General features: G+C 61.5%; 45 protein-coding genes and 1 pseudogene (1 of these 46 cut by a window edge). 31 read left to right on the forward strand and 15 right to left on the reverse strand.

Translation table 11 applies throughout. The features are described from left to right. The first annotated feature begins 189 nt into the window (after nt 1–189). Nucleotides 190–765 carry a 5' nucleotidase, NT5C type gene (locus BM235_RS09435; RefSeq protein ID WP_090111980.1) on the forward strand — a complete coding sequence of 192 codons (576 nt, stop codon included), beginning with the start codon at nt 190–192 and terminating at the stop codon, nt 763–765. 132 nt (nt 766–897) lie between these two features. Here BM235_RS09435 and BM235_RS09440 read toward each other — a convergent pair whose 3' ends face one another. Next, a complete protein-coding gene (locus BM235_RS09440) occupies nt 898–2529 on the reverse strand; it encodes an MDR family MFS transporter (RefSeq protein ID WP_255374261.1) in 1632 nt (543 codons plus the stop codon). Between the two features lie 180 nt (nt 2530–2709). On the opposite strand from BM235_RS09440, the gene BM235_RS09445 reads away from it, so the two are divergent. Continuing rightward, a complete protein-coding gene (locus tag BM235_RS09445) occupies nt 2710–3507 on the forward strand; it encodes a Cof-type HAD-IIB family hydrolase (RefSeq protein ID WP_090111985.1) in 798 nt (265 codons plus the stop codon). 2 nt (nt 3508–3509) lie between these two features. Beyond that, a complete protein-coding gene (locus BM235_RS09450; RefSeq protein ID WP_090112287.1) occupies nt 3510–4070 on the forward strand; it encodes an NUDIX hydrolase in 561 nt (186 codons plus the stop codon). Between the two features lie 484 nt (nt 4071–4554). On the opposite strand, the gene BM235_RS09455 is transcribed toward BM235_RS09450, so the two are convergent. Then, the gene (locus BM235_RS09455) at nt 4555–4971 is read right to left on the reverse strand and encodes a pyridoxamine 5'-phosphate oxidase family protein (protein ID WP_090111987.1); all 417 of its coding nucleotides are present in this window, start codon (nt 4969–4971) and stop codon (nt 4555–4557) included. A gap of 125 nt (nt 4972–5096) precedes the next feature. Then, a complete protein-coding gene (locus tag BM235_RS09460; protein ID WP_090111988.1) occupies nt 5097–6122 on the reverse strand; it encodes a LacI family DNA-binding transcriptional regulator in 1026 nt (341 codons plus the stop codon). Between the two features lie 145 nt (nt 6123–6267). On the opposite strand from BM235_RS09460, the gene BM235_RS09465 reads away from it, so the two are divergent. Next, nucleotides 6268–8883, forward strand: a complete 2616-nt coding sequence (locus BM235_RS09465; protein ID WP_158543713.1) for a glycoside hydrolase family 2 protein — start codon at nt 6268–6270, stop codon at nt 8881–8883. A gap of 154 nt (nt 8884–9037) precedes the next feature. On the opposite strand, the gene BM235_RS09470 is transcribed toward BM235_RS09465, so the two are convergent. Beyond that, nucleotides 9038–9946, reverse strand: coding sequence for an AraC family transcriptional regulator (locus BM235_RS09470; RefSeq protein ID WP_158543714.1), 909 nt, complete (start codon nt 9944–9946; stop codon nt 9038–9040). Nucleotides 9947–10383: 437 nt separating this feature from the next. Here BM235_RS09470 and BM235_RS09475 point away from each other — a divergent pair, with 437 nt between their 5' ends. The 13 genes from BM235_RS09475 to BM235_RS09535 all read left to right on the forward strand — a co-directional run bounded on the left by BM235_RS09475 (nt 10384) and on the right by BM235_RS09535 (nt 27262). Further along, nucleotides 10384–13251 carry a family 78 glycoside hydrolase catalytic domain gene (locus BM235_RS09475; RefSeq protein ID WP_090111994.1) on the forward strand — a complete coding sequence of 956 codons (2868 nt, stop codon included), beginning with the start codon at nt 10384–10386 and terminating at the stop codon, nt 13249–13251. Between the two features lie 176 nt (nt 13252–13427). Beyond that, nucleotides 13428–15089, forward strand: coding sequence for a spore germination protein (locus BM235_RS09480; RefSeq protein ID WP_255374262.1), 1662 nt, complete (start codon nt 13428–13430; stop codon nt 15087–15089). A 5-nt stretch (nt 15090–15094) separates the two neighbouring features. Then, the gene (locus BM235_RS09485) at nt 15095–16198 is read left to right on the forward strand and encodes a GerAB/ArcD/ProY family transporter (RefSeq protein ID WP_090111997.1); all 1104 of its coding nucleotides are present in this window, start codon (nt 15095–15097) and stop codon (nt 16196–16198) included. Beyond that, the gene (locus BM235_RS09490) at nt 16188–17438 is read left to right on the forward strand and encodes a Ger(x)C family spore germination protein (protein WP_090111999.1); all 1251 of its coding nucleotides are present in this window, start codon (nt 16188–16190) and stop codon (nt 17436–17438) included. Before BM235_RS09485 ends, BM235_RS09490 begins: the two co-directional genes overlap by 11 nt. A gap of 27 nt (nt 17439–17465) precedes the next feature. Beyond that, nucleotides 17466–17666 (forward strand): CLC_0170 family protein, encoded by a 201-nt coding sequence (locus BM235_RS09495; protein ID WP_090112001.1) that lies wholly within the window; start codon nt 17466–17468, stop codon nt 17664–17666. Between the two features lie 131 nt (nt 17667–17797). Beyond that, nucleotides 17798–18262, forward strand: a complete 465-nt coding sequence (locus tag BM235_RS09500; RefSeq protein ID WP_090112003.1) for a DinB family protein — start codon at nt 17798–17800, stop codon at nt 18260–18262. A gap of 150 nt (nt 18263–18412) precedes the next feature. After that, nucleotides 18413–19639, forward strand: coding sequence for an MDR family MFS transporter (locus BM235_RS09505; protein ID WP_090112005.1), 1227 nt, complete (start codon nt 18413–18415; stop codon nt 19637–19639). Between the two features lie 301 nt (nt 19640–19940). Continuing rightward, nucleotides 19941–21023, forward strand: coding sequence for a lactonase family protein (locus BM235_RS09510; RefSeq protein ID WP_255374263.1), 1083 nt, complete (start codon nt 19941–19943; stop codon nt 21021–21023). Nucleotides 21024–21137: 114 nt separating this feature from the next. Continuing rightward, on the forward strand, nt 21138–23540 hold the full coding sequence (locus tag BM235_RS09515) for an ATP-dependent helicase (RefSeq protein ID WP_255374264.1): 2403 nt from the start codon (nt 21138–21140) through the stop codon (nt 23538–23540). Nucleotides 23541–23665: 125 nt separating this feature from the next. Further along, complete coding sequence (locus tag BM235_RS09520; RefSeq protein ID WP_090112008.1) at nt 23666–24163, forward strand: hypothetical protein; 498 nt, start codon at nt 23666–23668, stop codon at nt 24161–24163. 173 nt (nt 24164–24336) lie between these two features. Next, nucleotides 24337–25212: an ROK family protein gene (locus tag BM235_RS09525; protein ID WP_090112010.1), complete on the forward strand. Its 876-nt coding sequence runs from the start codon at nt 24337–24339 to the stop codon at nt 25210–25212. A gap of 14 nt (nt 25213–25226) precedes the next feature. After that, complete coding sequence (locus BM235_RS09530) at nt 25227–26162, forward strand: hypothetical protein (RefSeq protein WP_090112012.1); 936 nt, start codon at nt 25227–25229, stop codon at nt 26160–26162. A 50-nt stretch (nt 26163–26212) separates the two neighbouring features. Beyond that, entirely contained in the window at nt 26213–27262 is a 1050-nt protein-coding gene (locus tag BM235_RS09535) for a lactonase family protein (protein WP_090112014.1), read from the forward strand. 122 nt (nt 27263–27384) lie between these two features. On the opposite strand, the gene BM235_RS09540 is transcribed toward BM235_RS09535, so the two are convergent. After that, nucleotides 27385–30993 carry a glycoside hydrolase family 44 protein gene (locus BM235_RS09540; protein WP_090112016.1) on the reverse strand — a complete coding sequence of 1203 codons (3609 nt, stop codon included), beginning with the start codon at nt 30991–30993 and terminating at the stop codon, nt 27385–27387. Nucleotides 30994–31251: 258 nt separating this feature from the next. Here BM235_RS09540 and BM235_RS09545 point away from each other — a divergent pair, with 258 nt between their 5' ends. Together BM235_RS09545 and BM235_RS09550 are read left to right on the forward strand one after the other, a co-directional pair. Further along, nucleotides 31252–31914, forward strand: coding sequence for a response regulator transcription factor (locus BM235_RS09545; protein WP_090112018.1), 663 nt, complete (start codon nt 31252–31254; stop codon nt 31912–31914). After that, the gene (locus BM235_RS09550; RefSeq protein WP_090112020.1) at nt 31901–35167 is read left to right on the forward strand and encodes an ATP-binding protein; all 3267 of its coding nucleotides are present in this window, start codon (nt 31901–31903) and stop codon (nt 35165–35167) included. The genes BM235_RS09545 and BM235_RS09550 overlap by 14 nt, the downstream gene beginning before the upstream one ends. A gap of 465 nt (nt 35168–35632) precedes the next feature. Here BM235_RS09550 and BM235_RS09555 read toward each other — a convergent pair whose 3' ends face one another. The 3 genes from BM235_RS09555 to BM235_RS09565 all read right to left on the reverse strand — a co-directional run bounded on the left by BM235_RS09555 (nt 35633) and on the right by BM235_RS09565 (nt 38010). After that, a complete protein-coding gene (locus BM235_RS09555; protein WP_158543715.1) occupies nt 35633–36580 on the reverse strand; it encodes a transposase in 948 nt (315 codons plus the stop codon). Nucleotides 36581–36900: 320 nt separating this feature from the next. Then, on the reverse strand, nt 36901–37530 hold the full coding sequence (locus tag BM235_RS09560; RefSeq protein WP_090112024.1) for a hypothetical protein: 630 nt from the start codon (nt 37528–37530) through the stop codon (nt 36901–36903). A gap of 144 nt (nt 37531–37674) precedes the next feature. Then, nucleotides 37675–38010 carry a L,D-transpeptidase gene (locus tag BM235_RS09565; RefSeq protein ID WP_090112026.1) on the reverse strand — a complete coding sequence of 112 codons (336 nt, stop codon included), beginning with the start codon at nt 38008–38010 and terminating at the stop codon, nt 37675–37677. Nucleotides 38011–38133: 123 nt separating this feature from the next. On the opposite strand from BM235_RS09565, the gene BM235_RS09570 reads away from it, so the two are divergent. The 7 genes from BM235_RS09570 to BM235_RS09600 all read left to right on the forward strand — a co-directional run bounded on the left by BM235_RS09570 (nt 38134) and on the right by BM235_RS09600 (nt 47312). After that, on the forward strand, nt 38134–39954 hold the full coding sequence (locus BM235_RS09570; protein WP_158543716.1) for a sensor histidine kinase: 1821 nt from the start codon (nt 38134–38136) through the stop codon (nt 39952–39954). Next, on the forward strand, nt 39944–41095 hold the full coding sequence (locus BM235_RS09575; protein WP_090112030.1) for a response regulator: 1152 nt from the start codon (nt 39944–39946) through the stop codon (nt 41093–41095). The genes BM235_RS09570 and BM235_RS09575 overlap by 11 nt, the downstream gene beginning before the upstream one ends. A 129-nt stretch (nt 41096–41224) precedes the next feature. Beyond that, nucleotides 41225–42574 (forward strand): ABC transporter substrate-binding protein, encoded by a 1350-nt coding sequence (locus BM235_RS09580; RefSeq protein WP_090112032.1) that lies wholly within the window; start codon nt 41225–41227, stop codon nt 42572–42574. Between the two features lie 79 nt (nt 42575–42653). After that, the gene (locus BM235_RS09585) at nt 42654–43541 is read left to right on the forward strand and encodes a carbohydrate ABC transporter permease (protein WP_090112034.1); all 888 of its coding nucleotides are present in this window, start codon (nt 42654–42656) and stop codon (nt 43539–43541) included. After that, a complete protein-coding gene (locus BM235_RS09590; protein ID WP_090112036.1) occupies nt 43538–44449 on the forward strand; it encodes a carbohydrate ABC transporter permease in 912 nt (303 codons plus the stop codon). Before BM235_RS09585 ends, BM235_RS09590 begins: the two co-directional genes overlap by 4 nt. Next, the gene (locus BM235_RS09595; protein WP_090112038.1) at nt 44446–46140 is read left to right on the forward strand and encodes a glycoside hydrolase family 5 protein; all 1695 of its coding nucleotides are present in this window, start codon (nt 44446–44448) and stop codon (nt 46138–46140) included. Before BM235_RS09590 ends, BM235_RS09595 begins: the two co-directional genes overlap by 4 nt. A 146-nt stretch (nt 46141–46286) precedes the next feature. Continuing rightward, nucleotides 46287–47312 carry a DUF7309 domain-containing protein gene (locus tag BM235_RS09600; protein ID WP_090112040.1) on the forward strand — a complete coding sequence of 342 codons (1026 nt, stop codon included), beginning with the start codon at nt 46287–46289 and terminating at the stop codon, nt 47310–47312. A gap of 53 nt (nt 47313–47365) precedes the next feature. On the opposite strand, the gene BM235_RS09605 is transcribed toward BM235_RS09600, so the two are convergent. Beyond that, a complete protein-coding gene (locus tag BM235_RS09605; protein ID WP_090112042.1) occupies nt 47366–47599 on the reverse strand; it encodes a hypothetical protein in 234 nt (77 codons plus the stop codon). A gap of 69 nt (nt 47600–47668) precedes the next feature. Next, entirely contained in the window at nt 47669–49174 is a 1506-nt protein-coding gene (locus BM235_RS09610; protein WP_090112044.1) for an FAD-dependent oxidoreductase, read from the reverse strand. A gap of 117 nt (nt 49175–49291) precedes the next feature. Here BM235_RS09610 and BM235_RS09615 point away from each other — a divergent pair, with 117 nt between their 5' ends. After that, entirely contained in the window at nt 49292–50215 is a 924-nt protein-coding gene (locus tag BM235_RS09615; protein ID WP_090112046.1) for a S66 peptidase family protein, read from the forward strand. 72 nt (nt 50216–50287) lie between these two features. On the opposite strand, the gene BM235_RS09620 is transcribed toward BM235_RS09615, so the two are convergent. Further along, complete coding sequence (locus BM235_RS09620) at nt 50288–50827, reverse strand: hypothetical protein (RefSeq protein ID WP_090112048.1); 540 nt, start codon at nt 50825–50827, stop codon at nt 50288–50290. 388 nt (nt 50828–51215) lie between these two features. Between BM235_RS09620 and BM235_RS09625 the strand changes: the two genes are divergently transcribed. After that, nucleotides 51216–51743, forward strand: a complete 528-nt coding sequence (locus tag BM235_RS09625; protein WP_090112050.1) for a gamma carbonic anhydrase — start codon at nt 51216–51218, stop codon at nt 51741–51743. 35 nt (nt 51744–51778) lie between these two features. Next, nucleotides 51779–52006 (forward strand): annotated as a pseudogene (locus BM235_RS32920) (hypothetical protein); the annotation flags it as partial. Here the strand turns inward: BM235_RS32920 and BM235_RS09630 are convergent. Continuing rightward, complete coding sequence (locus BM235_RS09630) at nt 51928–52440, reverse strand: Lrp/AsnC family transcriptional regulator (protein WP_090112052.1); 513 nt, start codon at nt 52438–52440, stop codon at nt 51928–51930. The pseudogene BM235_RS32920 and the gene BM235_RS09630 sit on opposite strands and share 79 nt — an antisense overlap. 321 nt (nt 52441–52761) lie before the next feature. On the opposite strand from BM235_RS09630, the gene BM235_RS09635 reads away from it, so the two are divergent. Both BM235_RS09635 and BM235_RS09640 read left to right on the forward strand, forming a co-directional pair. Continuing rightward, nucleotides 52762–53913: a BMP family ABC transporter substrate-binding protein gene (locus tag BM235_RS09635; protein WP_090112054.1), complete on the forward strand. Its 1152-nt coding sequence runs from the start codon at nt 52762–52764 to the stop codon at nt 53911–53913. A gap of 16 nt (nt 53914–53929) precedes the next feature. Continuing rightward, nucleotides 53930–54913: an aromatic ring-hydroxylating dioxygenase subunit alpha gene (locus BM235_RS09640; RefSeq protein ID WP_090112057.1), complete on the forward strand. Its 984-nt coding sequence runs from the start codon at nt 53930–53932 to the stop codon at nt 54911–54913. 151 nt (nt 54914–55064) lie between these two features. Here BM235_RS09640 and BM235_RS09645 read toward each other — a convergent pair whose 3' ends face one another. The 3 genes in view from BM235_RS09645 to BM235_RS09655 are tightly spaced (each overlapping or abutting the next) and all read right to left on the reverse strand, a layout consistent with a single transcriptional unit that may run on beyond the window. Next, nucleotides 55065–56144 (reverse strand): mannose-1-phosphate guanylyltransferase, encoded by a 1080-nt coding sequence (locus BM235_RS09645; RefSeq protein ID WP_090112059.1) that lies wholly within the window; start codon nt 56142–56144, stop codon nt 55065–55067. Continuing rightward, a complete protein-coding gene (locus tag BM235_RS09650) occupies nt 56137–57240 on the reverse strand; it encodes a glycosyltransferase (protein WP_090112061.1) in 1104 nt (367 codons plus the stop codon). Before BM235_RS09650 ends, BM235_RS09645 begins: the two co-directional genes overlap by 8 nt. Next, on the reverse strand, nt 57240–57671 hold the 3' portion of the coding sequence (locus BM235_RS09655; RefSeq protein ID WP_255374265.1) for a glycosyltransferase family 4 protein. It continues 753 nt past the right edge of the window; the window shows 432 of its 1185 coding nt (coding positions 754–1185); its start codon lies off the right edge, out of view; it ends in the stop codon at nt 57240–57242. Before BM235_RS09655 ends, BM235_RS09650 begins: the two co-directional genes overlap by 1 nt.

Below are 57671 nucleotides of genomic sequence, written 5' to 3' on the forward strand. Positions count from 1 at the left end.
GATCCGCGTCTTCGTCTGCAACTACCTTGGGGCTCGGAAATAGCGCAAAATTGTGCTATTCCCGTATGCCTGAATCCGCCGCTGCTTGATTATGCGGGACCGGCGGAACGTCGCAGAGGGAGGTCATTAGGACGATACGCCCGAATTTGGTAAAATAAGCGGAAAGTCCAACAATACGGAGAGAACCTCATGAAACTCGGCTTCGACATTGACGACACGCTGATCAATCTGCGCGAGCACGCCTTTCATTTATACAACCGGAAGCTTGGCACGCAGGTCGATATCGCGCGTATGCGCGAGCTGAACTGCATTCCCATTCACGAGGCCTTCGGCCTGTCCGCGGAAGAAGGCAAGCGGATGTGGGGCGAGCTGCGCGAGACGATCTACTTCAGCGATTGCCCGCCTTATCCAGATGCAGTAGAAGCGCTGACGGAGCTGGATCGGCAGGGGCACGAGATTTACTACATCACCGCCCGGGCGCAGGGACATTGCGACAGGACGCTTGAATGGCTGACGGCGGCGGGGTTCCCGGTGCGCCCCGGCAGATTTTATTGCGGCATGGGCGACGCGGAAAAGGTGCATGTGATCCGCGAGCTCGCGCTCGATTATTATTTCGACGATAAGCCCGCGGTCATCGATACGTTAGCCGAGCTGGCGATGAAGGTATACATCCGCGATCAGCCGTACAACCGGCATTTGGACGCGCCTCGCATTCATTCATGGGGCGAATTGTTGGGGTTGTTGAATATATCCCGGCTTAAATAACGAGAGTCAGGACAGCCGCTTCGCAAATTCAACGGTTGATACGGTTTTATACCGACTAGCGCGTACTGCGACTTGCCAAAAGAAAAGCCCGTAGGCGCCTGCTAGGCGTACACGGGCTCTTGCTGCGCGGTACTAGTGCTGCGCGGCGTACGCTTCGGCTTCGGCGGCCGGGTCCATGCGCTCGCGGCTCATGAGCAGCGCGGCGGCGAGCGCCAGCACGGCCGGGATGAGGCTCCACATGAAGGTGGCCGAGATGGAGGACGAGAGGCCGTCGGTGACCTTCGCCAGCAGGTCGTGCGGAATGTGCGCGCGGGCCGCGGGCTCCATCAGCGCATGCGGGTCACTCAGGTTGAGACCGCCAAGGCTATCGGGTCCGGCGCTGCCGCCTCCGCTCGCCGCGGCGCCGCCCAAGGAGCCGGCTCCCGTGTCGCCGGCCGTCGCCGCCGTACCGTCTGCGGCCGCGTCGCCGCCGAGCGAGCCGGCTCCCAGCGCATCCGACAGCTTGCGGGCCATCGCGTGGCTCTGGATGATGCCGAACACGGTGATGCCGAGCGTCATGCCGAGCGAGCGCAGGAAATTCAGCGTTGAGCTGGCGGAGCCGCGCTTGTTGGCCGGCAGGGCGTGGATGGCGGCATTGCCCAGCACGGAGAAGGTCGCGCCGACGCCGAGTCCGACGAGCACCATGTAGACCGTGACGATCCAGCGCGGCGTATCCGCGGTCAGCGTCGTCAGCAGCGCGATGCCGGCAACGAGGATGACGACGTTCGGGATGAGGATCGTGCGGTAAGACAGCTTGTTAAGAAGGCTGCCGCCGAGCGTCGCGGTCACGACCGTGCCCAGCATCATCGGCAACAGGACCATCCCCGAGTTCGTGGCGGAGCCGCCCAAGACGCCTTGCATGTAAATGGGAATGTACACGGACGCGGTAATGAAGGCCGCGCCGCTCAGCATGGCCAGCGCATTGCTCGTCGCGTACAGCCTGCTGCGGAACATCGCGAACGAGATGATCGGCTCGGCGGCGCGCCGCTCCGCCCATACGAACAGCAGCGCGAGCGCGGCAGACCCGGCGAACAAGCCGATAATTTCCGCGGAGTCCCAGGCGAACGTCTTGCCGCCGAGCTCCATGGCGAACACGAGGCAGACGATCGTGCCGACGAGCGAGGCGGCGCCGGTCCAATCGATGACCTGGCGGTCGTGCTGCGCCGATTCTTTGTAGAAGAAGGCGATCATGGCGAACGCGATCAGCCCGAGCGGCAGGTTGATATAAAAGATCCAGTTCCACCCGATATGATCCGTGATGTAGGCGCCGAGCAGAGGCCCGAAAATGCTGGAGAGGCCGAACACCGCGCCGAACAGGCCGCCTAGCTTGCCTCGGCTCTCCGGCGGCACGGCGTCGAACATGATGGTGAAGGCGATCGGCACGAGCGCGCCCGCCCCGATCCCCTGGACGGCCCGGTACAGGCTAAGCTGCAAGATCGAATCGGCCGTGCCGCAGAGAGCCGAGCCGACCATGAAGCAGATGACGCCGAAGACGAAGAAGCGCTTGCGCCCGTACATATCCGACAGTTTGCCGAAGATCGGCATGCCCGCCATTTCCGCGACCATGTAGGCCGACGTTACCCATACGAATTTGTCGAGACCGCCAAGCTCTCCGATGATGGAGCCCATGGCCGTCGCGGTGATGGAGTTGTCCATCGAGGCCATCAGGATGGAGAGCAGGAGCCCTGCGATCACGATGCCGGTGTTTTGCGTTTTTCGTACCACTCGAATCATTCCTTTGCGCTGGTTTGGTTCTGTTCGTTCTTGCTGTCTGTTCTCATTGTATGGGAGCGTCCTTGACAACAGTCTGTCAGTATTCGCGAGATTTCCGTTTACGAAGGGACGATTTTGTTAGATGATAAGAGGAACGGTTCAGAATAGACGGATTTAGGATGGGGAGCGAGCATGAGCTACAAAATCGTGTTTTTCGATATCGACGGAACGCTGCTGGACGAGGAAAAACGCATTCCCGAGGATACGCGCCTCGCGATCGCCGAGTTGAAGGCAAGCGGGATCGAGCCGGTCATCGCGACCGGACGCGCGCCGTACTTTTTTAAATGGCTGCTGGAGGAGCTCGGCATCGAATCGTTCGTCAGCCTGAACGGCGGCTATGTAGTGTACAAGGGCAAGGAGCTTTATGACAGGCACATTCCGATCGGCGATTTGGAAAAGCTCGTGGAGCTGTCGGGACGCGCGGGGCATCCGCTCGTATTCCAGGGCAAAGCCGCCTACAATACGAACCGCGAAGACGACGCCGGCGTCTGGAAAGCGGTCGATTCGCTGCGCGTGGAACGGCCGGGGTTCAATGCCGATTTCTGGCGGGGAGAGGGGATCTATCAGGTGTTCCTCCACTGCGCGGACGGCGAAGAAGCGGCGTACTTGCCGGAGCTGCCGGGTTTGCGGTTCATCCGCTGGCATCCGAACGCGCTGGACGTGCTGCCGCATACCGGTTCCAAAGCCGAGGGCATTCAGGCCATGCTGGACGCGCTCGGCATTCGAGCGGAAGAAGCGATCGCCTTCGGTGACGGCCTGAACGACAAGGAAATGCTGGAGCTCGTCGGTCTCGGCATCGCGATGGGCAACAGCCATCCCGAGCTGCTGGCGCATGCGGATTACGTGACGGGGCGCGCGGACGAAGGCGGCATTCGTCAGGGGCTTGTTTATGCGAAATGCATTCCGGAGGGGAAAGAGGCGACGGTATGAGCATGGAAGTGAAGTTTTGTTCGTCGTGCGGATCCCCTATGGAGACGCGCGACGTCGACGGCACGCCGCGGCGCGCCTGCACGGCATGCAGCTTCGTGCATTGGGGCAATTACAGCATCGGCGTCGGCGCGCTCGTGGAGCGCGACGGCAAGATCCTTCTCGTGCGCAGGGCGCAGGAGCCTGGCAAAGGGTACTGGACGAATCCGGGCGGATACGCGGAGCAGCTGGAGCAGATTCACGAGACGGTGCGGCGCGAGGTGTTGGAGGAGACCGGCATCGAAGCGGCCGTGACGGGCGTCGCGGCGCTGCGGGATCAGCCGAGAGTCGTGCACAACTTGTACGTCGCTTTCACGATGACGTACGTCGGCGGCGAGCCGGTGCCGGACGGCGTGGAGGTGGACGCGGCGGGTTTCTACTCGCTGGAGGAGCTGGAGACGATGAACGTCGCGCCGTTCACGCGCTGGCTTGTCGACGTGGCGATGAAGCGCGGCGGTTCCGCGGGCCTTGCCGTCGACGAAGCGCCGATCGTGCCGCTGCCGGGGTACGGGTTGTTCAGGTGCTGAAGCACATTTGACCGGTTCGGAACGGGGAGTTACCTCGAAAAACAGCGTAACTGCCGGTGATGTCCGGTGCATTTGGCGGAGTTCCCTCGAAAAACAGCGTAACTGCCGGGGTAGCCGGTGCATTCGGCGGAGTTGCCTCGAAAAACAGCGTAACTGCCGGGGTTGCGGGTGCATTTAGCGGAGTTCCCTCGAAAAACAGCGTAACTGCCGGGGGGGGGCGGGTGCATTTGGTGGAGTTACCTCGAAAAACAGCTTAACTGCCGGTGGTGGCCGGTGCATTTGGCGGAGTTGCCTCGAAAAACAGCTTAACTGCCGGTGATGGCCGGTGCATTTGGCGGAGTTACCTCGGAAGACAGCGTAACTGCCGGCGATGGCCGGTGGATGCATGATAAAGGCAGGTCTGATGTCGCCTGGGGCGGCTTCAGACCTGCCTTTATGCGGTTCTTTTAGCGGGACTGCTTCTGTTAAATCAGCACGCGCGGGTTCACGACGGGCGCCATGTCTGCTGCTCCCCGTCTTTCTCCGTGTACAGAATGAGCGTCGGCGCAAGCTTCAGGATGACATAGTCCGGATCCTGCGGTCCGTCGAGCCACTTTTCGAAGTAGCCTTTCCACACTTCCGACTTCAGCTCCTCGTCCGTCGAGATCGCGACCTCGCCTTGCACCTCGACGATCTCGCCCGGCCATATCCGGCCTTCCAGGCCGAGCAGCAGGGACGCCTTCGGATTCGCCTTAAGCTCGTCGACCTTGTGCGTGTCGCGGTGCGTCGCGAGCAGGATCGTCAGCCCGTCGTTGAACACCCTCATATATCGCAGCGAAGGTTGGCCGTCGTGGACGGTCGCGAACGCCCCGAATTTATATTTACCAATCGTTTCTGTCAGCTTCTTTTCCAGATCGCTCATACGGATCAGCTCCCATCCAGTTTTGGTCTCGTTTATCGTACCCGGAATTTGGAGTCGCCAACCAATCACTCGCCGGCCTGATAAATGCGACTCATCGGGGGTTCGGAACGGGATCGCGCAGATTTTCAGCGTTCTCCGGATGGCGAGGCGCAGGACGCGCGCTCGATAAACGCGCCATAAATGGAAAGCTTGGTCGGATTGCCGCCGTAGTCGATCTTGCGGATCAGGAAGTCGACGGCCTCGTAGCCGAGCTGCTCGCGCTGAACCTGGACCGTCGTAAGGGGCGGATTCGCGCTGGCTGCCTCTTCGATATCGTCGAAGGCCGCCACGGACAGAGCGCCGGGAATCTTCACGCCCATCGCGGTCAGCATCTCGATCAGGTTGACGGCGATGCGGTCGTTTGCGCAAAACCACGCCGTCGGATAGCCCTCCAGCCCCTCAAGCCAAGCCTGCACCTCGGACGGCTGCGAATGGAGCGTCGCAAGGGGCGCCTCGCCTGTCAGGCAGTACGCCTCGGGGATGGCGAGTCCGGCCTCGCTCATCGCTTGGCAATAACCGAGCCAGCGCTCCATGAAGCTGCGCGTCATGCCGATCGCGCCGATAAAGCCGATCTCCCGGTGCCCGAGCCCGATCAGATACGACACGATGCGGTAAGCCTCGGTCGTATTGGCGGTGACGACGGCGTCGAGTTTAAGCGTATCGTAGTCGTGATCGACGATGACGAGCGGTGACCCGAGGTCTAACAGATGGCGGACGTAAGCTTCGCGGAAGACCCCGACGAGCAGCAAGCCTTCGAACACGGCCAGATGCCATTCTTCCGGCAATCGTAACGCCTCCTCCATATGCTCCGTAATCTCGCACAGGACCGCCGTGCACCCGGTTTCCTTCGCCCGCCTGTCGATTGCCCAATAGATCTCCCTGTAGAAGCCTTGATCGTGCCGGATATACTTCGGAATGAGGACGAGCAGGTTGCGGGTCCGCCGGCCTTCCTTGTCCGTCCGCGCCCGGTAGCCGAGGCGGTTCGCGGTCTCGAATACGAGGTCGCGCAGCGCTTCGCTCACGCCGGGTTTGCCGCTTAGGGCCAGCGATACGGCGTTTTTGGAAACGCCTAGCGCGTCCGCGATCTGTTGCATGGATACTTTGCCGCTCATCGTCGTTTAACCTCGAATCTGATGGGATGCTGTTGCTTTACACATTGGAGTTTGTCAAGCCGTTTGTCAATTGATGCGCGCAAGGCAATGCTCTATGATGTGTGCGAAGGAAGACATACGGACGAGGAACGGGGCGGTACGAGAGATGAAGGAATGGTTGCTGAACGGCGAGAAATGGGAAGTCAAAGGCTATTGGCCGTGGGTGCCGCTCAAGGTGAGCAGCATGGAGATCGGCCAGGAGCTGCTGGGCGTGACCGACTGGATGCCGGCGACGGTGCCGGGCGGCGTGCATGCGGACCTGCTGCGCGCAGGGCTGATCGAGGACCCGTGGTTCGGCTTGAATAGCTGGAAGTGCGAGTGGGTGGAAAACCGGTGGTGGGTGTACCGCGCCTCCTTCGCTTGCCCGAAGCCGGCGAGCGGACGGACGGAGCTCGTCTTCAAGGGGCTCGATTACGAGGCGCAGGTGTTCGTGGACGGCAAGCTGCTCGGCGAGCACGAAGGTATGTACCATGAAGCAGTGTTCGATGTGACCGAGGCCGCGCGCACGCAGGAGCGGATGGAAGTGACCGTCATGTTCAAGCATGCGCCGGACGAGATGTCGCAGATCGGGCTGACCTCGCGGACGCATACGCAAAAAAGCAGGTTCAACTATAAATGGGACTTTTCCACGCGGCTCGTGAATATCGGCATTTGGGACGACGTGCTGCTGCGCGTGCACGAGGCCTGGACGCTCGACGACGTCTCGGTGACGACGGACGCGGATCCTGAAGCCGGAACAGGCGAGATCCTCATATCGGCTGCGGCTCGCGGCTTTGCGATTGCGGATGATGCTGAAGGAATTGCGGGCGACGCGCAAGCGCTGACGCTGCGAATCGACGTGACCGATCCCGAAGGCGTCATTGTCGCGCATAGAGAAGCGCCGATGGACGCGGACGGCAAGCTGGGAGAGCTTCGTATCCCCGTCGATCAGGTACGCCTCTGGCAGCCGAACGGCTATGGCGAGCAGCCTTTGTACGGCGTGCGCCTGACGCTGCTGGCGGATGGCGCCGTCATGGATGAGCGCGAGCTTAAGACAGGCATTCGTTCGTTGTCTTATGCGCAAAACGAGGAGAGCCCGGCGGAGGCGCTGCCTTATACGTTCGTCGTGAACGGCAAGCGCATCTACGTCCGGGGCGTCAACATGACGCCGCTCGACCATCTGTACGGTAACGTAACGCCGGAGCAGTATGAATATTACGTGCTGCTCATGAAACGCGCGGGCGTGAACATGGTGCGCGTCTGGGGCGGCGGCATTATCGAAAAAGAGTATTTTTACGACCTGTGCGACCGCCACGGTCTTCTTGTATGGCAGGAGTTCGTCCAGTCGAGCTCGGGCATCGACAACATTCCATCGAAGCGGTCGGAGTTCCTAGAGCTGATCGCGCTGACCGCCGTTAGCGCCTTGAAGACGAAGCGCAATCACGTTTCGCTGACCGTCTGGAGCGGCGGCAACGAGCTGATGAGCGAGCCGAACGTGCCTTCCACTTACGAAGACGCGAACCTGGCGATGCTGAAGAAGCTCGTAGAGACGCATGATCCGCGGCGGCTGTTCCTCCCGACTTCGGCGTCCGGACCGGTGCAGTATATCACGCCCGAGAAAGGCGTCAGCCACGACGTGCACGGCCATTGGAAATACCAGGGCAACCCGGGTCACTACGAGCTGTATTCAGACGTGGACAATTTGTTCCACAGCGAATTCGGCGTCGACGGCTTGAGCGCGGTCAAGAGCTTGAAAAAGTTTCTGCCGGCGTCCGAGCTGCGGCCGGTCTCGATGAACGACAGCCTCGTCTGGCGACATCACGGCGAATGGTGGGACACGTACGACCGGGACATCGAGCTGTTCGGACCGGAAGTCGGGGCCGAAATCGGCGTCTTCAGCCGCGCGAGCCAGTGGATTCAGGCGGAAGGGCTGCGCTTCGTGCTGGAGGCGAACCGGCGGCGTCAGTTCAAGAACAGCGGCAGCGTAATCTGGCAGCTGAACGAGCCGTACCCGAACGCTTCGAGCACGAGCCTCGTCGATTACTACGGCGAGAGCAAAATGGCTTATTACTGGACGCGCCGGGCGTACAGCCCGTTCTTTTCGTCGGCGGAGTACAAGCGGCTGAACTGGCGGACGGGGGAAACGTTCGAGGTCAAGCTGTTCGCGGGCGCTCATGCGGCGACGGTAGGATTGACGGTACGTAGTCGGCTGCTCGGCATGGACGGCGGACTGCTGCACGAGCAGTCGGATGCCGTGAGCGTCGACGGCGAGCATACGGCGCATGCGGGCGATCTGCACGTGCTCGTGACGGAAGCCTTCGGGACGTTGTTCCTGCTGCGTCTCGAACTGCTCGATTCTGCGGGCGCGGTGCTGCATGCGAACGATTATTTCTTCTCGACGCTGGAGCGGGACGTCTATGCGCCTGCGCTGGCTGGTGGCGATAGAGTTCGCCTGACGGCAGAGGCACTCGACGATTGGTCGGCCGAAGGCGGACGGCTCGAAGCAGTAACGCGTCGCTTCAAGCTGGCGAACGACGGCGATCGTGCGGCACTGCACGTGCACGCGGAGGAAACGACGAACGGCTGGTGGATGGCGGCCGATGATCTATACTTTACCTTGCTGCCCGGCGAGAGCCGCGAAGTGGTCTTCACCTGCTGGCGCAAGCGCGCGGGCGGATTTCTGGCGGGAGACGTGGGCGCGGCGGCTGATGCGCAGCCGGAGCTGGTCTTCCGGAGCTTCTAGAGGAAGCGGGGTTAAACGGTAGGATCGCACAACGGCGCGGGAAACGGGCCTGGCGAGCCGAGTTATGCGGTTTTACCGCACAACGGCGCGGGAAACGGGCTTGATGGTCGAAATTATGCGGTCTTACTGCACAACGGCGCCAAACGCTGCTCGCTTATTGTCCGCGTTCCCCCTCATCTGGCAGCTTCTCATAGGAAGAACGGTACGAACGGGGCGCGAGCCCCGTTATTTTTTTGAACACATCCAGGAAGTGGCCCCTGTCTTGATAGCCTACGGCCTCCGCTACCTCTTGGACGGAGAGGCGCGTGCGCCGCAGCAGCTCGCAGCTCCGCTCAATCCGGAGTCGCTGGACGTATTGGCCGAAGGTGAGCCCCGTTGCTTTGGCAAAGAGCCGGTAGAAATGCCGTTCGCTCATACCGCCCGCTTCGGCGGCCTGCGAAGCCGTGATCGGCGAGGCCAGGGAGGCGCGGATGAAGGAGAGCGCATCCTCCAAGCCGCCTGCATGCCCCGCGCGCGCACCGTGCGGTTCGTCTGCGAGCCTGCGTTCGATCTCCGTCAGCAGCACGATGAACAGCGCATAGATGCGCGTCTGGTAACCCGTCCGGCGCCCCACGAACTCCGGATAGGCTGCCGCGAAAAACGCCTCGAAGGCGCCGGTCCGGTCCTGCATTTTCCGCCAGCCGCCATCTCCCGGAGCGAGGTCCAAGCAAGCCAGCGCGCGGCCCAACCGATCGAGCCCTGGGAAGCCGCGAAGCGCTTCGGACATGCGCTCGGCTTCGAAGAGGAAGTTGTACACGACGAGCGGCCGGCCAGCGTTCGCCGAGCTCGGGCGAAAAACATGAGACGCGCCGAGCGGCAGCGTGAACAAGTCGCCCCGGCGAACGCGTAGCCGCTCCTCGCCGATATATTGATGCCCCTCGCCCTCGCCGACATAGCTGATCTCCGTAAACTCGTGGGCGTGATAGCCCAGCTCGTACGATTCGGATACGCGATTGATGTAAAAAGGCAGCTCCCCGTCGAAAAAGATATGGGAAGGCGTCACTTCGATTCTCCGCTTAATCATCGCATTGCCACTCTCCTCCATGTCAAACTTCGCCCCGGCGAGCCCAAGCCCTCTCGTAGAGGAGGCGATGGCGCATCCTGCGCGCCGCCGGGTCCAAACGCCTCTCGTAGAGAAGGCGATGGCGCATCCTGCGCGGCGCCGAACCGAATCCCCTCTCGTAGTGAAGGCGATGACGCATCTTGCGCGCCGCCGAGCCCAATCTCCTCTCGTAGTGAAGGCGATGACCCATCCCGCGTGCCCCCGAGCCGAAACACCTCTCGTAGTGAAGGCGACGGCGCCTCATGCGTCTGCCGTGCCGCTCCGTCTTCTCCATCGTCGGCCATGATGGCAGGATACACCGACTAGATGGCAGGATCAACCCTTTTCTTGAGCGGACGCGCAGCTACAATGAAGGATATGAAGACATTCGGCCGCAGGCCGGGGATGGAGGCAGCGCGATGGCAAGCAGGAATTGGAACGCTTCGTGGATCTGGGGAGGAGAAGAGGAAAGTCCGCGCAACGAGTGGCGGTGCTTCCGCGGGAACTTCGACGCGCCCGCGACGGCCGAGGGGCCGGTTATGCTGCATATTACGGCGGATTCGAGGTACGTGCTGTTCGTGAACGGCGAGCAGGTGGGGCGGGGGCCCGTGCGCTCTTGGCCGAAGGAGCAGTTTTTCGACTCGTACGACATCGGGGGGCAGCTGCGCCCTGGCTCCCGCAATACGATCGCGGTGCTGGTGCTCCATTTCGGCGTGTCCAATTTCTATTACCTGCGCGGACGCGGGGGGCTGATCGCCGAGGTTGAAGCCGACGGCCGCACGCTCGCGGCGACGGATGCCGGCTGGCGGACGGCGCGTATGGGCGGGCAGCAATCCAACTCGCCGCGGATGGCTTGCCAGCAGGCGTTTGCGGAAGTCGTAGATGCGCGCGAGTTGGCGGAAGGCTGGACGGAGCCGGCGTTCGACGACGGCGGCTGGCCAAGCGCGGAGGCGATCGGCAGCGCAGGCATGGCGCCATGGACGTCGCTGGTCCCGCGCGATATTCCTTTTTTGACGGAAGAAAAGCTGTACCCGGCCTCAATTCTGTCGCTCAGCCGCGTGAAGGCGCCGGCTTACGCGGCAGCGTTCGACCTGCGCAATCAAATGGTGCCGGAGAGCGTCGATCATGCCAACAGGATCGAATATTGCGGATACGTCGCGACGGTCGTCACGCTTGAACGCAGCGGCGTCGTGACGCTCGGCTTCCCCGTGGGCGTGCGCAATGACGGCGTGTGGGTCGACGGCGTACGGCAGACGGAATGGACCGGCGTGCAGCCGGAGCGGTACTACCGGTTGGACCTGGCGGAGGGCGAGCATCTGGTCGTTTTCGACGTTACAGGCAGCGACCACGGCGGCAGCTACCACCTCGCGATGGACGGCGATGAGCCTTTCACGCTGCGATCTCCTGCCGGCGAAGGGCCGCCGCTCGCGTCGATCGGGACGTTCGATTGGGCAGAGCTGCTCGACCACAAGCCCGGCAAGCAGATGCGGAAGGATCATCCCGATTATCTCGCTCTTCCGGAAGCCGCTCCGACCGTCGCGGCGCTTGCGGCGTATGCATCCTGGATCAAGCCGTTCGAGCCCTCGCTGTATACCGAAGAAGATGTATTCGGCGCGAACGTTTGGCAGACGCTTGCCGAGCGCAGGGCGGTGCCGAAGTCCGTCTTGAACGCGATCTTGCCGGTTCCCGAGCCTGGCGTGCTGCCCGTATTCGAAGAAGGGGACTGCGAGCTGGTCATCGATCTGGGCGTGGAGCGCTCCGGCTACGTCGGCTTCGAGCTGGAGGCGCCGGCCGGCACGATCGTCGACGCTTATGGCGTGGAGTATTTGCGGGAAGGGTACATCCAGCACACGTACGGTCTCGAAAATACGTTCCGCTATGTTTGCCGCGAAGGCAGGCAGTCGTATGTGTCCCCCGTCCGGCGCGGATTCCGTTACCTCATTTTGACTGTCAGGGGCAATAGCGCGCCGGTCAAGCTGCACGAGATTTATATCCGTCAGAGCACGTATCCGGTGGCTGACCAAGGACGCTTCCGCTGCTCGGATTCGCTGCTGAACGAGGCGTGGGAGATCAGCCGACATACGACCCGGCTGTGCATGGAGGATACGTTCGTGGACTGCCCGGCCTACGAGCAGGTATTCTGGGTAGGCGACAGCCGCAACGAGGCGCTCGTGAACTACTACGTGTTCGGCGCGACCGAGATCGTGGAGCGCTGCCTGAATCTCGTGCCGGGGTCGGCGGACGAGACGCCGCTGTATCTCGATCAAGTGCCGAGCGCCTGGAGCAGCGTCATTCCGAACTGGACCTTCTTCTGGATTCTCGCCTGCCGGGAATATGCCGAGCACACGGGGGACGACGCTTTCGCCGCCCGTATCTGGCCTGCCGTGAAGCTGACGCTGACGAGCTACTTGAAGCATATCGACGATAGCGGCCTGCTGAACATGGCGGGCTGGAACCTGCTGGACTGGGCGCCGATCGACCAGCCGAACGAAGGCATCGTCACGCACCAGAACCTGTTTCTGGTCAAGGCGCTTCGGGATTCGCGGAAGCTCGCCGCCGCGGCCGGCGCCTCGGCGGAAGCCGACGCGTTCGCGGAGCGCGCCGATCGTCTGGCAGAGGCGATCAACGCGGTGTTGTGGGACGAGGAGAAGCGCGCCTATATCGACTGCATCCATGCGGATGGACGCCGCTCCGGCGTTTACAGCATGCAGACGCAGGTCGTCGCGTATCTGTGCGGGGTCGCGGAGGGCGATCGCCATACCGTCATCGAGAGCTACCTCGTGACGCCGCCGCCCGCGTTCGTGCAGATCGGCAGTCCGTTTATGTCGTTCTTCTACTACGAGGCGCTTGAGCAGGCTGGCCGACAAAGGCTGATGCTGGACGACATTCGGCACAACTACGGCCAGATGCTGCGATACGGCGCGACGACCTGCTGGGAGATGTACCCGAACTTCGCGGAAAACCGGAGCAATCCGGACATGCTGACCCGCAGCCATTGTCATGCTTGGTCGGCGGCGCCCGGCTATTTCCTGGGCTCGAGCATTCTCGGCGTCAAGCGGGGAGCGGAAGGTTGGCGGTCGGTCGAAGTCGCGCCGCAGCCGTGCGATCTGACCTGGGCGGAAGGGGTCGTGCCGCTGCCGCAAGGCGGACATATCGCGGTGAGCTGGGAGGTCGTGTCCGCCGGCAAGCTGAAGGTGCGGATCGAGGCGCCCGAGGATATCCAGGTGAACCTCACGCTGCCCGAAGGAATGGAAGGCGACGTGACGCAGGTATCGTATTTGAGTTAAGAAGGACTTTGGTCAAGGAAACGGGGCATTATCGCTCTCCTCACGGTACGCAATCGTACCGCGGGGAGAGCTTTTTTAATTTATACACGCGCGCAGCCACCGGTTTAAACGACCCGCGGATAGCCGACACTGCATAACACTCTGGATCTATGTCAGCTCTCGGGGAGAGACTCGAATTGCCTTTGTTCGGAAATCGTACGCATCTTCTGTCCGGCAAGACTCGCCGGGGCAACCGCGGGCAGTCAGAGAGCCCTTCCGAACCGGACTCCGGGCGCGGGGACGGATCGCCGGTCCGCAAGCCGCTGAATGGGCGGCTGGCCGAACTGCTTGCCGACGTTACCGACGTGCTGGGCACGGATACGACGCTATCGGTTCGCCGGTTCCGGATCTTCGGCACCTTCCCGGCGGCCATGCTCTTCTTTCCCAACATGCTCGACCAGGCGGCGTTGAACGAAACGATCCTGAAGCCCGCGATGAGCGCTCCCCCCGGCTCGGACCTGTCCGATTGGACTGCGCAGCGGCTGATGGACCGTCTGGCGAACGAAGCGTTATGGCATACCGACTGCAGCGAGACGGAGGACTTCGACGCGCTCATCCAGGGCCTCCTTCACGGGGATACGGTACTGGTTGCGGACGGCTCGAACGCCGCGCTCGTCATCGGCACCCGGCAGATCGACAAGCGGGGCATCGACCAGCCCGGCACGGAGCAGGTCATTCGCGGCCCCCGCGAGGGCTTCGTCGAACCGATCGGTCCGAACCTGGCGCTCATCCGCTACCGCCTTCAGGCCGCCGAGCTTCGGATGAGGCAGCTGACGGTCGGTCGTAAAACGCGTTCGAAAGTCGTCATTTGCTACATGGACGGATTGACCGACCCTGCGCTGCTGGCGGAGGTCGAACGGCGGATCGGCGCGATCGACATCGACGCGGTACTCGATTCGGGTTATTTGGAGCAGTACATCGAGGATAACCAGTGGTCGCCGTTTCCCCAGGTCCAATATACTGAACGGCCGGACAAAGTCGTGGCGAACCTGCTGGAAGGCAGAGTCGCGATTCTGGTGGACGGATCGCCGCTGGCGCTGATCGTGCCGACCGTGTTCAACCAGTTCTATCAAGCGGTCGAAGACTACACCGAACGGTTCATGCAGATGAGCGCGATCCGGATGGCGCGTCTCGTGGCGCTCGTGTTCTCTCTCGTCTTTCCTTCCATCTATGTCTCCGTCATCTCGTTTAATCCCGAGTTGATCCCGACCGAGTTCGCCGTCGCGGTGGCCGGCGGCCGTGCGGGCGTCCCGTGGCCGGCGGTCGTCGAGGTGCTGATCATCGAGATCTCGATGGAGGTGCTGCGGGAGGCGACGATCCGGCTGCCGCAGCAGGTCGGCGGCGCGCTGTCCATCGTCGGCGTGCTCGTCATCGGCCAGGCCGCCGTGGCCGCGGGCTTCGCCAGTCCGATCACGGTCGTCATCATCGCGTTGACGACGATCGGATCGTTCGCGACGCCGGCGTACAACGCGGCGCTGGCACTGCGCCTGCTGCGATTCCCCCTGATCATCATCGCAGGCATATTCGGTCTATACGGCGTCATGATCGGCTTGATCCTGATCGCCAACCATTTGCTGTCGCTCAAGTCGTTCGGCGTGCCTTATCTGAGCCCGCTCGTGCCGGTCAACTTCGAAGGGATGAAGGACGTGCTCATCCGCGGACCCCTCTGGTGGATGAAGCGCCGTCCCGCATTTTTGAAGCCGGGCGATCGCGTCCGCGTCGGTCCGGAGATGACCGAGCCGCCTGAGACGATCGGCGAGGAAGGCGGCGCGTCCCCAACATCAACCGCAAAGGAATGACAACCATGACGAAGGCAACGCGGGACGTCACCGCCACGCAGGCGTCGGCGGTTCTGGTCAGCACGATCATCGGCGTCGGCGTGCTCCCCTTGCCGCTGTTCGCAGTTCGGGCGGCGGATACCGGCGGCCCGCTGGTGACGCTGCTGGGAAGCGTCTGCGCCTTGATCGGACTGTTGTTCGTGGCCGCGCTGGGCATGCGCTTTCCCGATCAGTCGATCATTCAATACAGCGAGCGGCTGATCGGCAAGTGGCCGGCGCGCGCGATCGGCGCGTGCCTCATCGTTTTTTTTGCGCTGCTCACTTCGTTGACCGCCAGAGAGTTCGGCGAGGTGGTGGTCACGTCCGTCTTGAAGCAGACGCCGGTCGAAGTGACGGTCATCGTCATGCTGATGCTCGCAGCGATCTCCGCCCGCAACACCATGTCGACCTTCGCGTACATCCATTTCTTCTATGTACCGCTGCTGCTCGTGCCCGTACTGCTGATCGTCGCGCTGTCGCTTAAAAACGCCGAGCTGCTCAATCTGCAGCCTTTCTGGGGCAACAAGCCCGAAGGCATGCTCCAAGGCATCCTGACGATCGCCGCGCTGTTCCAGGGCTCGTTCGTCATGACGATCGTCATTCCCGCCATGCGCAGGCCGGCCAAGGCGCTCAGTGTCAGCCTGTACTCGATTCTGATCGCCGGCGGCTTGTACGTCGTCATCGTCATCGCCGTCGTGGGCGTCTTCGGGGCGCAGGAAACCCGGAAGCTGCTGTGGCCCACGTTGGAACTGGCCAAAGCGACCTCCTTGCCTGCCAACGTGCTGGAGCGGCTGGACGGCGCATTTCTGGCGGTATGGGTCACGGCGGTCTTCACGACGCTCCTCTCCAGCTACTACTTGACCAGCCAATCGCTCAAGCAGCTGCTTCGTCTCGAAGAACCGCGTATCTTCACCTTCTTTTTGCTCCCCTTCGTCTTCGTGCTTGCGATGGTGCCGGCCAACATCGTCAAGATGTACGAGGCCGTCCTGAACGTGGGCAAGGTCGGATTGGCGCTGACGACGGTCTATCCGGGGCTTTTGCTGGTGATCGCCTGGGTACGCAAAAAAAGGGGGAGCGCGCATGAACGCTGATGCGCCTCGTCCCTTCCGGGGCATCGTGCGAAGGACGGCGCGGGCCTGCCCGCTGCTGCTAGCGGCCGCGCTGCTGTGCGGATGCTGGGACAGAACCGAGATCGAAGACCGGGCCATCGTGCTTGGGGTATCGATCGATAAGGCGCCCCCCGAAGCGGAGAACGAGGAAGAATCGGTCACGCATTACGTGAAGGGGCTCGGCCCGCCCGCGTCGGACTTGATACGCGTCGGCGTGCAGCTGGCGCTGCCGGGCCGGATCCCGCTCGGTCCCGGGGAGAGCGGCGGCGGCGGCGGCAACGATCCGCAGAAAACGGTATGGGTCGTCGACGTCGTGGGCCATTCCGTCAACGACGCGCTCATGAATTTGCAGCAGGAACTGTCCGCCAGGCTGTTTTTCGGTCATCTGCGGGTCATCGTCGTCTCGGAGGAGATGGCCCGATTCGGCTTGGAAAACATCGACGACTACTTCCATCGCAACTCCGAGGTGCGGCGCATGGCCTGGATGATGGTGTCCGAAGGGGAGGCGCTGTCCCTCATGAAGGCTTCGCCGAAGCTGGAGCGGGTCCCTTCCTTGTACCTGATGACGACGCTCGACGAGGGCATACGCATGGGCAAGTTTCCGCAGGACTATATCGGCATCTATTGGAGCCGCAAGTCGAAGCTGGGGCAGGAGGGCTTCCTGCCCTACGTGAAGTTGAAAAAAAACCAGACCTTGCAGACGAAGGGGCTGGCGCTGTTCCAGGACAGCCGGATGGTCGGCGCGACGAAGCCGCTCGGCATCGCCGTATACATGGCGCTTAAGGGCAACAATCCTGGCGGATACAGCGCGTTCGTCAAGGTAAACGGCACGGAGGTCATGACGCACGTCACGCACCGCGAGTCCAAGACGACCTTCGAGCTTCGCGACGGCAAGCCTTTTTTCAATTTCAAAATGGCGTTCGAGCTCAATTTGGAGGAAAAATTAAACGACGAGCTGAACATCCAGGACCCGACGACAATTCGGGAGATCGAGCAAAGCCAAATGGCGGGCGCCAAAAAGCTGATCGAGGAATTTATCGGGCAATCGCAGTCGCTCGGTTCGGACGTGCTCGGCTTGGGGGAATACGTCAGGGCAAAAGCCCCGGGCTACTGGAACAGGAACGTGCGCACGAAGGAGCGATGGCAGCGCATGTACAAGGAGATCGAATACAAGATCGACATCGACATGAAAATCCGCCGGATCGGCATGAAGGCCGAATGACGGCGCGGGAAAGGAGGACGAGGCCGCATGCCGATATTCGGCCAAGGCGTCAATTATTACGCGTTTTCGATCCCCATTTGGCTCGTGGCCGGCGCGTTGGTGCTCTTGGTGGACGCGCGCCGGTGCAAGGAGGCCGGAAGGCGGAAGGACGAGCGGTTCGCCCGGTTCGCGGGCTGGCTGAACATCTCGCTCGGCGTCGTCTTCCTGATTCGGGAATGGGTGGTGTAACGAAGGCGCTCGGCGCCGGCGCAGCGGCCGAATCGGCAGCATCGATCGTCGCGATCGATAACTTTCATCCCGCGAAGCCGCGGGATTCGTTACAATCAAGTTCATATTCCTGGAGGAAGAGGGGGACTTGAATGACGAAAACGATGACGGTGCGCGAGGCCGAAGCCAGGCTGCGCGGATGGATCCGGGAGCTGCCGCCGCTGCTGGCGGACAGATCCGAGGAAGCGCTGAAGGTACGGCCGGAGCCGGGCAGGTGGTCCCAGCTCGAGATTCTGGGGCATCTGTGCGACTCGGCGCTGCATAACCTGATGCGGTTCGTTCGGATTCGGATCGAGCCCCAGCCGTTGCCGCTGACGCCCTACGCACAGGACGATTGGGTGAGCGGACAGCGTTATCAGGCGGCGTCTTACGACCATGTGCTGAGCTTATGGCTCGCCCTGAATACGCGGATCGCCGACGTATGGGCCGGCTTGCCCGAGGGTGGCGGCGAGTGGACGTTTTTGCGCCCGGACGGTACGACGATCACGCTCGAGCTGTGGGCGGAAGACTACGTACTGCATTTGGAACACCATCTACGGGCGATGAATATCGATTGATCCGCGTGTGATCTGCTTGTGACCTGCGCGAATTAATCAATTGTTCAATAATTAATCATCTGTTCAAAAATGGAACATTATCCCTATCCACAACGCTGCGCCGATCCGGTATGATAGAAGCTTACTATCGCAGAATCGTGGTGCAGCTGCTTGAACAGACTTCGCGTATTTTTGGCCTCCTATCACCCCATCGTGTTTTCGCTGCTAATCGGTCATATGATCGCCCGCGTCGCCACCTCGATGAGCATGCCGTTTCTCGCGCTGTATCTCGCTGCGCATACGGACATGGGGCCGGGCGGAATCGGATTTATCGTCGGCGCAGGCGCGCTGGCCGCCACGTTCGGCGGCTTCCTCGGCGGCGCGCTGTCCGACCGGTACAGCCGTCGCTTGGTTATGTTTACCTCGCTGTTCGTATGGAGCGGCGTGTTCGTCGGCTTCGCGCTGACCGACTCGCCGGCCGTCCTGCTGCTGCTCAGCCTGATGAACGGCTTGTGCCGCTCCTGGTTCGAGCCGGTGTCCCAGGTGCTCATGGCCGACCTCACCCCGAAGGACCGTCGGATGAAAGTATTCTCCATGCGCTACCTGATGGCCAACGTCGGCGTCGCGATCGGGCCCGTGCTCGGCGTCTGGCTCGGTCTCGGAAACGGCGGGCTTGCTTTTATCATCACGGGAGCCATTTATTTCGTTTACGCAGTCACTCTCTATATTATGATGATCGGCTTCGGCATCAAGGACATCGAGGACGGCAAACAGACGGCGAAGGCGACGATCGCGGATGCGGGACGCGTCATTATGCGAGACGGCGCGCTGCAATTGTTCCTGCTGGGCGGCATCGTCGTCGGCATCGGGTACAGCCAACTGTTTGGCAACATGGCGCCGCACCTCGACCGGGTGTTCGGCAACGGGGACCGGATGTTCGGCTACCTGCTGACGATCAACGCGGTCACCGTCATCGCGCTCCAGATCCCCCTCGGCTGGCTGGCGAACAAGCGTCCGCCGCTGTTCGCGCTGCATGCGGGCAACCTGTTTTTCGCGCTCGGCCTCGCCGGCATCGGCTACGCCGAGACGTTCGCGCTGCAGGTCGTCGCGATGATCTTGTTTACCGTCGGGGAGATCCTGAACTACCCGGCCGCCACGATGCTGCTGGACAGGCTGGCTCCCGAGCATCTGCGAGGCGCGTACTACGGCGCGCAGACGTTCACCAATCTCGGCCAGTTCATCGGTCCCTGGGCCGGCGGGTGGCTCCTTGGCGAGTACGGCGGCCGGACGATGTTCGCGGCGATGGCGGCCGTCGTCCTGCTGTCCTCGCTCATCTACTGGGCGGGCAGCCGCGACGGCCGAAAAACGTCAGCCGCAGGCAAGAGCAGTGCGATGTAGCGCGAAGCAAGGCAGAGCCGGGGCCGCGGAGGCGGTGTCGGCTCTTTTTGCGTCTGGACTTGTCTCATCCAGCAGCAATTCCGTGCTTAGACGCTACCCCTCAAGCAAACTAGTCTCATCCGGAAACAATTCCGAGCCTCGTCGCGACTTCTTCACCAGAAAGCCATTTCGCTTCACGCCGCAGGTTATCGTGCTTCCAACTGATCCTGCGATCGCGCATCCTCGCGTGCGTTTGCCCGCGAATCGTGTTAAAATGCAGGCCAAGCGCGACTCGCGTCGCAAAACTTGGAGGTGCCTTGCCTTGACGGCCACTCGAACATTTGCTTTTATCGGTTCCTATGCGGACGCGGACGGGCCAGGCTTGTACGCCTGCGCTTACGACGAGCGCACCGGCGCGTTGACGCTGCTCGACCAGGCGGACGGTCTGCAGAATCCGACTTTCCTCGCCGTTAACGAGGATAGCCGCACGATTTACTCGCTCACGGAAGTCAAAGACGCCGAAGGCACGCGCCGAGGCGCGGCCGCAGCGTATCGCTTCTCTCCTGGAGAGGGTCGGCTGCAAAAATTGGACGAAGCGCAGACGATCCCCGCGACCGCTTGCCATATCGCGCTCGACCGAACGAACGGGCTCGTCATGACGGCGAGCTATCACGGCGGCCTGTTCGGCGTCTCCGCTGCTGAAGCAGACGGTCATATTGGGCCGACGCTCGAGATTCACCGGCACGAGGGGACGAGCGCGCTGCCCGTCCAGAACCAGGCGCGGGTTCACTCGGTCATCGTCGACCGCGACAACCGTTTTGCCGCCGTGTCCGATCTGGGACTCGACAAGGTGTTCCTTTACAAGCTCGATCTGCCCGGCCGCAGTCTGGCTCGCCATAGCGAGACCGACGTCGCTCCGGGCTCGGGACCGCGCCACTTCGTGTTCCACCCGCAGCTTCCTTTCGGATACGGCATTAACGAATTGAACAGCACGCTTACCGTGTACGCGTACGACGCGGAGATCGGGAGCTTGGAGGTCGTGCAGACGATCTCGACGCTGCCCGATTCGTTCGAAGGCGACAACGCCTGCGCGGACATCCACCTGTCCCCGGACGGGAAGTTCCTTTACGGCTCCAACCGCGGCCACGACAGCCTCATCGTCTGCAGAATTAACCCGGAGAACGGCCTGCTCGAGCCGGTCGAATACGCGCCGACGCTCGGCGGGCATCCGCGCAATTTCGCGGTGTCCCCGGACGGCCGATTCGTGCTCGTCGCCAACCGGGACGGCAACAACATCGTGACTTTCAACCGCGACGCCGGCACCGGCAAGCTGCTGCCCACCGGCAGCGAGCTGCGCGTGTCCAAGCCGGTGTGCGTTCGATTCGCGGCATTCGCCGACGAATAAGCGGGCGAAGCTGCCCGCTACCGCCTCACGTTCGGATGCGGTACCAGATACCGGCAGCCTCGTTTTTCGCGATCAGACGTTCTGGTCAGCCGCTCGCCGTGTTATAATCGGTCTATGAATACGATGACGAACCACGAACGATTTTTCGAGCGCAAGCGGCGGGAAGCCGGCGTTCAACTGAATAAAGTCCAGAAGCAGGCGGTCCTTCATACCGAGGGGCCGCTTCTTCTGCTGGCGTCGCCCGGTTCGGGCAAGACGACGACGCTGATGATGCGGACGGGATACTTAATCGCGGAAAAGGGGGTCAATCCGGCGCGGATCAAGGCGGTCACGTTCAGCCGGGCCTCGGCCCGGGACATGTCGGAGCGGTTCGCGTTGCTGTTCCCCGAGCTCGCCGGCGCCAAAGTCGGCTTTTCGACGATCCACAGCTTCGCGTTCGAGGTGGTGCGCGCGTACTACCGGGCGCGGGGCGAAGCCTATCAGCTCATCGAAGGCGAGATCGAGCAGGAGGAAGAGGACGAGCTGCGGGCTGCGGATCTGCCGGTGCTGCACAAGAAGCCGATTCTGCGCCAGCTCTACCGGACGATGACCGGCGGCGGGAACCTGACCGAGGATCAGATGGAAGACCTGACGACTTATATCAGCTATATCAAAAATAAAATGCTGCCCGAGGACCGCTGGAGCGAGGCCAAATGCGAGCTGAAGGATGCGGACAAGCTGCTGCGCGCCTACGAGCGCTACAAGCGCGAGGGGACCGACAGGCTGCTGCTCGACTTCGACGACATGCTCTCGGTCTGCCACCTCGCGCTGTCCGAGGACCCGCGGCTGCTGCGCCGCTACCAGCAAAGATACGACTATCTGATGACCGACGAGAGTCAGGACACCTCGCTCGTCCAGTTCGGCATCGTCGGCCTGCTGGCCGCCTCGCACGGCAATCTGTGCGTCGTCGCCGACGACGACCAGAGCATTTACGGCTGGCGCGGGGCGGAACCCGGGTATCTGCTCGACTTCAAGTCGCACTATCCGGCGGCAGAGGTGCTGAAGATGGAGCGCAATTACCGGTCGGCGCCCGAGATCGTGGAGACGGCGGCGCGCTTCATCCGGCGCAACAAAAACCGCTACGACAAGGCGATGTACACGAAAAATCCGGCCGGCGGACGCGTCTCCCTGCGCATGCTGGCCGACTACAAGGCGCAGGCGAAGTACGTGACGGCGGCGCTGACGGGAACGCCTGCAGGCTCGCCTTCGGGCACGACCGCCGTGCTGTACCGCAACCATACGTCCGCCCTCGTCCTCGTCAACGCGCTCGACCGCGCCGGCATTCCGTTTAACCTGAAAGACGGGGACAAGCGCTTCTTTTCCCATTGGGTGGTCGAGGACGTGCTGAACTTCATGCGGATGGCGTACACGGACCGCCGGCCCGAGCTGCTGGAGAAGATCTACCCGAAACTCGCCGGCTACATCACGCGGGAGCAGATGGGGGCGCTGCTGCGCATCGGAGGCGGTACGGCGTCCGTGTTCGACACGCTGATCGAGCGGGTGCCGCTCAAGGAATACCAGGTGAAGCAGCTGCGGGAAAACAAGGATACGTTCGGCCGGATGCAAGCGATGAACGCGCGGCAGGCGATACGCACGATCCGCTACAACCTCGGCTACGAGCGGGCCATCGAGCGGCTGTGCGAGCGGTTCGGCTTCCGGCAGGAGATGCTGCTCGGCGTGCTGAACACGCTCGAGGATATCGCCGACGGCCTGGATTCGATGACCGACTTCGCCGAGCGGCTGAAGTACTTGGAGACGCTGCTGCGCAGCGCCCGGTCGCGAAGCCGCGACCCGGAGGCGGTGACGCTGTCGACGTTTCACAGCGCCAAGGGGCTCGAGTTCGATCGCGTATACATGATCGACCTCGCGGAAGGCGTGATCCCTTCGAACGACGACATCAAAAAGTACGACAAAGGCGACGCCGCCGACATGGAGGAGGCCGTGCGCCTGTTCTATGTCGGCATGACGCGCGCGAAGCGGCACTTGGAGCTCGTGGCTTATCAGAAGAAGGACGGCGCGGCGATCAAGGAGTCGCGCTTCATGACGGCGGTCCGCAGCTTCGGCGCGGCAACTTCCGAAGGCGCAGAAGGACGGACGGCTGCCGGTTCGACAGGCTTTGGCGGCGCAGGTCGCGCCGCCGGACACGAAGGACGCGCCGCATACGCAGGACGCATCGGATTGGCAGGACACGCCGGAGCAGCGGGCGCGCCGCGCGGATCGTCGCTGCCGGCAGGCGCCGGCGTCGCGGGGCGGCCCGCGCAGACGGCGGTTTCCGCGGCGACGGCTTGGCAGGGCGAGCTGCCCGCGTTCTTGAAGCCCGGCGCGCACGTATCGCACCGAACGTTCGGGCCCGGCGTCGTTCTGTCGGCGGACGCTGAGGCGATCCGCGTATCGTTCGCCGAGGGAGACAAAAAGCTGCTCACGCAGGTGTGCATGGAGAGGGGGCTTTTGAAGCCGGTCAAGCAGCGGGTCACATGACAAGGCGTCGTGACGAGTCGTGACCGGAGTCACGGTATTCGGTGACCGTCGGGACGACACGAGTGACTGAAGACGGCGGCGGATTGGGCTATGATAGGGGAAGCAGACGAGAAGGAGGACTTCGCGTGTCCCGCTATTCGACCAAAACCCTCTCCGAGAGGCTGGGTCTTCGGCCCTACCAACGGCTCTATTTCGAAGGCGCATCCCTTATTTACTTGAATTCGCTTGGTCCGTCGCCGGCGGGCATACGGTTTTTGGATTCGCCGGAAGGGCCGATCGACTTTATTCATTTATTCGTCAAGACGCAGGCGGACTTGGAGGTGCGCGTGCCTCAGCTGGCCAAGCACCTGTCGCCAAGAGGCATGCTATGGGTGTCCTGGCCCAAAGGGTGCGCGATGCCCCATGCCGACGTCGGCGAAGAAGCGGTCGCGAAGATCGGCACGGCATGCGGCCTCTCCGGCGTCAAGGACTGCGAGATCGACGAGACATGGACGGGCCGCAAGTTCGTGTATCGGAAAAAGGGGCGTCCCCGGTCGACCGGATTTGCAAGCGTTCCGCATCCTGCGGCGGTCGGCTGGCCCGATCGGAGAGAGTTCCTATTGGCGTCCGCAGGGGCCCGATGACTTGCGCGCCGCTTAAGTGAACGGACGAGAGAGCCCTTGCGAAGGGCTCTTTTCGCGTTCTTCGGCCATTTTGACGGAGGTCCGGCTAGCGGAGCTGTCGCGTTTCGTTGTGCTAGGCGATCGGTTCAGAGTAAAATGGACATATAGCAGATACATAGGAGGAACCGATTTTCATGCGTATAGGGGCAATCGAAGCGGGCGGCACCAAGTTCGTCTGCGGCATCGGCAACGAGAACGGAAAGATCGAGGACCGGGTAAGCTTCCCGACGGAGCATCCCGAGAAGACGCTCGCGCAAGTCTTCGAATACTTTAAAGACAAGGCGGTGGAGTCGATCGGCATCGGCTCCTTCGGTCCGATCAATATCGACGAGGCGAGTCCCGCATACGGCTACGTGACGACGACGCCGAAGCCGGGTTGGTCCGGCTATCCGTTCCTCCCGGCCATGAAGCAGCAGTTCGACGTGCCGATGGGCTGGGATACGGACGTCAACGCGGCCGCGCTCGGCGAGGCGACTTGGGGCGCGGCGGCCGGACTCGACAGCTGCGTCTATTACACGATCGGCACGGGCGTCGGCGTCGGCGTATACGCGGAGGGCAAGCTGGTGCATGGACTCGTGCACCCGGAAGGCGGCCACGTGCTCGTGCGTCGCCATCCGGACGACGAATACGAAGGCTTCTGCCCGTATCACGGGGATTGCCTCGAGGGGCTCGCGGCCGGCCCCGCGCTTAAAGGCCGTTGGAAGGTGCCGGGAAGCGAGCTGCCGCAGGACCACCCGGCCTGGGCGATGGAAGCTTACTACATCGGTCAAGCCGTGGCCAACGCGGTGCTCATGCTGTCGCCGAAGCGCGTCATTCTCGGCGGCGGCGTCATGCATCAGCCGCAGCTGTTCCCGCTCGTGCGCGCGGAGGTGCTGAAGGCGCTGAACGGCTATGTGAGCTCGGACGCGCTGGCGGCGGGCATCGACGGCTACATCGTGCCGCCGGGCCTCGGCGACAACGCCGGCCTGACCGGCGCGCTGGCGCTGGGCCTGCGGGCGCTGGGCCGCTAAGGGCAGGGGCGGTCATGGACACGTCGCCCCAGCCGAGCGGAGCGCCGCAGGCGCAGACAGGCGCGGCGCCGACCGGCGTGCAGGTAGGCGCGCCGCCCGCGGCCGAGCGTCCCGAAGGACAGCGCGGCAGGCGCATCCTGCGGGTAGGCGTCATTCTGCTGGCCTTTGCGGCCGCGCTTGCCTTGCTGGCCTTCCTGGCCTTCCTCATGCTGCGCACGGGCGACGGCCGATCGGGACTGCAGGCGAAGCCGATCCCGAATCCGCCCTCGCATTACGATTACGGCACGGCCACGGCCGCGAACGGCATGACGCTCCACTATTTGGAGACGGCTCCCGCCAACGTGACGCTAAACGTCGTTCGCGACAATGTCGCCATCGCTCCCTATTACGGGATCAACGGCGGCTTTTTCTACGACAGCTCGCTGCTCAGCATGGCGATCGTCGACGGCGTACCCGCCGCGGGAGACGGCAGCGCGTCCGGCGGATTCGGATCGGGCGCGGAAAACGTGAAGTATGCCCGGGGAACGCTGGTGTGGGACCGCAAGTCGGAGCGGCTCAGCGTTCAAGTTGCAAGCAAGGCAGGGGAGCTCGACGTGACGGACCCTGCCCAATATTGGGCGCAAGGCGGAATTTCGATGGGCCTGGGCCGAGAAGCGACTTGGCATGACCAAGCGGTCGCCGAGCACGCGCCGTTCATGGACGAGCCCCGGCTGCGATCGGGGGCCGTCTATGACGAAGAAGGCCGCTTGTATCTCGTCGTCAGCGAGAACCGGGGGACGCTGGCCGATTTTCGCGCCGCGATCCTGGAGCTGCTCGGGGGACAAGGACGTCCCGCGCTCGCGGACGGCATCTTCCTCGACGGAGACGGCTCCTCGCAGCTTCGCAGCCGCGAGGCTTCCCTGACGGGGGATTTGCGTCCCGTCGTCCAGATGATCTCGCTGCTCGATTGATCGCTGCTCAAGTGATTCGTCCCCATCCACAACGATCATAGGAGGTTCATATGTCGGAATCCTACGCACCGCTGTTCGTCGGATCGTATCAATCGGCGGATCAAGAAGGCATTCATATACTGCGGCTCGACGCCGAGTCCGGCTCGCTGTCGAAGCTCGGCGGCGTCGCGGGCATCGACAATCCGTCGTTCCTCGCTTACCATGCCGAGTCGAGCGTGCTTTACGCGGTCAGCGAGACCGAGCCGGACGGCGGCGTCGTCGCCTACGCGTACGACGCGGCCTCGCATGCGTTGACCGAGATCAACCGGCAGCCCTCGCAGGGCGGCGCGCCATGTCATCTGGCGATCGACCCTTCTGGCGCCTGGCTTGTACTGGTCAACTATATGGGCGGCAACATCAGCCTGTATCCGATCGGCGAGCGGGGCGCGATTGGCGAGCCCGTCCAGTCGGTCGCTCACGAAGGCGGCAGCATCAATGCCGAACGTCAGGAAGGTCCGCATCCGCATTCGATCTATCCGGTGCCCGGCACTTCTTATTACTTGGCCTGCGATCTCGGGACGGACAAAATCTACACGTACCGGCTGGACGCGGCCACCGGCCGCCTCGAGGCCGTGCGCGAGACGAACGTGACGCCTGGCTCGGGGCCGCGGCATCTGGCGCTGCATCCGACCCGCCCTTTCGTTTATCTCATCGACGAATTGATGAGCCGGATCGTCGTGTTCAAGCTGGATGCCGACGAAGGCTCGCTCGAGGCGCTGCAGACCGTGTCCACGCTTCCCGAAGCGTATGGGGGGGAGAGCTACTGCGCTGAGGTGGCGGTATCGGCCGACGGCAAATATGTCTACGGCTCCAACCGCGGCCATGACAGCATCGTTTCCTTCCGCGTCGGGGAAGACGGCGGCCTGTCGCTGATCGGCCACACGCCGAGCGGCGGACATTTCCCGCGCCACTTCCTAGCGCTTCCGGAGGGCCGCTGGCTGCTCGCGGCCAACCAGAACGGCGACAACATCGTCGTCATGCGCGTCGACGAGGACGGCTTCCCGCGGCATGCGGGCAGCGAATACAAGATGACGAAGCCGGTATGCGTGCGTCTGGGCTAACCCTCGCGCGCGTAGCCAAGCAACCGCAAAAAGGACGATCCTGCAGGCGATTCGCCTGCAAGATCGTCCTTTTTAACATGCGCTTCAATCTTGACTCTCGTCTGCCGTTACGCCTTAATGCCTTACCGCGTCACGACGGCCAGCGTCGCGGAGCGCGCCGCAAGGCGGAGGGTCAGCTTGCCGTCCTCGCCGACCGCCTTCGTGCCTGCCGCGGACAGCCGTGTGGCTGCGTCGAAGCGGTACATCTCGGCCGAGCCGGAGCCGGCGGCATCGCCGAGACCGACGTTGACTTCACGGGTGACGGTGTCCTTGTTGAACAGCAGCACGTACAGCTTGCCGTCCGATCCGTCGATCGCGTAGGAGCCGACGGCGTCCGGCAGGCTCGAGACGGCGCGTACCGAGTCTCCGCGAATTTGCGAGCCGTTGCCGTCGTAGTCGAGATACAGCTTAAACGCGTCTTCGAGCGGCGTGCCTGCCGGCAGCGTGCCGAAGCGGGTGGCGAGGTCGAGCCCCTCGCGTCCGAAGATCGCGAGCGCCTCCGCCTGCGCGACCCCGGCGCTAATGCCGTTGCCGTTGCCGAAGTTGTACTCGGTCAGCGCGAGCTTCGTGCCCGGCAGCCTGCTGTCGATGATCTCCTTCATGCGGGGGATCAGCCGGATCGGCTCCTGGATCCACGAGTCGTCCACGTAATCCGGATCGTACAGCGCCTTCAGACCCTGGAATCGGCGTTTGACCGTACCTGGCCCTTCATCGGCATCCGGCACGCCGGCCGATTGCGAGTAGTAGTGAATGTCCAGGTAGTCCACGAGCCGCTGCCCGTCATGCGAGGCGGCGTAGTCGGCCACCTGCTGGAGATACCATTCCAGGAACGGCGTATTGCCGTGCGCCGCGCGGTCCGGCCCTTCGGCGCAAACGTCGGCGGAAGAGTAAAAGTACGCGCACCAGCCCCAAGAGGTCGGTCCGAACACTTTGGCCGTAGGATCCTTGGCCTTGATCGCGGCGCCGTATTTCTGCGTGAAGCCCCAGAGCTCGTCGTAAGTCGGCGCTTGCGGATGAACGTCGCGATGGGTCGAGTTCCAGATTTCCGGCTCGTTGTCCAGCGCGTAATAGTTCACGGCGTTTCCGCTGTCCTTCAGATGCTGCATCCAGTCGGTCACGAACGTCGGCCCGATCGCCTTGGAAGTGTCCTTCGGATCGTTGCCTGTTACGTACGAGCCGTCCTTCTTCACGCCGTTGCCGGCGTCTTTGACGTCGTCCGCGACGCTTTCCTGGGCGCCGTATTTCTTGACGGAGAAACCGTATCGGATCTCGCGGTCCTTCGGCGTCCACCCGATCGTCGGGACGGTCAGCAGCACCTTGCCGCCTTGCGCGTTCACGCTGGAGATGAGTTGATCCGTCACCGAGCTGTTCGGTTCCTCGCGCGGATCTTTTTCGTAAGGATAGTTGATGTAGTACCAATCGTTCGCGCGGTTGGCTACATTAAGCTGCCAATTGTAGCGCGTCGTGTTGTTGCCGCCCCAGCGCTGCACGGGGAACGGCAAGGTCGACTGCGTCGGATGCATGTCGTCGTAGTTGATGCCGTAAATCTCCGGATTGATCGGCTTGCGATCCGCCGATGTATCGACATTTACGCTGAGCTGCGGCAACCGGGGCTCGGGCAGTTCGCCCGCATGCAAGTTGCGCAGCAGGGACACGTCGTCGATGTACACGACGCCTTGGTCGCGATCGGTAGCCGCCTGAAAAATGAGGCCGTCGAAGCTGCCCGCGGACAAACCGAGGTCGGCCATGCTGACCGTTATTTCGGTCCATTGTCCGGTAGGCAATCCGCCTTCGGGCAGATAGTCGTTCAGGTCGATCGCGCCGATGCCGGCGTCGCCGTCGTACGCATGGACGAGCAGCTGCTGTCCGCCGGTCGCGCCGCCGTGAATCCAGAAGCGCACGCCGTAATATTGCTCGATGTCGAACTTGCCGTCGTGCGACAGCCATACGCCGTCCCAGCCGCTCGGGTTGAACTTAATCGACTTGGCGCCGCCGTGGACCTGCTCGGTATTGGCCAAGTCCTTGTCGTGCCAGCTGTAGTTGCGGAAGCCGTCAGCCAGCGCGTCGCCGTAGACCGGTTCGGCGGCCACTTCCGTCACCTGCACGTAAGCTTCGGTCGAGAACGTCTTGTAGGTCGCCGTCACCTTCGCGATGCCCGGCGAGATGCCCTTGATGGCGCCGCCGTCCAGCTGCAGCACGTCGGGGCGGTCGACCGTCCAGGTCACGCCGTCGGTTAACGTCTTCGTGTCGCCGCCGGCATAGTAGGCTTCCGCCGCGAGCGCATTGTTCTCGCCCGGCAGCATCACCGTGCGCGGCTTGTCGATCCGAAGCTCCGCGATCTGCGCCGAAGCGACGAACTTCTTGAGCAGCGCGATATCGTCGAGATAGGCTGCCGGCTGGACGCCGTTCGTCGCGCCCTGCAGCAGGATGCCGTCGAAGATGGCGCCCGGCAAATTCAGATCCGTCAGATTAATCGTGACCTCGCTCCACGTACCTGCCGCGATGCCGCCCGGCACGAGCGCATCCAGATCCAGCTCTGCCACCGGCGAGCCGCCTTGCGTCAGCTTCAAGCTGAATTGCTGGCCGCCCGTATCGCCGCCGTTCACCCACAGCCGCAACTTGTCGTAGGTTCGGGCGTTGACCGGCATGCCGCTGTACAAGTACAAGCCCTTGTCGCCGTCCGGTTCGAGCCTGATCGACGTTTGCCCCGTGCGAACGGTATCCGACTCCGCCAGATCGTGCGAGATGCCGCTATAGTCCGCGAAGTCGCCGCTCAGCGCATCGGCATAGACATAGTCGCCGTCGATCTCTTCGATCGGACCGGCCGGCGCACCTTCGACGACGGTCACGTCGATCTGCGCTTCGAAGCCCTCATAAGCGGCGCGGAGCGTCGTCGTACCGGGATGCAGGCCGGAGACGAGGCCGTTCGCTACCGTAGCGATCGAAGCGTCGTCCGTCGACCATGCGACGCCGGTCGTTACCGGCGCGGACGAACCGTCCGCGCGCACGGCGTTCAGGCCGGCAGGGCGAAGGCCGCCCTCGCGAAGCGTCAATATATTTTGCGAGAAGACGATGCCGGTCACCTCGGCTTGACCGGGATCCTCCTCGCCCGGTTCCTCGCCCGTTCCGGCGCCTTCGCCTTCGAAGCGCATATCGTCCAGATAGAAGGGCTCCTGTTCGCCGGCGCCCCAGACCCAGATGCCGTCGACGATTCCGCGGACGCCGTAGTCCGCCAGCTTCACGGATACTTTAGTCCAAGCGCCGCCTGGGATGCCGCCCGGCAGAAGCGCCGTCGAGGGGATTTCCGCGACCGCCTGTCCGCCCAGCGAGAATACGAGCTTGAAAGCCTGGCCGCCGGCTGCGCCGCCGTTCGCCCAGAAGCTGAATCGGCCGTAGTCGTCCGCGCTCATGATTCGATCCTTGTAAAAGTAGAGTGCTTGCCCTTCGTCTGCGTCCAGCTGGATGGAACGCGTACCCGAATGAACGGTGCCGGCTTCGGCGAGATCGGATTGCGCCCAGCCATAATCGGCGAATTCCGCCGACAGCGAGTCGTCGTAGACGGTTAAAATGCGTTCCGTATCCCCGTAAGACTTGGCCGGACCGACCGCGAGCTGCCCCAGCAGCACGGCGGATGCCAGGACGGCCGTCAGCGGCTTGCCCCAGGGCAGCTTCCTCCTGCTTGTTGTTTCCATCGTCAATATTTCTCCTCCCCGGAATTCCTGATCGATCGATCCTTACCAGCTTAATGAAGGCGGCCGTAATCCCGCCAGTGACGGTCTGTCACGACTATCGGTCATCTCTGTCATGTGACATGGACCATTTGGCCTATGACGCGAACGCTTCGGTCATGTATCGGTCACTGCTTTGTCCGCGGCTCTATTCGCTCGTCGGGGCGTCTGCTAGAATCAGGGGAGAACGGGTAGCGTACTCAGAGAACGGGGGCAAACATCATGGTCCGAATCGTCATCGCGGACGATCAGCGGCTGATGCGCGAGGGCCTGCAGACGATACTGCAGCTGGAGGACGACATGGAGGTCGTCTGCACGGCGGAGAACGGGAGAGAAGCGTACGAGGCGGCAGGCATCCACCGGCCGCATATCGTGTTGATGGACATCAAGATGCCTGTCATGGACGGCATAGAGTCGTTGAAGCTGATCAAGCGCGATTATCCCAAGACGATCGTGCTCATCCTTACGACATTCGCGGAGGACAAATACATCGTAGGCGCGATGGCCGGCGGCGCGGACGGCTTTCTGCTCAAGGATATCGCCGCCGAACGCGTCGTCCAGACGGTACGGGACGCGATGGTGGGCGAGCTGATGCTGCCTCCCGCGATCGCGGCCAAGCTCGCGTCCCGGCTCACGGCGAACGATTCGTACGATTTCGACGAAGCCAAGCTTCAAGGGATGGGACTCTATTTTACGGAGCGCGAGCGCAAGATTATCCTGCTGTTGATCGAAGGTTATTCGAACAAGCAGATCGCGGTCACGCTTTTTATGAGCGAAGGTACGGTGCGGAACTACGTCAGCGTCATATACGGCAAGATCGGCACCAACGACCGACGCGCCGCCGTCGGGATCATGAAGGAGCTGCTGCTGAGTGACTACCGCTGAACGAAGGTTTCCCTTTCCGCTGAAGGCCGCTTTGCTGCTCGCGTTTACGCTGCTTTCTTTGTTTCTGCCGCTTTTCTTTAAAGGCTCTCATGCCGAGTCGGAAGGCTCCGTCCTTGCGTCTTACCGGGAAAAATGGCAGGTGCGGTGGAGCGACGGAGACGCGAGCGGAACTGAGGGCTGGCGGCCTTTGAACGCGGCGGAGTTGGCGCGCTTCGCCCAGTATAAAGGCGTCGTCTGGCTGAGGAGGGACATGCCCAAGCTGCTGACGGACGATCCGCACGTGATGCTGCTGTACGGAAGGTCTTTCGAGGCATACGAGAACGGGCGTCTTCTGGTGAGCTACAATATGAGCCATCCGGATCCGTACGTGAACCACTACATTCCGGCGCGCATCGTCAAGCTGTCGCAGGGCGACCAGCCGCGAACGCTGGCTTTTAAGCTGTTGTGGAACCGGAACTCCATGCCGCAGGACTGGAGCGTGGTAGGCGACCGCCGCATGCTGGATCGGCTGATCGTGCAAAACGATTTTGTGCCCGCCGTTTTCAGCGTGCTTCTGACGGCCGCGTCCGCGGTTTCGCTGCTCGTTTTCCTGCGCCGGCGATCGGAGACGCTGTACGCCTGGTTTGCCCTCATTACCGGCTGCGCGGGAATCGGTTTCTTCTCGATGCTGATGTCCTTGCGGTTCTTTTTGGATTTGCCGGTCGCGCATTTTCAATATTTCAGAGATTTGCTCATCCCGATCGGCGTGCTGGGCTTCGTCTGTTTTTACGGCAGAGCCCTGCGCGGCTTGTACGTGAGAATGTACCGGATCATGGCAGTCTGCGTGCTGCTGTACACGGTTTTTACCGCCTGCTTGGCATCTATAGATAGTCATTTGTACGAAAAAGCGATCTTCGAATGGTCGCCGATACTCGTGATTCCCGTGTTCGTCCTGATGAGCTTCTCGCTGATCCGGAGCAGGCATATGCTGGCGCTGAAGGATGTCGAAGAATTCAGATGGTTGACGTTCGGCTTCGTCGCGTTGACGGTCGGCATGTCCTTCTATTTCTTTTCGGCAAACGCGCTGCGCTTCTTCGGCTCCAGCTTGGAGGGCGTGCTGCCGATATGGCTGTATTACGCGCTGACGTTCGCGCTCGAGATCGGCCTGCTCCTCTTCGTTGGCTGCCTGCTGATGGTCGTGCTCGGACGATTCTCGGGCGTGTACCGGGACCTGCAGCGCAACGCAGCCGAGTTGGAGACGGCAAACCGGGAACTGGAGACGCTGTCTCGTCTAAAAGACGATTTCCTGAGCCATACCTCCCATGAGCTGCGCACGCCGCTTCATGGCATTGCCGGGCTGGCGGATGCGCTGCTGGACGGCGCTGCGGGACCTGTCGGCCAGGAGATGGAGCGCAATCTGCGGCTCGTCCGCGGCAGCGCTGACCGGCTGCTGCACTTGGTGAACGACATCCTCGATATGGATCGGCTAAGACACGGCGATATGAAGCTGAAGCTAACCGCAGTGGACGCATTGGGCGCATGCGAAACGGTTGCTGCGGCGCTCGCCCCGCTGGCGAGGCGCAAAGGGCTCCAGTTGACGGTAGAGCGAGAAGATACGGTGGTTAAAGGCGACAAGCTGATCGTCAGCGCCGACTCGGGCAGACTGGAGCAGATCCTGTACAACCTGATCGGCAATGCCATCCGCTATACCGAGTCGGGCTACGTCCGGGTGACGGCCGCCCGGGAGGGCGAGAGCGTTCGCATCGTCGTGGCGGATAGCGGGCCGGGCATCCCGGAGGACCGCGCGGCAGAATTGTTCGAGCCGTTCGCGACCGCTTCGTCCGACTATGGCGGCGGCATGGGGCTCGGCCTGCCCATCACCAATCGAATGGTTCGCTTGCACGGCGGCGAGTTGACGATCGATTCCAAGATCGGAGCGGGCACGACGCTGTCGTTCGCGCTGCCAGCCGCGGGCGCCGAGGTCAAGCAGGCGAGCGACGTTGTGACCGGGAGCGGCACGGGTTCATTCGGCAATCTTGGCGAAAATGAAGAGCCAAGCACGGCCGCGCTGCCGGTGCTGCCCGCGAATCTGGACAGATTGGGCGAGGGATACGCGCAGAGTGCATTCGATGAACGAGGACGGGAGGCCGGAGAAAAAAGGCGGCCGCTGATTCTGGTTGCCGATGACGAACCGGTCAACCTCGAAGTTCTGCGGCATTATTTGCGGCGGAGCGGCTACCGTCTGGTCGAGGCGGCGAACGGTACGGAAGCGGCTTTGATCCTGGAGCAGGGCGAGAAGCCGGACCTGCTTCTGTTAGACGCCATGATGCCGGGCAAGACCGGATATGAGGTATGCCGCATCGCGCGCGAACGGTGGTCTGCGAGCGAGCTTCCGATCATTTTGCTGTCCGCGCAAAACCGATTGGACCGGCTGACGCTCGGCTTCGATTCGGGCGCGAACGATTATCTGTCCAAGCCGTTCACCCAGGGCGAGCTGCTCGCGAGGGTGGATATCCAGCTCAAACTGGCGCAGTTCCACCACTCCCTCGAAGAACTGGTCCGCACGCGGACAGAGGAGCTGGAGGCGGCGAACCGCCATCTCGCAGGCTCGGTCCGGGAGACGGCAGAGGCGCTGGCTGAGGTGTCCGTGCTTGAGGAACGCAACCGGATCGCGCACGATATGCACGATCTGGTCGGACACTCGCTCACGGCCGCCATCGTGCAGATCGAAGCGGCCAAGAAGCTGGCGGACCGCGATCTGCCGCGTTCCGTCGAGCGGATGAATGCCGCTGGCGAGATGATTCGGAAAGGCTTAAACGACGTTAGGCGGACGGTCCGGATGTTGAAGGACGACGAGGCGGGCTTCGATTTGCCCGTTGCCCTTCAAGAGCTGATTCGGGAGAGCGCGGGGCAGGCGGACGTCTTTTTCGAATACAATCCCGAGCCGCTGCCGCAAATGGGCGGACTGGCGCAGAAAGTCGTCTATCACGCATTGATGGAGGGAATAACAAATGGCCTCCGTCATGGGCGATGCAGCCGGTTCCGCTTCGAGCTCACAGAGGAAAAAGGCTGGTTGAGGTTCGAACTTGTCAGCAACGGAGAGCCTTATGGGGCTTCGAAGCCCGGCTTCGGACTCAGTGCTATGATGGAGCGCGTCCATTTGCTGAGCGGCACCGTAACCATAGGCGAAGCAGCGCCGGGCATCGGCTGCAGGTTGCGCATCATGTTGCCGCTGGAGGATACCGACGAACGGCTGCCGGAGCTGCCAGCCTAGTTAGACGACGCGCATTGAGCGCATAATGCTTCTCATGTCCGAAGGCAAGCGGGATTGCGCACGATATCCATCTGCGCGATTCCGCCTTTTTAGCGATAAATTGAATTTCCGCCCGCTATCAAACTACTATTTTTCCGTTTTAACAATATCCCCTTGAGTCAGGGAGCTGAGAGCAGGGAGCAGGGAGCAGGGAGCAAGGAGAAAGGAGCAAGGAGCAAGGAGTCAGGGAGTGAGGGAGTGAGGGAGTCAGGAAGCAGGGGGTCAGGGAGTCTGGGAGTTAGGGAAGTCAGGGGTCAGGGAAGTCAAGGGGGCAGGAGTCAGGAAGCAGGGAGTCAGGGAGTCAGGGAGTCAGGGAGTCAGAAAGTTAGAAAATCAAGATTAATCCCCTTGAGTCAGGAACGATCTAATCGACTAGTCGGTTAGAATAGGCACACTCACTTGAATTAAAAAACCTAAAAAACTAATCTAACCCGCACGTCGGCCGCTGCACGCAGGACGCCTGTACGCCCATGGAATCTGGCGAATGCTGGAGCGGGAGCCTACCAATCTTCGATAGGTGATGGTCTTCGTCGTGCCGCAGCAGGCGATGAGCTCGGCGAGCATGTCGTTGCGGCACAGGAGGCGGCGGAAGCAAAATTCGTTCAGGTACGCCTGCAGATGCTTCGGGCCGATCCCGCCGAACGTCCAAGTGAGCCAGCGAACGGCTTCCCGCCAGGCGACATGCAGCGCGGTTTGCCCCCGGTGGCCGCGCTCCAGCCGTTCCGCGCGATCGTCCGCGTCTCCGCCGGCGACGTGTTTTTGCACGAAACGTTCGGCCGCTTCCTCGCCGCCCGCCCCTCCGCGCCTTGCCGTATCGTCTCCTTCCGGCCCGTCGACGGCTTTCATTTTGAGATGAACGATATCGCCAGCGCCGTCAAGCGAAGCGCCGACGACGATCGGTTGCGGCTTAAGTCCTTGCTGCACGATGAGGCTGCCGAGATAGCGATGGTATTCATAGCCGTAATACTCGCCGAGCAGCTGCAGATCGCCTTCGAGCGGCCGCTCGCGGTCCCACTCGCCGATGGCGTGACGGAGCTTGTGGTTGATTAGCCAAGCCGTCTTGTAGGTCACGTCGATCAGCTCGGCCAGTAGCCGTGCGCTGATGCCGATCTGCATCAAGAACATCGCCTGGAACCACTTCGTGAGCGGCGTGCGCGAGCCCTCGAGCACCGTGCCTGCCGTCAGAGAGGCCTGGTGGGAGCAGGAACGGCACTCAAAAAGCCGGCGCCCGCGCGAGGACACTTCGTAATAATGCGGATGGCCGCAACGCGGACAGCGGAAGCCGTCCGGCCACTTGGCGGCGAAAAGCGCATGCTCGCAATCGGCCGTGCTGAAGGCAGGCACAGAGTCCCGAATCGAAAAGCGGCTTGGCATACCAAACCCTCCAGATCGAACATTTGTTCTTATTTTAGCAAAAGATGGATTGCCTTGCAAATATATATTTGAAAAAAGCAGCATCGCGCGGATGGCGGTCATCGGAAGGGTGACGACAGTGAATAGACATGAAGGAGTGCCCAAATTTAAATAGAAGGGCCAGAGGCAAACTCGAGGGACCTCTGTTCCTGATCGAAGGGGATATCGTTAAAACGGGAGGAACGCGTGTATGTAGGTGGGGGTCTGTATAAATTTGTAAACTGGAATGGAACCTGGCGAGCGCCCACTTGGACAATCCCGCCGTTGTCCCCTCCAAGGCTTTATACTTGCGGCATCGCGGATACGGAATCGTTTTGCGACCGGTCCGTTCGTTCGTTTGATGAAGCCTCTGATTCGGTGCTGAGATCTCCTGCGTTCTTGACCTCCGCATTTTCTTCGGAGCTTGTAAACTCGCCCGGTATGTTGCCTCCAGCGATGTTTGCGACGGAGCCGTGGAGGATGACAGGCCGACTGAGCTCGGCCCGGAGCTCCTCCAGCTGGCCCAGCTCTCGGCGGAGGCGCTGCAATTCGGATTCGCGCTGCCGGATCTGCATCACGACGGCCTTGATGCGCTCCTCCAGCTCGCGTACGTCTTCTGACTCGACGATCGCTGCTTCGAGATCGCAGCCGAATTGATCGGCCGCCCATAGATCCGCAGCAATGCGCCCCTCCGCCAGATAGTGTTCTTTGTACTGCTCGAATATCGCGTTAATGGCTCGGCGGCTGTCCCATCCGAGGATCCGCACGCCGCTCTTGGCATGCTCGGCCGCCATCGCCAAGTGGAATTCCTTCAGCGGTCCCCGCGCGGCCTCCGCTTTGTCGAGAAGGGCCGCAAAAGCGGGATAAATTAATCTGAACAGTTCGGCCGCTTCCTGAAGATCGAGCTCTTCCGTGCCGGCAGCTTCCGTCATGTTATCCCAACCTTTATACTCGAATTCTTCCTATCCTACCAAAGAACGGGCTCAGATTCGAGTTTCTCAGGAAATGTTAATCTGCAAAGGGCTGCCGGCCCCGGAAAACGCCTACAACGCAGCGACGATGGCCGCCAAAAAAAGTTACGGACGGATCGTCACCCGCGTGCCGATCGGTACGATCCGCGAGAGCGCGAGGACGTCTTCATTGTACATGCGGATGCAGCCGTGCGATACGAGATGGCCGATCGACGAGGGATCGTTCGTACCGTGAATGCCGTAATGCGGCGCGGACAGCCCCATCCAGAACGCGCCGAACGGTCCGCCGGGATGCGCTTGCTTGTTGATGATGCGGTACTCGCCCGTCGGCGTCTGCGTCACCATACGGCCGATGCCGACGGGATAGCCGTTCACGACTGTATCGTCTTGCAGCAGGTAAAGCGTGCGGTCCGACAGATCTACTATAATCCGGTATGCCATGCGGATCCCTCCCGTTCTATGGCCAGCTTATGCGAAAAGCGGTACCGCGTTCGCGTCTTGCGCGCCGGGCACGCATCCGATAAGCTTGGCATCAAGGACGGACGAGGGAGAGGGGGACGCAGCATGCTGAAACGGACGAGCCTGCGCATTCGGCTGACCGTATTGATGATCTGCCTGACCGCGCTGCCCGTCGTCACGGTCACTTGGCTGGCGGCGAACAATACGCGAAGCTCGGTCGAAAAGGAAATCATCGGCGCCGACACTTCCCGCATGCTGTGGGCGGATCAGTACATGAACGAGTTGATCGAGCAGATCGACATCCTCTTTTACACGCTTCAGATCGATCAGGAGCTGATGCGCGGACTCGGCGACATCGACAACCCCGATCCCGTCGTCCAGTTTAAGACGCAAGAGCTGCTGCGGGACAAGCTGACCTCGGCGTTTCATGCCAATTCGCGCAAGGTCGACGATTTGACGCTTTACATGCAAGCATATAAGAAAGCGTTTACGGTCAACTATACGACCAGCGGACTGATTCGTACGCTCGATATAACCGCCAATCAGCCTTGGGCGCGAATCTCTCGCGGGCCGGTTAATATGTACTTCAAGCAGACGCCTGACGGCACGTACGCGTATCACGGCATCAACAGGTTCGAGGACCGCGCCCTGATCGGCGGCATATCCGTTCGCATAGACCGGGAGGTGTGGCAGGAGGTTGGCCGGATTTTGCGCTCTGAGCCGGATAGCCTCGTCTACATGCTGAACGACGAAGGCGAGCTGCTGTCGGGCTCCTCCGAGCCGCCAAGCGACGTGCGCCTGGCGGAGCTGCTCCACGGTCCGGCGCCAGCGTTTGCGGACATGGAGTTCCAGCGGACGGACCGCTATTTCGTCTTCGAAAAAAGAATCGGAGACGGGCAGCTCGCAGTGATCAAAGCGGTCCCGATCTCGTCGGTCAGCCGCAGCGCGCGGCCGACGATCGAGGCCGGCGTCTGGACGGGCGCGCTGTTCGCGGCGGCGTCCGCGCTGCTGTCGGTCCTCGTCTCGCTCGGCATCAGCCGCCCGATCGTACGGCTGGCCCGGATGATGCGGACGACGCCCGTTCAAGGCTTCGAGTCGATGTCCGTGCGCAGCCGCGACGAGATCGGGCTGCTTGAACGCGGCTACAACTCGATGATGGAACGGATCAGGCAGCTGATCGAAGATGAGTATCAGCGGGAAATCGAGGTTAAAAATGCGCAGCTGCTGGCGCTTCAGGCGCAGATCAACCCGCATTTCCTGAACAATACGCTCCATATGATCGGCGGCATGGCGCTCAAGAAAAAGGCGCCCGAAATTTATGATGTCACGCGAGTCATCGGGGATCTGCTGCGCTATGCAATCGGCTCCGAGGACCGTACCGTGCCGATCGCGGACGAGCTGACCCATACCCGTAATTATCTCTTTATTCAGGAGCGGAGGTTCGCGGGCCGCTGCACGATCGCGCTGCATGCGGATCCGGAGGCGCTTGAGGGCCGGCTGCCGAAGTTCACGCTGCAGCCGATTGTCGAGAATGCCTTCGAGCACGGGCTTCAGCGCAAGCCCGGCAATTGGCGGCTCGAGATCCGTATCCGGCGCATCGGCGGCCGGATCGTGCTGCTCGTGCAAGACGGGGGAGCAGGCATGCAGACGGACGAGCTGCGCCTTATCAGAGCGGAATTGCGCTCCGGCGGAACCAAGCGCCCGGGCGGCATGGGCATTAGCGGGGGAGGAGCGGGGCCCGAACCTGCGCCGGCGGCCGAGCCGAAGCGAGGCCGAGGCATCGGGCTTCGCAACGTCGACGCCAGGCTGAAGCTGCAGTTCGGCGCGCGCTATGGGATCCGCGTCTGGAGCGGAGCGGGACAGGGAACGTTGGTCGCGATCGTCACGCCGGCGGCTAGCGAAGGAGGATACGGGAATGACGTATAAAGTGCTGATCGTCGACGACGAGCCGTGGTCTCGAGAGATCGTGAAGGACCTCGCGGATTGGGAAGGGCTAGGACTAGCGGTCGCCGGCGAAGCCGAAGACGGGGAGGAAGGGCTGCGCCGCATCGGGGAGCTCGCGCCGGATATCGTCGTGACCGACATGCGGATGCCGGGACTGTCCGGGACGGAGCTGTTGAACGAGCTTGGGGCGCGTTTTCCGGCGGCCAAGATCGTCGTCATGAGCGGCTATGACGATTTCGCGTATCTGAAGCAGGCCATTCGGTCCAAGGCGGTCGATTATTTGCTGAAGCCGCTCGATCCGGCCGAATTAAACGCCGCGTTGACGGCCTGCGTTCGGGAGTTGGATGCGGCATCCGCGCCAAGTCCGGGAATCGCTGTCGACTCGGATGCCGCGTCGGACGAGCTTGCGCGGGGGAGTGGCGCGACTTCAGACAATTGGCGCATTCCGACCGCGTTCGGCGATTCGGCCGTGCTCGAGCGCTACGCGCTGGAAAAGCGTCGCATCTACGGAAGATTGCAAGGGCTGGATCGGCCGGGGATCGAGGGGGCTTATGCCGCGCTCGGCAGGTATTTGGCGCGGGCGCTGACGCCGGAGGAGCTGAAGGGGCTGCCGACCAGACTGGCGCAAGACGCGCTGGCGATGCTGGAGACGTTCGCGTCCGAGCAAGGGATCGATATCGTCCCGATCTGGAGCGGGATCGAAGGGCGGCTCGGCCCCGGCTCCACGCCCGAAGAGGCGGCCATGGCGCTGGCGGAGCGGCTCGGGGAAGCCGCCGATGCGGCTGCGAAGGCGATCCGCGCCCGATCCCGGCTCGACCTGGACGAGATTCGCGTCTATATCGACGCGCATTTTGCCGAGGAGCTGACGTTGGAGTCGCTGTCGCACCGCTTCTTCGTCAGCAAGGAGCATCTTAGCCGCGCCTTCAAGGCGCATGTCGGCACGGGCGTCACCGACTACGTCACCATGCGGCGCATGGTTTATGCGGAATCGCTGCTTCGCGAAGGCAAAGTCTCGATCAAGCAGGCGGCCAAGCTCTCTGGCTACGAGGACTTGGCTTATTTCTACAGGGTGTTCAAGAGGCGCTTCGGCTTCTCGCCCGGCGAGCTGAGGAGCGGCGAATAGGCGGGATCCCCTGCTGCCCGTCTTCATATCAATATCGTCCAATATAAGGCGCTAATTTTCTCGAATGTTTCCGCTTACACTTCTCTCTATACTGAGCTTGCAGTCATTCGATAGAGGGGGTAACACTAAATGAAGAAAACGCTCTACGCCGCGTCCTCGATGACGCTTGCGGCTGCCATGCTCGCCGGCTGCGGCGGCAACGGCAACGATAATGCCTCTCCGTCCGTCTCGCCGTCCGTCTCGGCGTCCGCATCGGCACCAGCACCCGACACTCAGGCTTCGCCGTCCGCGTCCGCGCAGGAGCCGGCCCGCAAGGTCGAGCTCAAGGTGTTCATGAGCCTGCCGCGCTTCAAGGACCAGTTCGACAAATACTTCGAGCAATTCAAAGCCAAAGAGCTTGCGGATAAAAACGTCGACGTGACGATCAAGCTCGAGATGCCGAACTCCGACCAGGCCGGGCAGATTCTCAAGACCCGCCTATCCTCGAACGATGCGCCCGACCTGTTCACGCTGCATGCGATCGCGGATATCCCGACCTTTTACAAAGCCGGATACTTGAGCGACCTGTCCGACCAGCCGTTCGTGCCGAAGGTGTACGAGAGCGTACGCAAGACGGTGACGTACGACGGCAAGGTGGTCGCGCTGCCGCTCGAGAGCCTATCGTGGGGCTATCTGTACAACAAGAAAATGTTCGCCGATCTCGGCATCGCGCCGCCTCAAACGCTCGACGAAATGAAGGCAGCCGTGGAGAAAATCAAGACGACGAAAGCGGCGCCGTTCGAGCTGAGCTTCCAGGAATCGTGGATTCCGCAACTCATGATGGCCCTGTCGCTAGGCGGCGTCGTGACCTCGGCGCATCCGGACTGGATCGAGAAGATGAACAAGGGCGAGGCGTCCTATGCGGACGTGCAGGACGTGTTCAACGTCATTGACTTGATCATGGCGAACGGTACGGCAAAGCCGTTCGAGGTCGGTAGCGCGGCCGGCTCGACGGACTTCGCGAACGGCAAAGCCGCCATGTGGGTCATGGGGCCGTGGCAGGCCGAGACGATCCTGAAGGCGAATCCCGACTTGGAATTCGGCGTCGCGCCGCTGCCGGTAAGCAACGATCCGGCCGGCACGATGATCAACCTCGCCACCTCCACCTCGCTCGCCGTGTCGCCGACGAGTAAGAACAAGGACGTCGCGCTCGATCTGCTGAACTACATGCTCGACGACAATGATTCCTCGGCGCTGTTCGAGGAGCTGAAGTTCAATCCTGTCGCAGTGATGCACAAGTACGACACGTTCCCGTGGATCACCGAGGCGAGCTCGTACGTCGCCCAGGGCAAAGCTTACCTCGACCTGTCGCTGCCAAGCGGCGTGACCGACGAGACGGCGAAGCTGCTGCAGAGCTACTACGCCAAGAGCGTGACTAAAGAGCAGATCATCAAGACGCTGGACCGCACATGGGCGAACGCCGTCAAGAACAGCAAGTGATCCCTTCCGGCTCCGTCTCGCGGGTTCGTCCGCGGCGCGGGGCCGGATCGGCTTCGCAGGCGAAGGAGGGATCTACGAGATGATCGACAGGCTCAGACTTAAGCGGCACGGCATCTTGCTCGCGTTCGTGCTCCCGGCGCTTCTGTTCTACGCGACCTTTCTGCTCGCGCCGGCGTTCGGCGGCATCTGGTACAGCCTGACCGACTGGAACGGCCTGAACCCGCGCTATGCGTTCGTCGGGCTGGACAATTACGCCGAGGCGCTGACGGAGGACCCGTCGTTCGGACATGCCGTCTTTTTTACGCTCAAATACGTGCTCTTCATGGTCGTGCTGCAAAACGCGCTGGCCATCCTGGTCGCCGTGCTGATCGAATCGCGCGCCAAGACCAAAGCTTTTTTTCGCACGATCTTCTTCATGCCCAACATGCTCAGCATGATCATAGGCGGCTTCATGTGGATGTTCGTCTTCACCCGCGTGCTGCCCGACCTGGCGGTACGGACCGGTCTGAGCTTCCTCGACCGCTCCTGGATCGGGGACCCGTCCTTTTCCTTTTACGCGATTCTGATCGTCTCGCTGTGGGGCGGCGTCGGTTATCTGATGGTCATCTACATCGCGGCGCTTCAGGGCGTGTCGTCCTCGCTTAAAGAGGCCGCGGCCATCGATGGTGCGGGCGTCTGGCAGACGTTTCGCTACATCACGCTGCCGATGATTTATCCGGCGCTTACGATCGGTATTTTCCTCACGCTGAATTCGTCGTTTAAGGTGTTCGACGCCGTCTTCGCGCTGACGGGGGGCGGCCCGGGACGGGAGACGCAGGTCATCGCGCTTAATATTTTCGAAGAAGCGTTCGGCTTCAGCAACCGCTACGGCTACGCGAGCGCGAAGGCTATGATCCTGTTCCTTATCGTGCTCGTCATCACGATCGTCCAGCTGCGGCTGATGAAGCGGCGGGAGGTGGAAGCATGAGCGCGCATCGCTATGAAAGAAGGGAAGCCGGTCGCGGAGCTTCTCGCGGCATCGGAACGCCGCGGGCCGGCAAGAGTCGCGGCTCTAGCTCGCTGCCCGGGCTGCTCGCGCTGTTGACGCTGATCGTCGGCGCGGCCTTCACGCTGCTGCCCGTCTACATGGGCGTGCTGAATTCGGTGAAGACGGAAGGCGAGATGCTGAACGGCATCCTCTCCTGGCCGCGGCACTTCGCTTGGGGCAACTATGCGGATGCCTATCGGAAGATCGATTTTTTGCGCAGCTTGGGCAATACGGCGGCCGTGACCGCGGTCGGGCTCGCGGGCATCGTGCTGTTCGCCGCGATGGGGGGCTATAAGCTGTCGCGCACGCCGGGCAAACTCAGTAGCTTTTTGTTCGGCCTCTTCGTGCTCTCGATGCTGATCCCGTTCCATTCTATTATGATCACGCTCGTCCGCATCGCCAAAAACTTGACGGTCCAAGGCTCGACCGTGGGTCTCGGGCTCATCTATATCGGCCTCGGCGTGTCGATGGCGATCTTTCTCTACCATGGGTTCGTCAAGTCGATCCCGCGCGATCTCGACGAGGCTGCGGTCATCGACGGCTGCGGCGAGTTTCGGCTGTTTTTCTCCGTGATCCTGCCCCTGCTGCTGCCCGTCACCGCGACCGTCGCGATCCTGAACGCCCTGTGGATGTGGAACGACTTCCTGCTGCCGCTGCTTATGCTGACAGACTCCTCGAGCTATACGCTGCTGCTATCGACGAACATGCTGTTCGGCCAATACGGCAACAACGACTGGTCGGCGATTCTCGCCTCGCTCGTGCTGGCGCTGCTGCCGGTCGTCGTGCTCTATTTGCTGCTTCAAAAATACATTCTGAACGGAATTGCGGACGGAGCGATCAAAGGATGATTGGAAACGAAACGGTAAATGCCTGGCGCGGCGGAAACGGCGATGTCTACGGCTATGTACGCGCGGACGGAAAAGTATTGCGTAACAGCCGCGGTGAGGAGATCCTTCTGCGCGGCGTCGGGTTTGGCAGCTGGCTGCTGCCGGAGGGCTATATGTGGCGCTTCCCGGAGGGCGGTGATCGTCCGCGCCGGATCGAGCGGATGATCCGCGAGCTGGTCGGCGAAGAAAAGGCGGCGCGCTTCTGGGCGCTATACTACGACCGCTATGTCGCGGAGGCCGATATCGCGCGGATCGCGGCGGAGGGTTTCAACTCCGTGCGGGTGCCGATCCTGGCGCGCACGCTGCTGGAGGATGGCGAGCCGGTCCGGTTCAAGCCGGACATGATCGCGCGCATCGACCAAGTCGTCCGTTGGTGCGAGCGGTACGGACTGTACGTCGTCCTGGACTTGCACGGCGCGCCGGGCGGGCAGACGGGCACGAACATCGACGACTCCGAGCGCGATCTGCCGGAGCTGTTCCTGGACGGGGCGAACCGCATGCGCACGGTGGCGCTGTGGCGCCTGCTGGCGGCCCGTTACCGCGACGAATGGATCGTCGCCGGTTACGACCTGCTGAACGAGCCGCTGCCGGAATGGTTCGCGGCGCACAACGACAGCGTGATGCCGTTCTACGAGGAAGTCATCGCCGCCATCCGCGAGGTGGACGACTTGCATATGATCATCCTCGAGGGCGTTCACTGGGCGACCGACTGGTCGATTTTCGATGCGCTGCCGGATAGCAACGTGCTGCTGCAGTTCCACAAGTACTGGAACGCGCCGGACACCGCCAGCATCCAGGTTTATCTCGATCATCGCGAGCGGCTGAACGCGCCGCTGTTCATGGGCGAAGGCGGCGAGAACAACAAGGACTGGTATGCTGGGGCCTTTCGTCTTTTCGAAGACCATGGCATCTCGTGGAACTTCTGGACGTGGAAAAAGATGGACACCGACAATTCGCCTTGCTCGATCCGCCGCCCCGAAGGCTGGGAACTGCTCGTGCGATACCTGGAGGGCGGGGACAAGCCGGCGCCGGCCGAAGCGGAGCGCATCCTGTGGGCGTATCTCGACAATCTGTCGCTCGATCGTTGCGACTACGAGCCCGCCGTCGTGCGTTCGTTATTCGTACGCGCGCCGGTGCGCATACCTGCCGTTTTTTACGGATACGAGGGGGAGGGCAAAAGCTTTGGCTTGGCGCGTCCCCTGAGTGAAGGGGATAAGGCACAGGCGGTAGAGGGCTTTCGCTCGGGAGATGGCACGGACATTCGCTTCGTCGTCCCCGGACGGACGACACCGAACTTCCAACATGGCGGCGGCGAGGAATGGCAAGCGGACGAATGGATGTACGTGGCCTTGAAACCGGGCGATTGGCTGGCCTACGGCTGCGAGGCTGCGACGGCACGGGAGACGGCGGGCGGCTCGGAGGCTGAGCGAAGCTTGATCCGTCTGCGCGTGCATAGCGATGCCGGAGGCAAACTGTACGTCTCCGACGGGCGGGACGCGCCTGCGATGGCGGTCGAGTGGCCGGAGGCCGGCTGGCATACGGTAACGGCGGAGTTTGAGCGCGTAGGTCTTCCTGGTGCCGCCGTCCGGCATATCGTGATCAAAGCGGCCGATCGCCCGGTCGGCGTCGCATGGCTTGAGTTATTGACTTGATCGGCAGGCTGCCGTTTCTCTTCGGAGAGGCGGCGGCCTTTTTCGATAGAGACTCGGCGAATTGAGAGACGGGCCGAAATTCATTACAATAGAAGCAGAAAAGGCGACCGCTGTCCGAGAAGCGAGATGAGAATGGGAGGCGTGAGATGAGCACAGCTCCGACGGCGCAGCAATGGAAGGGACTATACGAGGCTGCGGAACGGTACAAAGAGGCCGCGATCTGGAGGTGGCTGTCCAACGGCCACTTGTTCGGCGTCCGGGATCCGGCGTCGGGCGAGATCGGTTATTGCTGCGTGTTCGGCAACGGCGGCGAGATGTTCGGCCTCGCGGTGTATTTGGGCACCGAGGGATTGCGGACCATCGTGGACATGCTGACGGGCGAGCCGGAAGAGGATCCGATGTTCAGTCAGCGCTGCCTGCTATTCTCGCTGGACGACAGAGCGGAGCTCGATCCCGCGGAGTACAAGCGAATCAAGCAACTGGGACTCGGCTATCGCGGCAAAAAAAGCTGGCCGACGTTCCGGCTGCACGAGCCGGGCTACTTGCCCTGGCCGGAGCTGTCTGCGGCGCAGGCGGTCTACCTTGCGCAAGCGTTGGACCAGGCTGTGCTGGTCGGGCAGAAGTTCCAGTTCAATCCCGACGAGCTGATCGACGGCGACAAAGATGTCTATTTCATTCGCGAAGCTCGACCCTCGGCAGAAGGCGGGCATTCGTGGCACGACGCATGGCTGGCGCCTGAGGATCCTCCAGTGACGGAAGAGTCGGCTGCGGGCGCCATGCCGCTGGACGAGCTCCGGATTGCCAAGGCGCTCAAAGGGGTCAGGAGCAGAGCGGGCATCTGGGAGTCCGACAGCTTTTACGTGGCCATGCCCTTGCAGGAGGGAGAACGGCCCTTTTACCCGAAAATGACGCTGCTCGTGGATCAGGCGACGGGCCAGATTCTCAAGTTTGCGCTGAGCAAAGAGGATGAGACGGCCGCCGCCGCCGCCGAAGATCTGCTGACGCTGGTCGAAGAGCAGCGGACGCTCCCGCAGGAGCTGTGGGTAGGCAGCGAGGCTGCGGGAGAAGCGCTGCTGCCGCTTGCCGAAGCGCTGAAGCTAGAGCTGTTGTGGTCTCCCGAGCTGCCTGCGTTGTCTGAAGCGCGCGCGGCGATGGAGCAGCGATTCGGTTAGTCCGGCGTTATGAACGAAGGCCGTCCCCGGCATTCCGGAGACGGCCTATTTTGCTATTCGCGCAACTTCCGCTCGCTCGACGAATCGTCTTTGCTGTCGGACTTGTTCGCTTCGTCCCGGTTCTCGATGCCGAGATCCTCGACCGGGATCGCGTCGACGTTGCGCTCGCTCAGGAAGGTGTCGAAGAGGCTTTTCTGATCCGTCGGATACTGCTCGGGATGATCGCGCTCGGCCTGCGGGCCGGCACCCGGTTTGTCCAGATCCGGCGGCCGCTCGAATTCGTTCATGCGTATCTCCTCCTTTGTGTATGCCGACTTTTCCCCTTCGGGGAGGCGGTTGAAACAAACGAAATATCGTTATAGCCGCTCCAGCGGCTTCTTGGCGGGGCCATGCATCACTTCGCCGTCAAAGGTAAACCGCGACCCGTGGCAGGGGCAGTCCCAAGTGCGGTCCCCGGCGTTCCACTCCGTCTCGCAGCCCATATGCGTACAGGTCGTGTCGACGACGTGCAGCTTGCCCTCGCGATCCCGATACGCGCCGCAGCGGCGGCCGTGAATACGGACCGCGGCGCCTTCGTCGAGCCCGAGCTCTTCGGGGTCCTTCTTCAGCCACTCGAGCTTGCCCTTCACGAAGTGATAGGCGACGTCCGCCGTTTCCTTCGCAAGCGTCCCCATGTCCGGATCCGCTTGAAAGCGCGACGGGCCGAAAAGCTCCGCGTACGGATTGTCCCGTCCGAGCATCAGATCCGCCAGGAGCCGGCCCGCTACCGCGCTCGTCGTCATCCCCCATTTGCGGTAGCCGGTCGCGACGAGCAGATTAGGCGTTCCCTCCCGGGCCAGTCCGATGTAAGGCAATTTGTCCGTCGACACCAGATCGTGCGTCGACCATCGATAGCGGATCTCTTCCACGCCGAAGGTATCCTCGGCGAATCGCTTCAGCGTCTCGTAATGCGCGATCGTGCACTCGCCTTGCCCGGTCTTGTGCGACTCGCCGCCGATCAGCAGCAGCTTTTCGCCGCCGTACGTGACCTCGCGAACCGAGCGCTTCGGCTCGTTCGCCGTGATGTACATCCCGCCCGGATAATCGTAAGGAGACTTGATCGCGATGACGTACGAGCTCTCGGCATGCAGCCGCGCGAAATAAAAGCCGTTATCGAAAAACGGGAAATGCGAGCAGGCCGCGACCGAATCGCAGGTGACCGTATAACCGTCCTTCGTCGTGACGCTGGCCCGTTCTCCATCGCGGAACTTGTCCATCGTCGTCTCTTCAAAAATCTCGCCGCCTAAGCGCACGATCTCGCTGGCTAGAAAGGCCGCGTACGGCGTCGGATGGAACCGGGCTTGCCGCTTCATGGACAGCGCCGCGGTCGCGCCGAACGGCAGCGAAAGCGTATCGTAGCGTTCGCCGGGAATGCCGAGCTTCTGATAGGCGTCGTATTCTTTCTCGAGCTTGTGCAGCCCTTCCTCGCGCGTCGCATAGACGACGGCGTCTTCGTCGACGAAGTCGCACGCGATGCCATGCTCGGCGACAAGTCCGCGCATGAACGCGAGCGCGCTCGCATTTGCCTCGTAGTACAATCTTGCCTTTTCCTCACCGAAGTGCGAGATCAATTCATCGTAGATCAGGTCGTGCTGGGCCGTGATCTTGGCGGTCGTATAGCCCGTCGTGCCGCCGAGCAGCCTGTCCGCCGTCAACAGCGCGACGCGGCGGCCTTCCTTGGCGAGCAGATAGGCGGTCGTGAGGCCGGAAAGGCCGCCGCCCACGACGGCGAACTCGGTCTCGAGATCGCGCATAAGCTTCGGGAAAGCAGGGAGTTCCGCCGTTCGGCGCCAATAGGATTCGGGATATTCGGGCAGCTGCATGGCGATTTCCTCCTCGGATGGAACGTTTTATCCTCATCATTTCTTTTTACACGGAAAAAGATACGATGCCCCAAAAGGTTCGGACATAAGCTGTTAGAAGGAGAGGGGGAGGTTCGGATGGCCATCCGGCCGAGAGCGCTGGTGAAGGGAGATACGGTAGGCATCGTCACGCTCGGGAGTCCGCTCGCCCGGGAGACGATCGACGCGGGAATCGCATATTTGCGGCAAATGGGGCTGAACGTCATTGTCGGGCGCCATGTATACGATGCGGACGGCTATCTGGCGGGTACGGACGAGGAGCGGGCGGCGGATCTGATGGACATGTTCGCCAACGGACAGGTCAGGCTGATCCTGCCGGCGCGCGGCGGCGTGGGCGTGGAGGGCATCCTGCCTTACCTGGATTACGACTATATCCGCGCGCATCCCAAGATCGTGTCCGGCTACAGCGACATTACGGTCCTGCTCAATACGTTCGCTCAACTCGCGGATCTCGTCGCGCTGCACAGCTTGCTGCTGATCGACTTCAAGCCCGAGACGCCGACGTACAACTTCGAGCAGTTTTTCGCCGCTACCTCGTCGCTTGTCGTCCCTAGACCGATCGCGAATCCGCCGGGCATGCCGATCCGGCCGCTCGTGCCCGGCGTCGTCTCGGGAGCGCTCGCGGGCGGCAATCTCACGTCGCTGACCGGTTCGCTCGGCACGCCCTACGAGATCGATGCCCGGGGCAAAATTTTGCTGCTCGAGGAGACGCACGAGCCGGTGAACACGGTCTACCGCTACGTCGAGCAGCTGAAGCTCGCGGGCAAGCTCGAGGATTGCGCGGGCATCGTCATGGGCGGCTGTCACGAATGTCCGGACGCATACGGCCGGACCTATGCGGACCTCATTCGCGACGTGCTCGTGCCGCTGGGCAAGCCGCTGATCGCCGGGTTCGCGAGCGGGCACGACGTCTACAAGGCGGCGGTGCCGATCGGCGCCTTGGCGCGATTGGATGCGGGCGCGGGGACGCTGACGCTGCTGGAGCCGGCCGTATCGGTATGAAAGAAAAGAGCCGGCACCCGAGGGGATGCCGGCTCTTGCTGCAACTGGAGTGTTGCCTTCTACCGGATGCGATCACGGCACGAATTGCTGCACGATGCGAACGACCTTGCCGTCGACCACCGTAATGTAATAAGGGAAGTTCCCCATCAGCTCCTGATTGTCCCCGCTGAACAGCGAGCGAAGCTTCGCGACGCTGATCGGCTCGTTTTCCACGATATCCGCGTCGTCCCAGCTGCCCGAGCGATTGTAGATCTGCATCAGCACCTGCGCGTCGGCCGCAACCGGCAGCGTATACGTCTTCTTTTCCTCGTTAAGGATGTAGTAACCGTCCGGCGCCTGGTCCATGCCGGCATCCGGCTCCTGCTGGCTGAATACCCGATCGGCCTCCGCGCCCTGCAGGAACTGAATGTAGTCGACGGTCACATAGGTGACGCCGTCCATCGACGTGATCTTGCTAATATAAGCGGGATACGAGGGGGCCGATGCCTGATTGATCGCCTCGCTGCCATTCTCCTCCGCGACGGCGGTCTCCTGCTTGTCGCTCACGCCCGACACGCTGAGCGGGATCAGGCAGATCCCCAATAAAACGACACACAGCAACAGTTTGCGCATCGGTACAGCCCCTCTCTCCGGTTAAAAACAGGTGATAAGTATCAATATTATTTAGACAATTAGAAGACGTTTTAAACATACGTTTTGTTGCCGGGAAAAAGGGGAGAAAGGGCTTATTTTTAGGCGGATATTTCCGGGGAAATTCGACAGCGAACTAAACGCCCGTTTTGATAAGAACGGCTTTGTGGACTTTATCGAAATCGAAACCTGCGAAGTCTATTCGATGGCGATGCTGGACTTTGCATATAAGAATGGCGCAAAATATCAGATGGTGAACGTAAAGGGAATTGTATTTTTCCTCTTGTCTGAACGGTGGAGAGAAAGCTGATTCACGCCATCCGATTTGGTAAGAATTGCTCAACGGATTGCATTTAAAGGAGGCAACGCCATGGCAACCATTCAACCCTTCGGCGACAAGCGGCCCGACATTCATGAGTCGGTGTTCTTGGCGGAGGGCAGCGTCGTGACGGGGGACGTGAAGATAGGCAAGGACACAAGCATCTGGTACAATGCCGTGATTCGGGGAGATGTGGCACCGACCGTAATTGGCGAACGGACGAGCATACAGGATAATTCGACACTGCATCAAAGTCCGGGCAAACCGCTGATTATTGAAGACGAGGTCATCGTCGGACATAATGCGGTGCTGCATAGCTGTATCATCAGACGCGGGGCGATGGTGGGAATGGGCGCAATTGTACTGGACGGAGCGGAGATCGGGGAAGGCGCGATGGTTGGTGCAGGCGCGTTGGTGCCTCCCGGCAAAAAGATACCGCCCCGCACGCTGGTCGTGGGTTCGCCGGCCAAGCCGATGCGAGAGCTGAACGAGGCGGATGAGGCGGATATGCGGCGAATCGTGAGGGAGTATGTGGATAAAGGACAGTTCTATAAAAAGCAGCAGGAGCAAAGCAAGTAAAGTAGAACCTAGGCAAGCGATTCGCCGATTAGGATCGATGCAGATTGCATCATGCGAATTTCCAAGGCGCTTCGTTATCGGGAGCTTATTTTGACAGCAAAACGACGTGGCCAAGCCGGCAGGGTGCACCTGCCGGCTATTTGAATTTCACTGCAGTCCACGTGCCGTACATGTTATTGCCCCGTCAAGGCTGGTACAACCGGACCGCATCGCCAAGCGGTCTTAGCGCCATTCTGTTCTTATACATATGGATGACGATTTGAAAGTCTACGTTCGTAATGCCAGGAAGCACGTACAGCTTTGTCTTCAAATAACCTTCCATCTCGACCTGGTCGATGAACTGACCGTACATATGCAGCTTGCTCGGACCGCTGAGCTGGTACAGCAGCGTAACCGGCGGATGGTCCATTATTTCCTCGGCAAGCTTCTCCAGCTCTCTCGGCTCGACGCTGATCTCGAAAAACGCAGTGAGATAGAAGCCGGCCGGCTCGGGATTGACCGCCAGCGTGAAGGACTCGATTACGCCGTTATCCACGAGCGACTGCAGCCGTAGCTGGACCGCGACGCGCGTCAAGCCGACCTCTTTTCCGATATCGGTGTAGGACATTCTGGCATTGTCGTTCAGCAGATCGATGATCTTGCGGTCGACAGAATCTAAAGTTACGTATGGGCGATCGTGCAGTGTTTTTATTTGCATTTCGCAAGCTCCTCACTTGAATGTTGGGCGAGATCTGCTGCTATTACTGAGAAGCCGACGGTTTTGCGATGCGCTTCTTGCGAATCGTAAAACATGGCGAGAAAATGTAACTTAATTGTGTTATGTTTTATTACTTAAACCTAACGCAATGTGGTTGACGTACATTTCATGGCGCTCTTATAATGATTTTATTCTTTCTGAAAGCAACAATAAAGAGAAAAAATTATCGGATTGCAAGGGAGGGGCAGTTTTGTTTGTCGGAATTCAGGTCGTCGCGGAATGAAAGGTGACATATGTTTTCGAAAAGGGGGAGGCGTTCGCATGAAGAAGATCCTAACATTAATCGTAATCGTCTTTTCCGTCTTTTCCGTACTGACAGCCTGCGGCGGCAAGGGAAACAACAATTCCGCCGCGGGCGCAGCTTCGGCTTCGGCTGGCGCCGAAGCCTCTGCGACTGGCTCGCCGTCCGGGACGGCGGTCGGGAAGAAGCTGAAGGTTGCGTTCGTCTACGCGACGCCGATCGGGGAGACCGGCTGGAATTATGAGATGGACAGAGGGAGATTGGCGTTGGAAAAGGAGCTCGGCGTCGAGACGATGGCGATGGACAACGTCACGGAGTCCGATGCGGGACGGGTGTTCGAGGATCTGGCACAGAAGTACGACGTCATCTTCGGTACGACCTTCGGCTATATGGATGCGATGAATGCGGCTGCGGAGAAGCATCCGAACGTCAAGTTCCTGCACGCGACGGGCTACAAGACGCTGCCTAACCTGGGCGTATACGCCGGACGCGAATATCAGAGCAACTATCTCGTCGGCATGGCCGCGGGAATGGTGTCCAAGAACGGCAAGCTCGGCTACGTGGGGACGTTCCCGATCCCCGAGGTCATCTCCGCCATCAATGCGTTCGCGCTCGGCGCGCAGAGCGTGAATCCGAACGCTAAAGTGTCCGTCGTGTGGAGCAACACGTGGTTCGATCCAACGACCGAGAAGCAGGCGGCGGGCTCGCTGCTGGATACGGGCGTCGACGTTCTGGCCGCTTACCATGACGCGCCGACCATTCTTCAGGCGTCCGCCGAGCGCGGCGTGTGGGGCAGCGGCAAGGATTCCGACATGAGCAAGTACGCGCCGGACACGTATTTGACCAACTTCGTGTGGAATTGGACGCCGTACTTCGTGGAGGCCGTCCGCGCGATCCAGGAAGGGACTTGGCAGGCTGGCTCTTACTATGGCGGAATGAAGGATGGCGTGACCGATATCGCGCCGCTGGGTAAAAACGTGCCGCAGGACGTGAAGGACGCGGTGGAAGCGAAAAAGCAGGAGATACTGGCGGGGACGTTCGACGTCTTCGCGGGCCCGATAAAGGATCAGGCAGGCACGGAGCGCGCCGCACAAGGCAAGGCCTTGACCGATGAAGAGATTCTCGCGATGAACTGGTTCGTGCAGGGCATTACGAGCAAAATTGAAAGCTGAACGGGAGGCGAAAGCGATGACGGAGCATGACAAGGTGCTAATGCGGCAGTGGCATCCCGTTGCTTTCGCGCACGAGATCGGGGAAAAGCCGGTCTCGCGGGTGCTGATGGGGGAAAGGCTTGTCTTGTTCCGCACTTCCTCGGGCGTTCATGCCTGGAAGGATCTGTGCATCCATCGCGGCGCCGCACTCTCGCTCGGATGCGTGAAGGACGACGCGCTAGTCTGTCCGTATCACGGCTGGCGCTACGACGGGACGGGGAGCTGCGTGCTCATTCCGCAGCAGCCGCCGGAACAGGCGATTACCAAGCAGGCCCGCACGACCGTGTACGAATGCAGGGAAGAGATGAACATCGTCTGGGCGCGGCTCGGATCGGATCGGCAGGCGGCGAATTTGCCGCCTTTTCCCGAATGGGACGATCCGGCCTACAAAACCGTCTATTGCGGGCCTTATCCGCTTCAAGCCTCGGCGCCCCGCGTCATCGAAAACTTCCTCGACGTAGGCCACCTGGCTTTTCTCCACGAAGGACATCTGGGGGATTCGGCTTATCCCGAGATTGCGGATTACCGCGTCGAAATCTCCGAGGCCGGTATCCGCTCCTCCGGGATCGATATTTATCAGCCGGATCCAGACAGCACCGGCAAATCGGGCATTGCCCGGTACGTCTATGAGGTTCTGGGTCCGACGGCCGCCCGCCTTAGCAAGACGGACCCGCTGACCGGCCATATCTTTTCCATCCTGTTCGCGGTCAGTCCGATTGCACAGACTGAATCCGTCGTTTTCGTCGCGTTGGCGCGCAATTATGCGTTCGATCTGCCGGACGCGCAGTTCGCCGACTTCCAGACCTTCATCCTGCAGCAGGACCGGGCCGTTCTGGAGAGCCAGCGCCCCGAGCTGTTGCCTCTGGACCTGCAGGCTGAGCTGCATTTGAAGGCCGACCGGCTGAGCATCGCCTACCGCAGATGGCTGCGGGAGCGCGGCGTCGTTTGGGGGACGGCTTGACGAGCCGGTCCTGAAGTGCGCGGCCGGTTCTGCTGCAGCTCGGACTGTCGTTGTCGCATCGAAGCATGAACGGACGCAACGAAAAAACAGGACGAAGCGGAAATTCGGGCTTCGTCCTGTTCGCGCAGCTGAATGCCGTCAAGCTTAAGCTTCACACATACGCCGTCATCCCCTTGTTCTTCAGCAGCACGACGATGTCTTTTACGTCTTGGGCGCGATCCTTGGCGCAGATCAGCAGCGCGTCCTTGGTGTCGGCGATGATGAGGCCTTCGATTCCGATGGTGGCGATCAGCCGCTCGTCCCCGTAGACGATGGAATCGCGCGTCTGGATGCCCAGGTGCTCCGCCTTGACGATGTTGCCGTGTTCGTCCGGCGGAATGATGGCGCCGAGCGCGTCCCAGCTGCCGATATCGTTCCAACCGAAGTTGCCCGGGATGACGGCCACGTCGACGCTGCGCTCCAGTATGCCATAGTCGATCGAAGTGCTCTGAAGCGTAGGGTAGACCGCTTTGATCAAGTCCATGCGCCGCTCCGGGTCCTCGCATGCCGCGAAGGGCAGCATCGCGTTGTGCAATCGGGGCAGATAGCGCTTGAAATTATCGATGATGACCGACGTTTTCCAGACGAATATGCCGCTGTTCCACAGATAATTGCCTGAGTTCAAATAGCCTTGGGCAATCGCGAAGCTGGGCTTCTCCACGAATTCAGATACTTCGTACACGCGGCAGGGCTCGGTTCGAAGCGTATCCGAAGCATGGGAGATATACCCGTAGCCAGTGGACGGAAAAGTCGGCTTGATCCCGATCGTGATCATCTTATCCGTCTCCTCGGCGACCGTGCACGCTTCGGTTAGCGTCTTCTTGAATTCGTCCACGTCCGTAATATGGTGATCGGAGGGGGATACGACCATCAGGGAGTCTCCGAATTGCCGGTCGATATGCATGGCCGCGAATAGGATGCTGGCCGCCGTATTGCGCGCGACCGGTTCGATGAGCACGTTGCCGGGCGGCACGCTCATGTGCATGATGCTCTCCAGCTGGACGGCTTGCGACGAATTCGTCACGATGATCGTGTTCTCCAGCGGCATGACGTGCTTGAACCGGTCGATCGTGTCGTTCAGCATGATGTCGTTGCCGCTCAGGTTGATCAACTGCTTGGGCATCTCCTGGCGGGACAGCGGCCAGAAACGAGTCCCTCCGCCGCCGGCCAGAATCGTCGCGAACCTATGCACGATGGATCACCGAATGCGCGATGCAGTAGGAGACGATATTTTCCGAGCCTTGATTGAGATTCAGCCCGCTGGCGTGGATGCCGTCGTAGCAGCCGCCCGTCTGCGGGTCGATCAGGGACAGCCCGGCGGAATTCCGTCCGTGGAACCAGTCTAGGCAAAGGCGGGCTTGATCCAGATAGGAGGAGGTGCCGAGCATGTCGTAGGCTTCGTGCAGGGCAAGCAGCGTCTCGCAGGCCTCGATCGGCTGCTCGTCGTACGGAGCCGCCGTCTCGCCGCGAACGAGCCAGCCATGACTGCCGACAGGCTTGAAGTAGCCTTCCTTCGAGAAGGTATGCGACGTCAGGAAAGCGAGGCTCGACTTCGCCGTATACCGCAGATCTGCCCTGCCGCTTAGCCTCGCCGCCTTGAGCAGCGCCCAGGGCAACATCGCGTTGCCGTAGGTGACGCTGTCCTCGAACCATTGCCAGTCTACAGTCGAATACTGCTCGAATTGCGTCAGCAGGCGATCCGCCATCTGCTCGATCAGATCGCGAATCTCCCAGTGCGGCAGGAATGACCTTGCCTTTTCGCTCTTGTCCATATAATCATAAGGGAAAGCATAACGGAGAGAGCCTTTGGTCTCGAGCATATAGGCAAGCCCGACAAGCGCGTAGGCGATCGCTCGAGGGGAGCGCAGCTCGGCGATGCGCGGAAGTGCCCTGTCGATCATGAATCTGCACGTATTTTGCATATTGTCCGGTACGGTCGGCTCGGAAAGCGTGAAGCCGAGCGCCCATACGCAGCGCCCGAGGCAGTCCTCCGACCCGACCGCCTCGGCGAAGCTGCGGTTGTAGTCCATGAAGTTGCGGAAACTGCCGTCCTCGTTTTGCGCATGGTGGATAAAGGAAAGATAGGTGCCGGCCAAGCGGAGCCAGTCTTCGCCCGGATGGTTGCGGTGCAGCAAAACGGCTGCGATGAGCGCACGTCCGTTGTCGTCCGAGGTGTAGCCATGAGTGCGGTCGGGCACGCCGAACTTCGTATGCTGGAAGATGCCCGTATCGTCCGTCAGGCTGCGCAAGTAATCGGCGTGAAGCGGCTTCACTTGGGATAGGTTCATTAGACCACGCTCCCTTGGACGGGATAGGACGAGCCGACGACATCGCGGATGAGCGCGGCGTATTCCTTGGCGATCTGGTCCCACATCATCTGCCGCCCCAGCTCTGCCGTTTTTCGCTCCATTTGCAGCTTTTTATCCGGATGGTCCAGTACGTCCAACAGCTGCGTCTGCAGCGACTTCGCGTCGCGGAAGTCCGCGAGCAGCCCCCGGCCGTCCCCCAGCATCTCCGTCGCATAGCGATACGGAGTCGATACGATGACCCGTCCGTAGCCGACGCCGTAAGCGAGCGTGCCGCTGACCGCTTGCTCGCGGCCCAGATAGGGCGTCATATAAATATCCGACAGCACCAGCGAATGGACGACTTCCTCTTGCGTCAGCAGCTTGTCGACGAAGCGCACATGTTCGTTCAGACCTAACCGCTCCACTTGCTC

This window comes from Cohnella sp. OV330, assembly GCF_900112065.1.
In the GTDB taxonomy this organism is placed as follows: Bacteria; Bacillota; Bacilli; order Paenibacillales; family Paenibacillaceae; genus Cohnella.

Bases quoted from the DNA above. Each gene is read 5' to 3' on its own strand.
- BM235_RS09435 (WP_090111980.1), top strand. From the start codon at position 190: ATGAAACTCGGCTTCGACATTGACGACACGCTGATCAATCTGCGCGAG.
- BM235_RS09445 (WP_090111985.1), top strand. From the start codon at position 2,710: ATGAGCTACAAAATCGTGTTTTTCGATATCGACGGAACGCTGCTGGAC.
- BM235_RS09450 (WP_090112287.1), top strand. From the start codon at position 3,510: ATGGAAGTGAAGTTTTGTTCGTCGTGCGGATCCCCTATGGAGACGCGC.
- BM235_RS09455 (WP_090111987.1), bottom strand. From the start codon at position 4,971: ATGAGCGATCTGGAAAAGAAGCTGACAGAAACGATTGGTAAATATAAA.
- BM235_RS09460 (WP_090111988.1), bottom strand. From the start codon at position 6,122: ATGAGCGGCAAAGTATCCATGCAACAGATCGCGGACGCGCTAGGCGTT.
- BM235_RS09465 (WP_158543713.1), top strand. From the start codon at position 6,268: ATGAAGGAATGGTTGCTGAACGGCGAGAAATGGGAAGTCAAAGGCTAT.
- BM235_RS09470 (WP_158543714.1), bottom strand. From the start codon at position 9,946: ATGATTAAGCGGAGAATCGAAGTGACGCCTTCCCATATCTTTTTCGAC.
- BM235_RS09475 (WP_090111994.1), top strand. From the start codon at position 10,384: ATGGCAAGCAGGAATTGGAACGCTTCGTGGATCTGGGGAGGAGAAGAG.
- BM235_RS09485 (WP_090111997.1), top strand. From the start codon at position 15,095: ATGACGAAGGCAACGCGGGACGTCACCGCCACGCAGGCGTCGGCGGTT.
- BM235_RS09490 (WP_090111999.1), top strand. From the start codon at position 16,188: ATGAACGCTGATGCGCCTCGTCCCTTCCGGGGCATCGTGCGAAGGACG.
- BM235_RS09495 (WP_090112001.1), top strand. From the start codon at position 17,466: ATGCCGATATTCGGCCAAGGCGTCAATTATTACGCGTTTTCGATCCCC.
- BM235_RS09500 (WP_090112003.1), top strand. From the start codon at position 17,798: ATGACGAAAACGATGACGGTGCGCGAGGCCGAAGCCAGGCTGCGCGGA.
- BM235_RS09515 (WP_255374264.1), top strand. From the start codon at position 21,138: ATGAATACGATGACGAACCACGAACGATTTTTCGAGCGCAAGCGGCGG.
- BM235_RS09525 (WP_090112010.1), top strand. From the start codon at position 24,337: ATGCGTATAGGGGCAATCGAAGCGGGCGGCACCAAGTTCGTCTGCGGC.
- BM235_RS09530 (WP_090112012.1), top strand. From the start codon at position 25,227: ATGGACACGTCGCCCCAGCCGAGCGGAGCGCCGCAGGCGCAGACAGGC.
- BM235_RS09535 (WP_090112014.1), top strand. From the start codon at position 26,213: ATGTCGGAATCCTACGCACCGCTGTTCGTCGGATCGTATCAATCGGCG.
- BM235_RS09540 (WP_090112016.1), bottom strand. From the start codon at position 30,993: ATGGAAACAACAAGCAGGAGGAAGCTGCCCTGGGGCAAGCCGCTGACG.
- BM235_RS09545 (WP_090112018.1), top strand. From the start codon at position 31,252: ATGGTCCGAATCGTCATCGCGGACGATCAGCGGCTGATGCGCGAGGGC.
- BM235_RS09555 (WP_158543715.1), bottom strand. From the start codon at position 36,580: ATGCCAAGCCGCTTTTCGATTCGGGACTCTGTGCCTGCCTTCAGCACG.
- BM235_RS09560 (WP_090112024.1), bottom strand. From the start codon at position 37,530: ATGACGGAAGCTGCCGGCACGGAAGAGCTCGATCTTCAGGAAGCGGCC.
- BM235_RS09565 (WP_090112026.1), bottom strand. From the start codon at position 38,010: ATGGCATACCGGATTATAGTAGATCTGTCGGACCGCACGCTTTACCTG.
- BM235_RS09570 (WP_158543716.1), top strand. From the start codon at position 38,134: ATGCTGAAACGGACGAGCCTGCGCATTCGGCTGACCGTATTGATGATC.
- BM235_RS09575 (WP_090112030.1), top strand. From the start codon at position 39,944: ATGACGTATAAAGTGCTGATCGTCGACGACGAGCCGTGGTCTCGAGAG.
- BM235_RS09580 (WP_090112032.1), top strand. From the start codon at position 41,225: ATGAAGAAAACGCTCTACGCCGCGTCCTCGATGACGCTTGCGGCTGCC.
- BM235_RS09585 (WP_090112034.1), top strand. From the start codon at position 42,654: ATGATCGACAGGCTCAGACTTAAGCGGCACGGCATCTTGCTCGCGTTC.
- BM235_RS09590 (WP_090112036.1), top strand. From the start codon at position 43,538: ATGAGCGCGCATCGCTATGAAAGAAGGGAAGCCGGTCGCGGAGCTTCT.
- BM235_RS09595 (WP_090112038.1), top strand. From the start codon at position 44,446: ATGATTGGAAACGAAACGGTAAATGCCTGGCGCGGCGGAAACGGCGAT.
- BM235_RS09600 (WP_090112040.1), top strand. From the start codon at position 46,287: ATGAGCACAGCTCCGACGGCGCAGCAATGGAAGGGACTATACGAGGCT.
- BM235_RS09605 (WP_090112042.1), bottom strand. From the start codon at position 47,599: ATGAACGAATTCGAGCGGCCGCCGGATCTGGACAAACCGGGTGCCGGC.
- BM235_RS09610 (WP_090112044.1), bottom strand. From the start codon at position 49,174: ATGCAGCTGCCCGAATATCCCGAATCCTATTGGCGCCGAACGGCGGAA.
- BM235_RS09615 (WP_090112046.1), top strand. From the start codon at position 49,292: ATGGCCATCCGGCCGAGAGCGCTGGTGAAGGGAGATACGGTAGGCATC.
- BM235_RS09620 (WP_090112048.1), bottom strand. From the start codon at position 50,827: ATGCGCAAACTGTTGCTGTGTGTCGTTTTATTGGGGATCTGCCTGATC.
- BM235_RS09625 (WP_090112050.1), top strand. From the start codon at position 51,216: ATGGCAACCATTCAACCCTTCGGCGACAAGCGGCCCGACATTCATGAG.
- BM235_RS09630 (WP_090112052.1), bottom strand. From the start codon at position 52,440: ATGCAAATAAAAACACTGCACGATCGCCCATACGTAACTTTAGATTCT.
- BM235_RS09635 (WP_090112054.1), top strand. From the start codon at position 52,762: ATGAAGAAGATCCTAACATTAATCGTAATCGTCTTTTCCGTCTTTTCC.
- BM235_RS09640 (WP_090112057.1), top strand. From the start codon at position 53,930: ATGACGGAGCATGACAAGGTGCTAATGCGGCAGTGGCATCCCGTTGCT.
- BM235_RS09650 (WP_090112061.1), bottom strand. From the start codon at position 57,240: ATGAACCTATCCCAAGTGAAGCCGCTTCACGCCGATTACTTGCGCAGC.